Here is a 54,687-nt window from a genome sequence, read left to right on the forward strand (position 1 = left end):
TCCGCCTCATCCGGCCTGTCAAATCGACGCGCCGACCGGATCTGAGATCCGCTGCGCGGTCGAGATGAACCGCAGAAGAGGTGGAAGCTCCCAGTCTAGACGCAAGCGTCCAGATCCTTCAAGTGAAGGAATCGGGAGGTGGTTCTCCGCTTGAGGGGGGTTAGGCTCTGAGCCTTTCCGCTTCCCTGTGGGGCGAACAAGTAATAACTTACGCGGGATCCGCGGGTCGGGCAAATCGAGCGCGTCGCCCTGGCGTGTCGCGCCGGCATCCCCGTCATCGCGGGCCTCCCCGATACGACGAAGGGCTCCCACCATGACGGTGGAAGCCCTTCGAAGATGTCAGCGTCAGATGGCGTTGACGTCCAGCGGGATGCCGGGGCCGAACGTGGTCGACACGGCGCCCTTCTGGATGTAACGGCCCTTGGCGCTCGACGGCTTCAGACGAACGATCTCCTCGAGCGCTGCGCCGATGTTCTCGTCGAGCTGCTCAGCGGAGAACGAGGCCTTGCCGACGACGAAGTGCACGTTGGCGTGCTTGTCGACGCGGAACTCGATCTTTCCGCCCTTGATCTCCTCGACGGCCTTGGCCGGGTTCGGAGTCACGGTGCCGGTCTTCGGGTTGGGCATGAGGCCACGGGGGCCGAGCACCTTGCCGAGACGACCGACCTGGCCCATGAGCTCAGGGGTCGAGACTGCCGAGTCGAAGTCGGTCCAGCCGCCGGCGACCTTCTCGATGAGCTCGGCGCCGCCGACCTCATCCGCGCCTGCCGCGATCGCGGCCTCGGCCGCAGGGCCGGTGGCGAACACGATGACGCGTGCGGTCTTACCGGTACCGTGCGGGAGGATGACGGTGCCGCGCACCATCTGGTCCGCCTTGCGCGGGTCGACGGCGAGCTTCAGCGCGACCTCGACGGTCGAGTCGAACTTCGCCGAGCCGGTCTCCTTCGCGAGGGCGACTGCCTCGGTCGGGGTGTAGAAACGGTCTGCCTCGATCTTCGCGACGGCAGCCTTGTAAGCCTTGGACTTTGCCATGATTATTCCCCTCAGCCCTCGACCGTGATGCCCATGGAACGGGCGGTTCCGGCGATGATCTTCGAGGCGGCCTCGATGTCGTTCGCGTTCAGGTCGGCCTGCTTGGTCTCTGCGATCTGACGGACCTGGTCCTTGGTGATCTTGCCGACCTTGACGGTGTGCGGCGTGGCCGAAGCCTTCTGCACGCCGGCAGCCTTCTTGATGAGCTCTGCCGCCGGGGGCGTCTTCAGGACGAACGTGAAGCTGCGGTCCTCGTAGACGGTGATCTCCACCGGGATGACGTTGCCGCGCTGCGACTCGGTCGCGGCGTTGTACGCCTTGCAGAACTCCATGATGTTCACGCCGTGCTGACCGAGCGCGGGGCCGATCGGCGGCGCCGGGTTGGCGGCACCGGCGTTGATCTGGAGCTTGATCAGGCCGGTCACCTTCTTCTTGGGTGCCATTCTCTGTTCCTCTCATCGAATCGGATGCCGAAGCATCCGGTTCTCCCGCGGACCCGGCATCTCCGGGCTGCGGTCGTCTGGGCGCGCGAAGGCGCACAAACCAGGTAAGTCTACCGCATGCAGAACGCCCCGCCGGCCGGAGCCGAACGGGGCGTTCGTGAAAGCGGATGAGGCTTCGTCAGGACATCTTGGTGACCTGGTCGAACGACAGCTCGACCGGGGTCTCGCGCTCGAACAGGGAGACGAGCACGGTGAGCTTGCCGCTCTCGGGCTTGATCTCGCTGATCGAACCGGGCAGGCCCGCGAACGAACCCTCCTTGATCGTGATGGTCTCGCCGATCTCGAAGTCGACCTCGGCCGGCACGGTCCTCGCGACGGCGACGCCGCCCTTGGACTGCACGTTCTTCGCCGTCGGGATGTCCTTGACCTCGACGAGCGCCTTGAGCATGTTGAACGCCTCTTCGAAGCGCAGCGGCGTCGGGTTGTGGGCGTTGCCCACGAAGCCGGTCACGCCAGGCGTGTGGCGGACGACGGACCAGGTGTCTTCATTGAGTTCCATGCGCACCAGCACGTAGCCGGGGATGCGCACGCGGGTGACCATCTTGCGCTGGCCGTTCTTGATCTCGACGACGTCCTCCATCGGGACCTCGACCTGGTAGATGTCGTCCTCGACCTCGAGCGTCGACTTGCGCTGCTCGATGTTGGCCTTCACCTTGCGCTCGAATCCGGCGTAGGAGTGGATGACGTACCACTTGCCGGGAAGCATGCGCAGATCCATGCGGAAGGCCTCGTACGGGTCCTCTTCGGCGTCGTCGGATGCCTCGGCGGCGTCGGATGCTGCGGCATCCTCCTCGCCGTTCACGTCGGGGCCGTCGTAGGGGGCGACCTCGTCGGCCGCTGCGGCCTCGATGTCTGCGGCCTCTTCGGCCGTCGAGTCGTTCAGGACCTCTGCGGCAGCTTCAGTCTCTGCCGTCTCGTCCAGGTTGAGAGCGTCATTCACGATCGCGTCCGCCTCCGGGTCGTCGATGTCGATGTCTTCCGTGCCTTCCTCGTCCGCCTCACCGTCGCCGCCCTCGACGTGGACCGCCTCGTGCTCGGCAGCGGAGGACGCCTTCTCCTCGGCGGAGAGGACATTGCCCTCCTGCGCCTCGTCGTCCTCGCTGGACTGCTCCGCGGCGGTCGCCCAGTCGGCGTCGTCGGAATATCGTTCAGACACGTTGTTTCTTTCCATTCAGTGCGGTGGAACCGCGGGAGCGTCGCTTACTGCGGCACTCCGAAGACCTGCGCCGTCAACCACGAGAAGGCGGTGTCCAGACCGTACACGAAAGCCATCACGATCACCACGAAGACCAGCACGACTCCGGTGAACTTGAACAGCTCCTTGCGGGTCGGAGTGACGACCTTGCGCAGCTCTCCGATGACCTGGCGGAAGAACAGTGCGATGCGGCCGAAGAAGCCGAGCCTCTTCACACCGGCGGCGCCGCCTGCCGCGACGATCTCGCCGCGCGGTTCGTCCTGATCCATCCTGAATGTACCTTTCGTGGGCCAGCGTGGCGCTGACGCGCAGGGCGGACAGGAATCGAACCTGCAACCTGCGGTTTTGGAGACCGCTGCTCTGCCAATTGAGCTACCGCCCTAGAGTCCGTAAGGACCCTGGGTCTGCGTTCCCGCCGCACCCGAAGGCACGGGAAAAGAATGCAGACAACTGCCTGTCCAGTGTACGGCATGCCACGGGCGCGGGCGAACCGGCACCGGGCACCGGCCCGTCATCCCATGGCGTCGTCGAGCTCGCCGGCGTCGGCGCGGAGCCGTTCGCCGGCCGTCTCCATGTGCACGGCCATCGCACTTGCGGCGGCGTCGGCGTCGCCGGCGCGTACCGCCTCGAGAACAGCGCCATGCTCTGCGATCGCACGGTCAGCATGGGTGCGATCGTGCACGGCACGATCGTCGTAGACCTGCAGCAGCGACCGGATCACGTGGATGTGATCGGTCAGCGTCTCGTTGCCGGCGGCTTCGGCGAGCGCGTGATGGAAATCCAGATCCGCCCTGGCGAGGGCGCCGAACTCGGTCACCGCCGCCCGCATCCGTTCGACGCTCCGATCGAGCCGCGAGATGATGCCGGCATCCGCCCTCACCGCGGCAAGCCGGGCGATGTGGATCTCCAGCCCCGCGCGAACCTCGATCAGCTGCGCCGTCCGGCGCTCCCCGATCAGCAGTCCCCACCTCAGCGTCTGCGGCAGCAGCTCACTCGCGGAGCCACGCAGATACGTGCCTGACCCCGGACGCACATCGACGATACCGAGGATCTCCAGCGCGGCCAGCGCCTCGCGCACCGCAGAACGGCCCACTCCGAGCGCCGCGGCGAGGTGACGCTCCGGCGGAAGCCTGGTGCCTGCGGCGACCGAGCCGCTCGTGAACAGATCCATCAGCTGGCGCGCGACCTCGGACACAGGGGTGCCGGAAGGGAGCGGGCTGATCGCGGCGGCGATGTCATCCACGCGGTCGCCAGAGTAAGCGGGCATGAATTCAACCTAGCCTCAGACAGCTCCGACTCTTGCAATTGGTCAACCGATTTGCCAAACTCGTCTCAACTCACTTGCCCGGTGATCGAGAAGAGGAGCTCACGGCATGGAACGACGTCGATGATCGGACTCGGCAGCTACGCGTACTTCTGGCAGCATTCCGACCGTGCGCCCGAGCCGCTGAGCCTCATCGGTGCACTGGAGGACGCACGGAGCCTCGGGGTGACGCTGTTCCAGATCTGCGACTACGCGCCCCTTGAGCAGATGAGCCCGGCGGCGCTGCGCGATGCCGCCCGTGTCGCGCGGGAGCTCGGCATCGTGATCGAGCTCGGGACGAAGGGGACAGCACCGGAGCATCTGCGCACGTTCCTGCGTCTTGCGGAGGCCTTCGACGCCGAGCTCGTCCGGAGCATGCTCCACAGCACCGGGCCCTCTCCGGATCTCAGCGAGTCGGAGAAACAGCTGCGCGAGGTGATGCCGGCGTATGAGAGGGCGGGCGTCACACTCGCGCTCGAGACCTACGAGCAGGTCGCCACCGCTGAGCTCGTCGGCGTCGTTGAGAGGGTGGACAGCCTCCGGCTCGGCATCTGCCTCGATCCGGCGAACGTCGTCGCGCGACTCGAGTCACCCCACGCGTGCATCGAGCAGGCATCAGCGCTCACCAGGAACGTGCACGTGAAGGATTTCGCCTTCGCGCGCCAGCCCGGCTGGGTCGGCTTCACCTACAGCGGTGCCCCCATGGGGTCTGGCCTGCACGACTACCCTCACCTGCTGGCGACCGTGCGCCCCCGCGAGCGCGGGATCAACGAGATCGTCGAGCACTGGCTGCCGTGGCAGGGCGACGCAGAGACCACCATCCGAACCGAGCGGGAATGGACCCGCATCGCCCTTGAGCACCTGAGGAGCACACTATGAGCCACACGATCGCCGTCATCGGAGCGGGCGGAAAGATGGGCATGCGCGTGTCCGACAACCTCGCGAAGACCTCCCACGTCGTCTGGTACGTGGAGAACTCCCCCGCAGGCCGGCAGCGCACGATCGGCGCGGGCCGCGAGCTGACCGATGCGTCCGCCGCCGTCGCCGACGCCGACATCGTCGTACTCGCCGTTCCCGACCTCGCACTGGGGCCGGTGACCGCCGAGCTCGTGCCGCAGCTGAAGTCGGGTGCGATCGTGCTCACGCTGGATCCGGCCGCCGCGTACGCAGGGCTTCTCACCACCCGTGAGGACGTCATCCAGGCCGTCGCGCACCCGTGCCACCCCTCGATCTTCCTGCAGCGCGAGACGCCGGAGCAGTGGGCCGACACCTTCGGCGGCATCGCCGCCCCTCAGGACGCGATCGCGGCGATCGAGAGCGACGATGCATCCAAGAAGGCGATCGTGGAGCAGACCGTGCGCGCCATCTACGCCCCGGTCATCGACGTGCACTGGGTGACGATCAAGCAGCTCGCCCAGCTCGAGCCGACCCTCGTGGAGACCGTCGCCTGCATGATCGGCGCGCTCCTGAACGAGGCACTCGACGAGACAGTGAAGACCATGGGCGTTCCGGAGGCGGCTGCCCGCAGCATCCTGTACGGTCACACCCAGGTGGCGCTGGCCAACGGACTGCGCGGTGACAACCCGTTCAGCGACGCATGCCTGATCGCGATGGACTACGGCAGGGAGAGCATCATCAAGGACGACTGGAAGAAGATCTTCCGCGACGACGAACTCGACAAGAACCTCGCGCGAATGCTGCACCTCGACCGGATCGAGCGCTGAGATGAGTCGACTCGAGGGCAGGACGGCACTGATCACCGGTGCCGGCACAGGGATCGGCCGGGCCGTCGCCGAGCGCTTCGCACGCGAGGGGGCCAGGGTCGTCATCGCCGACAAGGACGCCGACGCCGCGTCGGCGGTCACGGCATCCATCGGCGCGGCGGCACGCGCGGCCGTCGTGGACATCTCGGACGAGGCGTCGGTCGAGACGGCCTTCGGCGATCTCGTCGCCGCCGGGTGGAGCCCGGACGTCGTCGTGGCGAATGCCGGCGTGCAGCTGTTCGGTCAGGATGCCAGGGCTGGTGACCTCGACCTCGATGTCTGGCGCCGCACGATCGACATCAACCTCACCGGCACCTTCCTCACCGTCAAGCACGCTGTCAGGGCGATGCTCGGCTCAGGCGGCGGCTCCATCATCCTCACCGGCAGCCCGACGGGCATCCGCGGGGAGGGCAGCGAGTTCACCGCGTACTCGACGTCGAAAGCAGGCATCCACGGGTTGGCGCGCACGGTCGCCGCCGCGTATGCGCGGGACGGCATCCGGGTCAACGCCGTCGTCCCCGCCTACACGGAGACGGGTCTCGTCACCTCGATCTCAGCCGATCCGGAGGCCAGGGCCGCCATCGTCAGCCGCATCCCCGCCGGACGCGCGGGTACCCCCGCCGACATCGAGGGCATCATGGTGTTCCTCGCCGGCGATGATGCCGCGTTCGCCACCGGCGCGCTCTTCGCGGTCGACGGCGGCATGTCCACGCTCTGACCGACGCGCGCTCGATCGACGTTCGATCATCACAGGGGAGACAGCATCATCTGGCATCGCACGACTCGAGACCGCCGCGTCCACGGCGCCTGGAGCTTCGAGCTGCGCGGTGACGAGATCGCCGACCTGCACTATCGGGGCCGCGGTGTGCTGCGCAGCATCCGCGCAGTGATCCGCGATGCCGACTGGAACACCGCGGCGCTCCTGATCGAATCCGTCGACGAATCCGCCACGGGGCTGACGCTGCAGGTGCGCTCCGAGGGGCTGGGATCGTCTTTCCGCGGTTCGATCGACGTGAGAACACAGGGCGAGCGATTCACCGTATCGATGGGCCTGCGATCGACCGAGGCGTTCGCGACCAACCGCAGCGGCCTGGTCGTCCTGTGCCCGCCACATGTCGCGGGAGCGGATCTGTTGGTCGAACACACGGATTCGACGACCGAGACCACCCGGTTCCCGCGCACGATCAGCCCTCATCAGCCGGTGTTCGACATCGCGGCGCTGCGATGGACACACGACGCGCTGCGGATCGGGCTGCGCTTCACGGGTGACGTGTTCGAGATCGAGGATCAGCGCAACTGGACGGATGCTTCGTTCAAGATCTACAGCCGTCCGCTCTCCCTGCCGTTCCCCTACCCCGTCAGCGCCGGTGAGTCGATCGCCCAGTCGGTGACCGTGCACGTGGAGGAGACTCACGCCGCTGTCGTCGACGCGAGCCGTGAGGATGCCGTCATCGAGCTCCTGCCCGCCGGGCCGTTCCCCGCTATCGGCGTCGGCGCTGCGACCGCGCCGGATCCGGCACCGCATTTCCCTCGGATCGGGTCGTCGGTGCTGGTGGAGCTGGACCTCGCCAGCACGAACTGGCGAGCAGCGTTGCACCGGGCCGCGGAAGGCGCTGCGCTCGACGTGCGATTCGTCATCGACCCCGACGCGCCGGAGAGACTGCACGACGCCGTCGCCGCTCTCACCGCCCACGAGGTGGTTCGCGTCGCCGCCTTCCCGTCGACCGGCCCGTCCGCTCACGTCTCCGATCAGGCGACGGTCGACCTTCTGCGATCCGCGCTGGCCTCCTGCGACATGGACCTCCCCGTCGTCGGCGGCAGCCGCGCGCACTTCACGGAGTTCAATCGCGAACGCCATCGACTGCCCGCCGACCTCGACGGGATCGTCGTCACCACCACGCCGCTGTTCCACGCCCTCGACACCGAGCAGCTCGTGGAATCCGTGGCGATGCAGCGGCTCGTCGCCGAGCAGACGGTGTCCGATGCGAACGGCGTTCCCGTGCATATCGGCCCGATCAGCATCCGCCCCCGGTTCAACAACGTCGCCACCGCTCCCCAGCCGGGACCGACGCGCACAGATCTCTCGGACGGCTACGGGGCGCAGTTCACCGGCGCGGCGGATCCGCGCCAGGCCGCCGTGGAGCTGGCGGCATGGACCATCTCCGCCGCCGCTGCACTGGCGGTGCCGGGTGTCGCCTCGATCTCGTGGTTCGAGCAGTGGGGCCCTCGTGGCATCCGCACCGCCGGCACGGCACTGCCGGTGGAGGATGCCGTCATCGCGCTCGCCGGTCTCGCCGGAGCCGAGCTGCTCTGGGATCCGCACCCGGACGGGCGCAGGTGGGCGCTCGGTGCGCGGACGGGCGAGGGCACCACGGTGCTAGCCGCCAACACGGCTGCCGAGGAGCGGAGCATGACGATCCGTACCTCGAGCGGGGAGGTCACCGTTCTCCTCGCCGCGGGGGCGTTCACCCGATTGCAGCTCTGACGGCTGCCGTCAGGTGCGTGATCCGGCGGACTTCCGGGCGACGATCACGTTGATGCCCTTCTCCCGCAACCGGGAGACGTCATCCGCCGCGGTGCCGGGGTCGACGATCACCGCGTCGAAGTCCACCAACGGCAGCATGCCGTGCAGGGCTCTCCTGGTGAACTTGGTGCTGTCGGCGAGCAGCAGTCTTCGGCTCGACGACTCGAACATCGCCCGCTTGACGTCCACCGTCTCCGGTCGCTGGTGGAAGCTGATGTCGTCGACGATCGCCGATGTCGACATGACGAAGAGATCGGCACGCAATTCGGCGATCTCCTTGACCGTCGTGCGGCCCATGAAGGCCGAACACCAGTTGAAGTACTCGCCGCCGAGACCGACCATCTCGATGCCGCGTGCGCCTCGCAGCTCGTTCATGATCGTCAGGGTGTTGGTGATCACCGTCAGCGGCGTCTTCGTATGCAGGTGCGGCACGAGGTGGAGGGTCGTCGTCGAGTCGTCCAGCATGATCGCCTGTCCTGGCTCGATGAACTCCAGCGCGGCGTGCGCGATGAGCTCCTTCTCGGCGAGCTGCCGGTTCGATCGATACACATCGCTCGACTCCACGAGCGCCGTGGACGTCGCCGTCGCGACTCCGCGGCTCTTGCGGAGCAGTCCGCGATCTTCTAGTTCGTCGAGGTCGCGGTGCACCGTCATCAGGCTGATGTCGAAGCGCTCCGCGAGCTGCTCGATGCGAACCGACCCCTCGGCCATGACGGCCTCGCTGATCGCCAGTTGCCGCGTGCGCTGCCGAGCGCCGCGTGACTGCGGATCGATGACATTGCCCGACATCTCGGCCTCCCGGTTCTCAGCGTATTACCGCGGCTGCTTCTTGCAGGATCAACTCGAACGAGTCGGGGTCGTGCGCGAATCTTCCGAGGAACAATCCGTCGACCGCGTCGCCCAGCGCCCCGATCACACCGGGCTTCGCGCTGCCGCCGTAGATCACTGCGCTGGAGCCGATGTTCGGCCGCCCGTCGAGGTACCGTCGCAACCGTCTCGTCACGAATGCGACGTGGCCCGCGTCCGCGGGTTCGTCTCTGCCGATCGCCCACTCCGGCTCGTACGCGACGACGAGATCCCCGATGCGCTCCTCGCCCACGGCGGGCAGCGCGTCCTCCAGCTGGGCGATGCACAGCTCTGCCGCGGCATCCGGCGTCTGCTCGTCCCTCTCGCCCACGCACAGCACGGGCGTGAGGTCGTTGCGCAGCGCGGCCGTGAACTTACGCCGGGTCGTCCCCGCGTCCTCGCCGAAGACCTGTCGCCGCTCGGCGTGCCCGACCTCGACATACCGGCATCCCAGACGCCTCAGGTCGGCGCCACTCACCGCTCCGGTGTACGCCCCGCGGTCGGCCCAGAACAGGTCCTGTGCCCCGACCGCCACGGGGGCGCCACCGATCGCTTCGATCACCCCGGGCAGCGCCGGTAGTGACGGCAGCACGAACACGCGGATGGCGCCGGATGCCACGGACGGATGCGCACCGGCGATCGCGGCGATCTCTCGCGCCCACGTCACGCTTTCATCGATGTCGAGATACAGCTTGAGGCTGACGCCGAGCAGGACGGGATTGCGCGCGGCGTTCTCAGGAACAGGATCAACCACAGGATCCGGTGCTCTCGTAACCCTCGATGACGGCGACTTTCCCGGCCGACGCGGAGGATTCGTCGAACTCGTAGCCGATCCACTCCCGTGCGAGGCGCCGGGCGAGTTCGACCCCGATCACGCGCTGACCCATCGTGAGGATCTGGACGTTGTTGCTGAGGATGCTGCGCTCGACGCTGAAGCTGTCGTGCGCTGTCGCCGCGCGGATCCCTGGCACCTTGTTCGCCGCGATCGCCACGCCGAGCCCGGTGCCGCAGATGAGGATGGCACGATCGGCGTCGCCGCTGCGGATCTTCTCTCCGGCAGCGATGGCCACGACCGGGTAGGCCGTGGTGCTGTCGGCATCCACGCCCAGGTCGATCACCTCGGAGACACGCGGGTCCTTCGCGAGGTCCGCCTTGATGGCTTCCTTGTACTGGTAGCCGGCCTCATCGGCTCCGACGATCACACGCCACGTACGAGTCATCTCATCTCTCCTTGTTCTGTATGGCGCCCTGCGAGCACCGTTGCGGCCGCCGTCATCGCCAGCGCGAGCGAGATCGCACCGGGGTCGGGAGTGCCGAGGCTCTTCTCCATGTGCGGTCGGGCCCGACCCATTCGCGGCAGCAGGTCCGACGTGGCCTGTGCCTGCGCGGTCGCCACCGCGGCGGCCGCGGCCCACGCTTCAGCGAGCGAGAGCGAGGCGGCGACACCGGTCGACAGCTCCGCGGCGAAGGGCACGAGAGCGTCGACGAGGGTCTTGTCGCCCACCTGGGCCTTACCGAGTTCCTGGATCGCATCGCGTCCGGCTGCCACGGCCTCGGCGACATCCAGCGCGGTCGGCGGTGCAGAGTCGCCGATGCGCAGACCGGCTGCGCGCAGCGCGGCTCCCCACAGTGCCCCCGAGGTTCCTCCGGCTTTGTCCGCCCAGGCGTCGCCTGCCATGGCGAGCACCGTGCCCGCTCCGGCTCCGGCAGCTGCGGCACGATCTGCCGCGTCTGCGGCGGCGCGAGCGCCCCGCTGCATGCCGATGCCGTGATCGCCGTCGCCGGCGATGGCGTCGAGCCTGCCGAGTTCGTCGACGTGGGCCTCGACGACGTCGTCGATGGCGTGGATGACGAGCTGAGCGGTCGAGCCTGCGGCACCGGCCTGTTCGGATCCGGCGGCGCTGATCGTCGCGATCTGCGAGTCGGCTGCATCTTGCTCTGCGGAGACGGGTACGGCGGCCGTGCGGTCGACCGCGCCCTTCCGGTATGCCGGTGTGGCGGCGGGGGATGCCCAAGCCTGTTCGAGCTCGTCGTCGAGCCAGAGCAGCGTGAGTGAGACGCCGGCCATCTCGAAGCTGGTGGCGTACTCGCCGACCTCGGGCTCGACCGGCGTGATGCCTGCGCTCTCCAGTCGAGCGGCGATCAGCCCGTACAGCAGGAACAGCTCTTCGCCCTTGACCGCACCGAGGCCGTTGACGATCACGCCGACCCGCGCGCCATGGCTGTCGGCGACCAAATCAGGGAGCTCTGCGAGCAGTCCGTCCACGAACAGGTCGGCGAGGTCGTCAGCGACGGGAAGCGGGCGCACATCGATGCCCGGTTCGCCGTGTATGCCCATGCCGACCCCCATGTGCCCGGCCGGAACGGTGAACAGCGGCTCATCGGCACCGGGGAGCGTGCAGCCGGTGAACGCGACACCGAGGCTGCGAGTGCGCCGGTTCGCGCGATCGGCGAGATCGAAAACCTCGTCCACCGACCACCCCTGGGCTGCTGCCCACCCCGCAGCTCGGAACACGGCGAAGTCCCCGGCGATGCCGCGGCGCTTGTCGGCCTCGTCCGGTGACGCGCTGAAGATGTCATCGGTGACTCGCACCGTGCGGCACCTGATGCCCTCGTCGTTCAGGCGTCGCTGGGCGATGTCGAAGTTGAGCGCGTCGCCGGCGTAGTTGCCGTACGACAGGAGCACGCCGGCCTCTGTCGCCACGGACTTGGCGACGGAGTAGACCTGTTGCGCGCTCGGTGAAGCGAAGACGTTGCCCATCGCCGCGGCGTGGGCGAGGCCATCCCCGACCAGGCCGGCGAACGCCGGATAGTGTCCCGATCCGCCGCCGATGACGACGGCGACCTGTCCGGCGGGAGTCGCTGCGGCGCGGGCCACGCCCCCGGGGACGCGTCGCACGAGGTCTCGATGCGCGGCGACGAAGCCCGCGGCGGACTCATCGGCGAATGTCGCCGGATCGTTCAGAACGTAGCTCATGTTCTCTCTCGTCGTCAGGGATGAAGAGGAGGGGGCGGCTGTGCGGCTGCGCACAGCCGCCCCCGGGTCGGGTTTCAGCCCGAGTAGGTGAACGGCGCGGTCATCTTGTCGACGTTCTCGGCTGTGATGAGGATGCAGTCGAAGGACTGCTTCTCCGCCTCAGGCGCCTCACCGGTGCGGATGAACTCGTCCGCGAGACGCACAGCCTCTTCGGCGTAGACGGCGACCGGCTGAAGCACCGTGTAGGCGAGCTCCCCGGCCTGGATGGCGGAGACCGCATCCGGTGCGCCGTCGAATCCGCCGACCACGACGCCCTCGAGCTTGCCGGCCTCCTTCAGCGCCGCGATCGCGCCGAGTGCCATCTCGTCGTTTCCGGCGATGAGGCCGGTCAGCGAGGGGTTGGACTGCAGGAGCGACTGCATCTTGTCGTGCCCCTTGGTGCGGTCCCAGTCGGCGACCTCTTCACCGAGCTTGACGAGCTCCGGGTACTGGCTGATGACGGTGGTGAAGCCGTTGGAACGCGTCTGGGCGTTGTTGTCGGACGGTGCGCCGAACAGCTCGACGTACTCACCGGCCTCACCCATCTGCTTCACCCATTCCTGGGCGCCGAGGGCCGCGCCCTGAGCGTTGTTCGACACGAGCTGCGCCTTGGCGATGCCGGTCTCGTTGATCTCCGCGTTGACGAGGAAGACCGGGATGCCGGCTGCATCCGCCTTCTTGACCGCGGCGATCGAGCCGTCGGCGTTGGCCGGGTCGAGGATGATCGCCACGGAGTTGTTCGAGATGGCGGTGTCGATCAGCGTGTTCTCGGTGTTCGCGTCGCCCTTGTGCGCCCCGACAGTGGTCTCGTAGCCCAGCTCCTCTGCGACAGAGGAGGCGACATCGCCCTCGGTCTTCCAGTACGGGTTGGCGGGGTCGTTCACGATGATCGTGATGAGTCCCTCTCCCCCGGCACCGCCGGCGGCGTCGCCGCCCGTGTCGCCGGTGTCCTCGCCGCCGGCGGCGCAGCCGGCGAGACCGAGGATGAGGGCTCCCGCTGCGGCGAGCGCCAGGAGTGATTTCTTACGCATCATTGCTCTTCCTTTCATAAGTGGCTCGGTCGCGACAGCGCGATGCCGAGTTGACGGGTCAAGAAGTCGTGTCGCCTTCGGGGCCGACACTCTGAACCGACGCTTTGGCGGACGACGCGTCGCCCTTGGCGGTCGGCCCCGACGACGCGGCGGGTGCCGGGCGGGGCCTGCGACCGTACTGCAGGCTGTTCAACAGCACCGCGACGACGATGACCGCTCCGATGAAGACCATCTGCCAGTACGCGGAGACCCCGACGATCACGAGGCCGTCCGAGAGGAAGCCGATCACGAACGCGCCCAGGAGCGTGCCGCCGATCGTGCCGCGACCGCCCATCAGCGACGCACCGCCGATGACCACGGCCGCGATCGCCGTCAGCTCGTAGGTGTTGCCGGCGTTCGGGCTCGCGCTGGTCAGCGTGGAGGCGAGGATGAGTCCCGCGATCGCGGCGCAGACGCCGGAGATCACGTAGACCGAGACCTTGACGGTCTTGACCGGTACGCCCGACAGCTCCGCTGCGCGCTCATTGCCGCCCGAGGCATAGAGCCACCGTCCGAAGGTCGTGCGCGAGAGGACGATGCCGAGCACGACCGCGACGACACCCATGATGATGACGCCGATCGGGATACCGAGGATGCGGTTGAAGCCGAGCCAGTTGAACCCGGTGTTCCCGAGCTCGGGGTCACCGGCGAGGTCGTTGACGGTCAGTCCGTTGGTCATCAGCAGCGCGAGCCCGCGCACGACGTACAGCATCCCGAGTGTGGCGACGAAGGGGGCGACGTTGAATCTGGCGACGAGGATGCCGTTGACGAGGCCGACCAGCGCACCGACGCCGCAGGAGAGCAGCACCACGACGGGCAGGCTCGGGAACAGCACCAGGCCGAATATCTGGATCGGCACGCCCTGGAGCAGGAATCCCGCGATCACGGCGGAGAACCCGAGGGTCGACCCGACCGAGAGGTCGATGCCGCCGTTGAGGATCACCATCAGCATCCCCATCCCGAGGAGCGCGTAGATCGCGACGTGCGAGGCCATGATCAGCACGTTGTCGACAGTGAGGTAGTTCGGTGAGAGGAAGGAGAACACCACGATGATGAGGATCAGCGCGAGGAAGGCGCGTGCGCTGATGAGCAGCTTCGTGAAGGAGAACTGCTTCCTCTGCTGGATGATGGTGGTCGTTGTAGACATCATTGTTTTCCGATTCGTTTCTCAAGCGCGCTCAGGCGGCGACAGCCTCGCCGGAAGCGGCCATGATCATTTCCTTCGTCGCGTCGGCTCCGAACTCGGCCGAGATGCGGCCGCGGCGCATGACGATGATGCGGTGGGCGATGCTGAGGCACTCGCCCACTTCGGAGGTGGAGTACACGACAGCCAGCCCCCGATTCGCGTAGGAGGCGAGCAGCCGGAAGACCTCGCCCTTCGCGCCGACGTCGATGCCGCGGCTCGGCTCGTCCAGGAGCATCACATCGGGATTGGTCGCGAGCACCTTTCCGATGACGACCTTCTGCTGGTTCCCGCCGGAGAGCGATCCGATCGGAGCCTCGGCTCCGGGAGTCTTGACGGTGACTTCGCCGATCAGTCTCCTGGCGAGGCCGCCTTCGGAGCGCCGGCTGAGCAGCCCGCCCACGATGCAGTCCTTCAGGCTGGACAGCGTGAGGTTCTGGCCGACGCTCATCGTCTGCACGAGTCCGTCGCGCTGACGGTCCTCCGGCACGAGGCCGATGCCGTACTCGATGCGTTCGGCGATCGTCTGGTTCCTCAGTTCCCGGTCTCCGAGCAGGATGCGGCCCGCTGCCACCTCGCCGCGACCGGCGACGGCCTCGAGCAGTTCGGTGCGTCCCGCGCCCATCAGTCCGTACAGGCAGACGATCTCTCCCTTTCGGACGTCCAGGCTGAGACCGTCGACGATCGCGCGCTCCGGGTTCTCCGGGTCGAGCACGCGCAGGTTCTGGATGCTGAGGGCGATGTCACCGAACTCGTAGCCCGACGGCGGGCTGCCGAGATCGAAGTTGTCGCCGACCATGTTGCGGACGATCCAGTCCAGATCGATGTCGCCGCGTTCCCCGCGTGCGGTCATCGTGCCGTCCCGCAGGACGACGGCGTGGTCGGTGACTTCCAGAGCCTCTTCGAGGTGGTGCGAGATGTAGACGATGGCGACCCCGCGTGCGGTCAGCTCGTGGATGATTCCGAACAGCACCTGAACCTCTGCCGCCGCGAGCGCAGACGTGGGCTCGTCCATGATGAGGATGCGGGAGTCCACCGAGAGCGCGCGGGCGATCTCGATGATCTGCTGCTGGCCGACGCGAAGATCGGCGACCATGGTGTCCGGCTCGATGGGCAGCTGCATCTCCTGCAGCAGCGCCCTGGTCTGACGGGTCTCCTCGGCGTAGTCGACGCCGAACGCTCCGGTGATCTCCCGCCCGAGGAAGATGTTGTCGCGCACCGAGAGGTTCGGGGCGAGGCTGAGCTCCTGGTGGATGATCGAGATGCCGCGGTCCCTGGCGTCGGTGGTGTTGTGGAACGTCACCGGTTCGCCCTCGAGGATGATCTCTCCCGAGGTGGGCTGTTCGACACCGGAGAGGATCTTCATCAGGGTCGATTTCCCCGCGCCGTTCTCGCCGAACAGCGTGGTGACGGTGCCCTTGCGGATCTCGAAGTTCACGCCCTTCAGAGCCCTCGTGCCGCCGTAGGTCTTGACGATGTCGCGCGCCTCGAGCAGTACGTCATCCATCGCCGCGTTCATTCGCTGTCCAGTTCGACAGGGGTCACGAGCCATCCCGACGGATTCACGAGCGTGAACGCTCCGGTAACGGTGACCGTCGTGCCCGCGAGGGCGGCGGCATCGATCCCGGCGAGCACCTGGGTCTTGAGCTCCTCGTTCAGCGCAGCCGCGGCATTCTGATATTCGATCTGATTCTTGAACTCCCCGAACTTGATCTCGCCGGTGGCATCGCGCAGCTCGGTGCCGGTGACCGCAGGCCCGGTCTGCACCCGGATCAGCAGGTCATCCGGAAGGCCCTCGACCTGAATCTCATAGATGCCGGACTGGCCCTCCCCGACCACGCCGGTGAACGTGGTGCTGAACACGGTGCCGCCCGAGCTCTCCACCCCGTACTCGGCTGCGGCCGCTGCGGGGTCCGCGGCGATGGCCTCGGCCAGGACGCTCGCGTCCACCGCACGATCGACGACCTCTTCCTGCACGACCGGGAAGTTCTCTGCGCCGAACGTCGCCGGGTCGAACTTCTGCGCGGCCTGCAGCAGCGGCGAGTCGCTCGGGACGAACCGGGTCCCGAGGACCATCAGCGCGACGACGACGACGATGACGCCGATCCAGACACCGCGCTTCGCGGTCTTGGACAGGCCCGGTCGTGCCTTGTTCTGCACGGGTGCGGTCACGGGAGCGCTCACGGGATCAGCACCCGGGACTCGGTGTCGTGCGGGCGGATCTGGAGCTTGCGGCCCTCGCCCTTGCGGAACTGCTCGAGCGCCTGCTCGTAGTCCTCCAGCGTGTACGAGTGGCTGATCATCGCCTTCGCGTTGATGGCGCCGGCCTCGAACATCTCGACAGCACGGCCGAACGAGTTGAGCACGGCCATGGTGCCGACGATCGAGATCTCATCGCGGTAAACCCGGAAGGGCGAGAACTGCGCCGTCCGGTCCGCGGGGGCGACCCCGAAGTCCTGGAAGAATCCGGCCGGCTTCACGCGGGTGAGAGCGTCCTCGATCGCACGGATGTTGCCGGTGCAGTCGATGACGACGTCCCACTTCTCGCGGTCGGCCTCGTCCGCCGAGGTGTAGCGGAGCTCGATGCCGCATTCTTCGGCCGTCACCAGTCGCGCCTCGTTCAGGTCGACGATGGTCACTGTGGCCGCGCCGGCGCGCGTCGCCAGCTGTGCCATCAGCAGCCCCATCGTTCCCGCGCCGTACACCAGCACGTGGTCACCGATCCGGCGCGGCAGCACATCCCATCCGCGGATCGCGCACGCCAGCGGCTCGATGAGCGCGGCCTCGTGGATGTCGGTCTCCGGCTTCAGCTTGAACACGTTGCTGGCGGGGGCTGTGAAGTACTCCTGGGATGCCCCGTCGGACGCGACGACGCCGAGCCCGTTCCAGAATCGGCAGAGGTTCTGGTGCCCGTTCAGGCAGAACTCGCACTCACCGCATGTGGTGGAGGGATTGATCGCGACATGGTCGCCGACCTGGAAGTCGAACACACCGTCGTTGACGCCTTCGCCGAGGGCGACGATCGTGCCGGTCGCCTCATGACCGGGCACGAGGGGGAAAACGGTTCCTTCGAACTCGCCGTCGAGCACGTGCGTGTCCGTCCCGCAGATGCCGACGGCAGCGGTCTCGATGAGTATCTCCTTGCGACCGGGCGTGGGCTGCGCCCGCTCCTCAAGGGCGAGCTGCCCCTCTGATGTGAAAACAACTGCGCGCATCTCTGCTCCCGTTTCGCTGCTCGGCTCTGAACGCTCTGCACGGCATCCCGTGATATCTATCTGTGCTTTTATAACACAACTACGTTATATACACCACAGTGCACTGTATGATCTCAGGAGATCTCCCCATGAGTGCCTGGTGTTCGAAGGAGCCGAAGATGTCTGATGCGAACGTGCCTGCGACCATGCGTGCAAGCGTTCTGACCGCTGCCCGCCGGATCGAGCTGCAGGAGCGCGCCGTGCCCGAACCCGCAGCCGACGAGGTGCTGGTGCGGGTCACTGCCGTCGGAGTGTGCGGGTCTGATGTGCACTTCTATCAGGACGGTCACCTGGGCGACTGGCAGGTCACGGAGCCGCTGGTACTGGGGCACGAATCCGCCGGCGTGATCGTCGACGTGGGCCGGGATGTGAGTCCGTCGCGCATCGGCCAGCGCGTGTCCGTCGAGCCGCAGCATCCCTCCACGTCCTCCGCAGAGACACTGCGCGGCGACTACAACCTCGATCCGCACATGCGGTTCTTCGCCGTTCCCGGCACCGACGGCGCGTTCCAGGAGTACGTGACGATTCAGAGCCACTTCGCGCATTCGATCCCCGACCGGGTGAGCGATTGGGCCGCCGCTCTTCTCGAGCCGCTCTCAGTCGCGATCGCCACAGGCCGCCGCGCCGGGTTCAGCGCGGGCGACCGGGTGCTCATCACCGGTGCCGGCCCCGTCGGACTCGCGATCGCTCAGATCGCGAGGGTTTCGGGTGCATCCGAGATCCTCGTCTCCGACCTCAGCGCTCCCCGGCGCGAGGCCGCGCGGCGATTCGGCGCGACGACCGCGCTCGATCCGATCGCCGACGCCGACGCCATCCGCGAAGCAGGGGTCGACTCCTTCGTCGACGCGTCAGGAGCAGCGCGCGCCGTTCAGGGCGGAATCGAGAGTCTCCGCCCCGGTGGGCGCGCGGTCCTCGTGGGCATGGGCCTGCCGAACCTCGAGCTGCCGGTGACCCAGATCCAGAACAAGGAGCTCTGGCTCACCGGAATCTTCCGCTACGCGAACACCTGGCCGGCTGCCATCGCGCTCGTCGCCAGTGGCCAGGTGGACCTGGACGCCATGGTCACCGGCACTTTCGCGCTCGGCGAGGTCGAGGCGGCGCTGTCGTCCACGTCGGACCCGTCGACGATCAAGTCCGTCGTGGAACCGACCCGCTGAAGCCGCCGCGGCTTCAGAACAGCTGCCGCCAGTTGGCCCTCGCGAGGTCCAGCAACTCGTCGCCGCGGCCCGACATCACCGTGCGGATGGCGTAGAGCGCGAAGCCCTTGACCTGCTCCGCGCTGATCGCCGGCGGCATCGACAGCTCCTGCCGCTCGGTGACGACATCCAGCAGCGCGGGCCCGTCGTGAGCGAGCACCTCGGCGACGGCATCCGGCAGATCCTCACTGCGCTCGACGCGACGCGCGAAGATGCCCAGGGCCTCGGCGACGGCGGCGAAGTTCGGGTTCTCGAGGTCGGTGGCATACGTGACGAACCCGGCGGCCTTCATCTCGAGCTCGACGAAGTTGAGAGACGAGTTGTTCACCACGATCGTCTTGACCGGCAGTCGGTTCTGGGTGAGTGTGATGAGCTCACCCAGCATCATCGCCAGTCCCCCGTCGCCCGCGAGCGCGACCACCTGGCGGTCCGGCTGCGCGGCCTGCGCGCCGATGCCGTGCATGAGCGCGTTCGCCATCGATCCGTGCGTGAACGAGCCGATCAGCCGTCGCCAGCCGTTCATCGTCAGGTAGCGCGCTGCCCAGACCGTGGGCGATCCGACGTCGGCGGTGAAGATCGCGTCGTCTGTCGCATTCTCGTCGAGGAGCCTCGCGAGATACTGCGGATGAATCGGGTTCTTGCCTTTCGCGGGAACGGCGAGCTCGTCAAGCTTGGCGCGAGTCTTCCGATAGTGCGCGACGGCGTCGTCGACGTGCGATCGGTCGCTCTTCTCGGCGAGGCGCGGGAGCAGCGCCTCCGCCGTCGCCCGCACGTCGCCGACGAGGCCGAGATCGAGCGGATGCCGTCTGCCGAGCTGTGAGCCGCGGATATCGACCTGGATCGTCGTGGCGTCGTCGGGATAGAACTGCGCGTAGGGGAAGTCGGATCCGAGGACGAGCAGCGTGTCGGCGGACTCCATGGCACGGTATCCGGAGGCGAACCCGAGGAGCCCCGTCATCCCCACGTCGAACGGATTGTCGTACTCGATGAACTCCTTGCCGCGCAGCGCATGCACGATCGGTGCTCCGAGTTTGTCGGCGAGCGCCACGACCTCGTCGTGCGCGCCCTCGACGCCCGCGCCGGCGAGGATCGTCACGTTCTTCGCCGCATTCAGCAGCTGTGCCGCTTTCTCGAGTTCGGACGGGCTGGGCACGACGACGGGTCGCGCGCGCTCGATGACCGCGGCCCGATCGTCCTTGATCTCGGCGAGGGCCACTTCGCCCGGGATCACGAGCACCGCGACACCGCGCTCCTCGACGGCGGTGCGCATCGCGATCTCCAGCAGCCGAGGCATCTGCACGGGGTCGGCGACGTACTCGACGTACACGCTGCACTCCCGGAACAGCTCCTGCGGATGCGTCTCCTGGAAGTAGCCGGTGCCGATCTCACTCGTGGGGATGTGCGCGGCGATCGCGAGCACGGGAACGCGCGAGCGCTGCGCGTCGAAGAGGCCGTTGATCAGGTGCAGGTTGCCGGGGCCGCAGGATCCGGCGACGACGGCGAGCTCACCGGTGATCGCGGCATCGGCGGTGGCGGCGAAGGCGGCGGACTCCTCGTGGCGCACGTGCAGCCAGCGGATCGTGCCGTCTTTGCGCAGCGCATCGGTGAAGCCGTTGAGCGAGTCCCCCGGGATGCCGTAGACGCGGTCGATGTCGTTGGCGCGGAGGGTGCGGACGATGTTCTCTGCGACGGTGGCCATGCCCCGACCCTAGTCCGGCCGCCGTCTGATGTCAGTACGGTTGGACGCCGTCGCGGGGCGGCTCCTCGGCACGGCGGAAGGCGCGGCCGGTGACCTCGTGCGGCGCGATGCTCACGTAATTGTGCTTCAACGTGGGGATCCACGGTTCGAGCCCGAGCGAGTCCGCGTGCTGCACCTCGTCGTCGGTCTCCAGCCGGCGCGCCGAGCCTCGGACGATGACGCTCCAGGCGTCGGTGTCGGTGTGGTCGTCGACCTCGAAGATCACCTCGTCGTTGATCGTCAGCTCGAGGAGCTTGCTGCCTTCGGCGGTGCGGAAGACGAGCCGATCCCGGTCGACCACGTAGTTGACCGGGAACACATCGATCACGTCGCCGACGTGGGTGATGAGCCGCCCGACCTTCTGATCGTGCAACCGCGACCAGCACTGCGCGACGGTCAGCGAGAGGACCGGGCCCTGCGAGTTGTCCATGCCCCAATACTGGCCCAACCGGCGCTCCGACGACAGAGGCCCCCGGCATCCGCTCTCGCGAACATCGGGGGTCCAGGTGACTGCTGTCGTCAGCTCATCGGGATGATGGCGTAGGTGAGCCAGGTGAGGAGGAACCCGACGACGCCGAGCACTGTGGTCAGCGGCGTCCAGGTGCGCAGGCCGTCCTTGACCGACAGGCCGAGGTAGCGGGTGACCACCCAGAAGCCCGAGTCGTTCACGTGACTGAGACCCAGCGCGCCGTATCCGATCGCGACCGCGACGAGCGCGATGTGGATCGTGTCGAGACCCAGCACCGCGACGGACGGCAGCAGGAGTCCCGCGGTCGTGGTGATCGCGACGGTTGCGGAACCCTGGGCTGCGCGCATGATGAGCGAGATGAGGAACGCGGCGAGCAGCAACGGCATCCCGCTGCCTGCGAGCACGTCGGCGACAGCGCCGCCGATTCCGGTCTCTGTGAGGATCTTCCCGAACGCGCCACCGGCACCGGTGACGAGGATGATGACGGCCGCCGACGGCAGCGCCGACTCCATGACCTCGCCGAGCTTGCCCGCAGACCATCCGCGACGGACGCCGAGGAAGAACATCGCCGCGGCGATCGCGACCATGAGTGCGAAGATCGGCTGGCCGATCATCGACAGGAACCCGTTCCAGAACGACCCGGCCTCGAAGGCCGGCGCGACCGTGGTGCCGAGCATGATGAGAACCAGGGGCAGCAGGATCAGTCCGAGCACGGTGAAGGCGCTCGGCGCCTTCTCTCCGTCGCGGAGTCCGGCGTTGATCGATGCCTTCTCGGTGCCGAAGTTGTCGAACATCTCCTTCGTGGCCTCGATCATCACGTATTCGCGACGGTTGATGACCTTGCCGACCCAGAACGACAGCGCCGCGAGCGGGATCGAGATGATCAGCGAGAAGATCAGCACCCAGCCCATGTCGGCGCCGAGGATCGTGGCGCCTCCGACGATTCCGGGGTGCGGCGGGACCGCCACGTGCACCGCGAGCATGATGCCCGCGACGGGCAACCCGAACTTGATCGGGTTGAGCACGGCGATCTTCGAGAACGCGAAGATGATCGGCACGAGGATGATGAAGCCGGCGTCGAAGAACACCGGGATCGCGAGGATCGCTGCGGCGATGACGAGGGCGACGCCGACCCGCTTGGGTCCGAGCCACCTGGTGAACTTGCCGGCGAGCGACTCCGCTCCGCCCGATAGTTCGATGATCTTGCCGAGCATCGAGCCGAGCGCCACCAGTACCGCGACGGACCCGAGGGTGCCGCCGACACCGGCGATGATCGCCTGGATGATGCCGAGCTGTTCCGGCGTGTCCCCACTGGCGGGGATGGTCGTCATCGGGAGCCCTGCGGCAAGGCCGACGAGGATCGATACGAGGATGAGGGCGTAGAACGCCTGCATCTTGAAGCGGATGATCAGCAGGAGCAGCAGCGCGAGGCCGGCGACTCCGATCGCGATCAGCGCGGGAAGAGGAAGCATCTCTGGATCTCTTCTTTCAGGTTCGAGGACGCGGGTGCGTCCTGGTTGTGGTCGGGATCAGGAAAGACGTTCGGGGGCGATGACGCGGATGACGGCGGAGTCATCGTGCGCGCCGAGGCCCTGGGCCTCGCCGAGCAGGAACAGCTGCTCAGCGGCGTTGGCGACCGGCGTCGACAGGTGCGCGGCGCGTGCGGCGTTGCCGACGATACCCATGTCCTTGACGAAGATGTCCAGGCGGCTGAGGACCTCGGCGCCGTCCTCGTCGTAGGCCTGCAGCGAGCGAGGACCGCGGTTGCCGAGCATGAAGGAGTTCGCCGCTCCGGCGGTCAGGGCCTCGAGGGTCTTCTCGCGGTCCAGGCCCAGGGCATCGGCGAGGGCGAGGGCCTCGGCCGCGGCGGCGATGTGCACGCCGCACAGCAGCTGGTTGACGGTCTTCAGCGCCTGGCCGTCACCGGGCTTGTCTCCAACGATCGACAGCGTCGAGGCGAGCTGGTCGAGCACGGGGCGCGCGACCTCGAGTGCCGAAGGAGCGGCACCGACGACGATGAGCAGGTCGCCTTCGCCGGCACGGACGGGGCCGCCGGAGAGCGGAGCATCCACCAGCTGCGCACCGTGCTCAGCCAGGCGAGCGGCGATGTCGCCGATGCCGTCGGTTCCCACCGTGCTGGTGAGGATGACGACGGCACCGTCGGCAAGGTGCCAGGCGAGCCCGGTCTCGCCGAACAGCAGATCGTTCAGCTGGCCGCCGGTGCGCACGGCGACGAGCACTGCCTGCGCGCCGGCGACGGCGTCAGCGGCGGATTCCGCGGGCTGGACGCCCTTGTCTGCGGCCAGGGCGATGCGCTCGGCGGCGATGTCGAAGCCGCGCACCTCGAAGCGCTCGGCGAGACGGGTGGCCATCGGGAGGCCCATGGCTCCCAGTCCGATGACGGCGACGGTGGAGGTCATGACGTTTCCTTTCGAATCTCAGTTGGCGTCGGCGAGCGTCGCTACGACGCGGGCCAGCGAATCGGTGTCGCCGACGTTGCCGGCGAAGACGATGTACGGGATGCCGACGGCAGGGCCGGTCTGCGGCTGCCACAGCGACACGATGCCGGGAAGCATCGGGCCGAGGACTGTGGCGCGGCGGATCTCGAGCGCCTCGCTGGCGACGTCGCTGGAGGTGATGCCGCCCTTGGCGATGACGAACCGGGGCGGCGCGATCGCCAGCACACGACGCACGAGGGCGACGACGCCGCTGGAGACCTTGCGCGCGATCTCGAGGCTCTCATCGCCGTCGGCACCGGTGACGAGCTCGCGCGTGGTGTGCACGATGACGCTGCCGGAGGCGAGAGCATCCGCCACGGCGTGCGCCTGCGCGTCGAGGTGCGCCTCGCGACGCTCGTCGATGAGCTGACGGACATCGAGCTCGATCGTGACCGTGTCCGGGCGCTGACGGCGCAGCTCCTCGAGCTGTGCGGTGGTCAGCGGCACGTGGCTGCCGACGACGACCAGGCCGCCGCGGTCGTAGGCGAACGGGATGTCAGCGGCCGAAACGGGCGCGGCGATGTCCTGTCCGATGTGTGCACGCACGTACGGCGGGCCGACGCGCAGCAGCACCGGGCGGTCGCGAAGACGGTGCAGGGCGAGGGCGACGACGCGCATGTCGCTCTCCTCGACGACGTCGACCGCGACAACGATGCCGGCCGACAGACCGGCGAGGAAGTCGGCGACGGCGTCGACACCGGATCGGATGATGTCGACGGTAAGTCCGGCGACCTCGTCTGCCGGGATGCGCCCGTTCGTCTTCTCGGCGACCCAGTCGCGCAGGTTCGACGACGCGAACCCGAAGGTGGCGTCCTTCGCGAACGGGGTCTCCCCCACCGGGGTCGCCTCGCCGTCGGTGACCCAGTAGTGCACCGAGTCGACCGTGATGCGGCCGGCATCCGGGAACGCGGGAACGAGGAGGGTCAGCTCGGGTGCGGCGCCGCCGTGCGCGACGATCTCGGCGGAGAGCACGTCGGTCTCGAGCGGGAAGTGGCCGCGCAGCGTGGAGTCGCCGCGGGAGACGAAGGTGACGTGCAGCCCGGCGTCGGCTGCCTCGGCGAGCGCGACGGCGACGACCTCGCGGTTGCGCTCGGCGGCAGTCTTCTCGTCGAGCGAGCGCGTGTTGGTGAGCACGTAGACGGCTGCGGCGCCGGTAGCGAAGGCTCCGGCGAGGTCCTCCTTCTCCCAGCGGGTGAGGACGGGGAGGTTCGCGACGGACTGCGTGCCGGTCGGGTCGTCGTCCAGGACGACGAGAACCCCGTGCGGGTCGAGCGATGCGCGGACCTCGGCTGCGGCGAGATCGACGGGGGCCGGGATGCCGGCGAGAAGCGCGTCGACGTGCACGGGAACTCCTTCGTTCAGAGGGGTTTGGTGATCCGGCATGTGTTATCCGATATCAGATAACGAGGTTACGCCTAGATCCACCTCCGGGCAAGCGGGTCGGACGCCCGTTACTCGCCCAGCACGTAGTGCAGCAGATCGTCACGGGTCTGCCGCATGTGGCTGGCCATCGCCTCGCGCGCAGCCTCCGGCGATCGGGAGCGCATCGCGTCGAGAACGGCGGCGTGCTCTACCAGAGCGTGCTCTCGGATCTCGAGCACGGCACTGGTCTCGCTGCGGGAGTCCTGCAGCATGGTGGTGAGCGGGCGGACGGATGCCACGAGGATCCGGTTGTCGGCGGCGGCGAAGATCACGTCGTGGAAGGCGAGGTCGGCATCCACGAACCCCGGCACGTCCCCGTGCGCGTGCGCCGTGCGCATCTCCTCGAGAAGCTCTTCGAGCCGCGCGATGTGCTCGTCGCTGCAGCGGGGAGCCGCGAGTTCGGCAGCGCCGGTCTCGAACATCACGCGCATGTCGAGCAGTTCGAGGGAGGACCGACGGCGGGCGCCGCCGCTGCGCGAATGGCGCACGACGGCCTCGAGACCGGTCCACTCATCGACCGGAGCCACCCGGTGACGACTGCCGGGAACGGGGACGATGACCCCCTGCGCCTGCAGCAGCCGCACACCCTCGCGGAGCGTCAGGCGGGACACCCCGAGGAGAGCGGCGAGGTCGGCTTCGGCGGGCAGGGTCTCCCCCGCGACGAGACGCCCGGCGATGATCTCATCGAGCAGACCGTCCACGACGGACTGCGTGCGGGTCACTCGCTCGGGCTTCATGTCTCAACGCTAGCGCGGTCGGCCCGCACACCGACGATGTCACAACTGTCGAGGCTTGGACTCGCTTCGCTCGCTCACCCCGTTTCGTCTCGCTGCGCTCGCTCAACGCCCCGCATGGTTGGCATCCCGACTGCGATCTCAGGCCGTGCGGATGAGCTTCTTGTTGACGAACTCGTCGGCGGCCAGCAGTCCCAGCTCGCGCGAGGTGCCGCTGCGCTTGACGCCGCCGAACGGCAGCTCCGGGCTGTCGGCGAGCACGAGGTTGACGTAGACCATGCCCGCCTCGATCCGGTCGGCGACTCGTTGGGCCTGCTCCGCGTCCGTGGTGAACACGTACGAGCCGAGCCCGAACGGCGTGCCGTTCGCGACGGCGACCGCCGCGTCCTCGTCGGCCGCGCGGTACACGACCGCCGCCGGCCCGAACAGTTCCTCGCGATACAGATCCATGTCGGCGGTGACGTCCGCCAGTACGGTGGGCGCGAAGAATGCGCCATCACGAGTGCCACCGGTGAGGAGGGTCGCGCCCTGCGCGACCGCGCGGTCGATCTGCTCCTGCAGTCGCTCGGCGGCGGCAAGCGAGGAGAGCGGTCCGAGCACGGTGTCCTCCTGCGTGGGGTCCTCGGCGCGCACGGCGGCGAGCGCCGCGACGAACTTCTCGGTGAACTCCTCGTAGAGGTCATCGACGATGATGAAGCGCTTCGCCCCGTTGCAGGACTGGCCGTTGTTGTCGAGCCGCGCGTCGACGGCGGCCTGCACGACGGCATCCAGGTCGTCGGCCGAGAACACCAGGAACGGGTCCGATCCTCCGAGCTCGAGAGCGACCTTCTTCAGATTGCGACCGGCGACCTCGGCCACCGCCGCGCCGGCGCGCTCTGAGCCGGTCACCGAGACGCCGTGCACGCGGGTGTCGGCGATGATGTCGGCCGCCTGTTCGTTGCTCGCGTAGACGTTCACGTAACCGCCGTCCGGCAACCCGGCATCCCGGTAGATGGCCTCGAGCAGCGCTGACGACTCCGGGCACTGCGAGGCATGCTTGAGGATGATCGTGTTGCCGATCGCCAGGTTGGGACCGGCGAAACGTGCGACCTGGTAGGCCGGGAAGTTCCACGGCATGATCCCCAGCAGCGGTCCGAGCGGCACTCGGCGGACCACCGCGCTGCCGTCGCCTGCGATCGTGAGCGGCGTGTCGCCGGTGATCTGGCCGATGTTGTCCGCGTAGTACTCGACGATGTCGGCTGCGAAATCGACCTCGCCGACCGCCGCGGCGATCGGCTTGCCCATCTCCTTCACGATGATCGCGGCCAGCTCGTCGCGGCGCTCACGGTGCAGTTCGGCGATCCGACGGATCACCTTCGCACGTTCGTCTACGGAGGTCGCCGCCCAGACGGATGCCGCGGCATCCGCCCGCCCGATCGCCTCGTCGATCTGCGCGTCGCTGAACGTGTCGTAGGTGGCGGTCGTCTCCCCGGTGGCGGGGTTGGTCACGGCGTAAGCGGTCATCATCGTCCTCTCAGTCGTTCGGGATCAGGGTGTACTTCGTCGACAGGTATTCGTGGATGCCCTCGAAGCCGCCCTCGCGGCCGACACCGGACTGCTTGACCCCGCCGAACGGTGCCGCGGCGTTCGAGACCACGCCCACGTTGAGACCCATCATGCCCGTCTCGAGGGCATCGATCATACGGTGGCCACGACCGAGGTCCTCCGTGAACACGTAGGAGACCAGGCCGTACTCGGTGTCGTTCGCCAGGCGCACGGCGTCCTCCTCGGTCTCGAAGGTCGCGATCGCGAGCACCGGCCCGAAGATCTCCTCGCGGAGGATGTCGCTGCCCTTCGCCACATCGGTGATGACGGTCGGCTCGAAGAACGTTCCTTCGCCTTCGATGGCGTTGCCGCCGGTGCGCACGTTCGCGCCGCGGTCGACGGCATCCTTGACCATCTGGCCGGCCTTGTCGACGGCATCCGCATCGATGAGCGGCCCGATCGCGACGCCGTCCTCGGTGCCGCGTCCGATCTTCATGGCCTTCACGCGCTCGGTGACGCGGTCGGCGAATTCATCGGCGACGGATGCGTGCACGATGAACCGGTTCGCGGCCGTGCACGCCTGGCCGATGTTGCGGAACTTCGCCGCCATCGCGCCTTCGACGGCCTTGTCGAGGTCGGCATCGTCGAAGACCACGAACGGCGCGTTGCCACCGAGCTCCATCGACACTCGCAGCACGCCCTCGGCGGCCTGCGAGATGAGCTTGCGGCCGACCTCGGTCGAGCCGGTGAAGGACAGCTTGCGCAGCCGGGGGTCGGCGATGATCGGCGCCGACAGCTTCGACGACGACGACGTCTGCACGACGTTGACGACGCCGGAGGGCAGGCCCGCCTGCTCGAGCAGCTTGGTGAAGAAGATCGTCGTCAGCGGCGTGAGTGCCGGGGGCTTGATCACGACGGTGCAGCCGGCCGCGAGCGCGGGGGCGATCTTGCGCGTCGCCATCGCGAACGGGAAGTTCCACGGCGTGATGAAGAACGACGGCCCGACGGGACGCTGCGAGACGATCATCCGACCGGTGCCCTCGGGGTTGGTGCCGTAGCGACCCGAGATGCGCACCGCCTCCTCGCTGAACCAGCGCAGGAACTCGCCGCCGTAGACGACCTCGCCGCGCGCTTCGGCCAGCGGCTTGCCCATCTCGAGGGTCATGAGCAGCGCCAGGTCCTCCTTGTGCTCCTGCACCAGGTCGAACGCACGGCGGAGGATCTCGCTGCGGGTGCGCGCGGGCGTCGCGGCCCACTCGTCCTGTGCCGCGGCGGCGGCGTCGAGGGCGCGGATGCCGTCCTCCGCGGTCGCGTCGGCGATCGTGCGGATGACGGCGTTCGTCGCCGGGTCGTGCACGTCGAAGGTGCGGCCGCCGATAGCCGGGGCCCATTCGCCACCGATGTAGAGACCGGTGGGGATGCTGTCGAGCAGAGTCTGCTCGTCGGATGCGGTGATGCTCATGGTCACTCCGGTTCTCAGTGGGTTGCGGGTTCGGGGGGATTCAGGATGCCGCGAGGGCCTCGGACAGGACGTCGAGGCCCTCGCCCAGCAGCTCGTCGCCGATGGACAGCGGCGGCAGGAAGCGGATGACGTTGCCGTACGTGCCGCAGGTCAGCACGATCACACCGTTCTGGATACAGGTGCGGGCGACCGTTCCGGCGAGAGCCGCGTCCGGGGCGTTCGTCGCCGGGTCGACGAACTCGATCGCGGTCATCGCACCCCGACCGCGGACTTCGCCGATGCGCGGGTCGGCGGCGCGGAGAGTGTCGAGCCGCTGGCGCAGGATGGTGCCGATCTGCTGGGCGCGTTCGATCAGGCCGTCGTTCTCGAACACGTCGATGGTGGCGAGCGCGGCGGCGCAGGCGATCGGATTGCCGCCGTAGGTGCCGCCGAGGCCACCCGCGTGCGCTGCATCCATGATCTCGGCGCGGCCTGTGACGGCCGCGAGCGGGAGGCCGGCTGCGATGCCCTTGGCCGTCGTGATGAGGTCGGGTTCGATGCCGAACTGCTCAGAGGCGAACATGGTGCCGGTGCGCGCGAATCCGGTCTGCACCTCGTCTGCGATGAACACGACGCCTTTCGCGCGGCACCACTCGGCGACGGCGGGCAGGAAACCGTCAGCCGGGACGATGAACCCGCCCTCTCCCTGGATCGGTTCGATCACGACGGCGGCGAGGTTCTCGGCGCCGACCTGCTTCTCGATCTGCGTGATGGCGCGGGCCGCGGCATCCGCCCCGGAGAGGCCGTCGCGGAACGGATACGAGAGGGGTGCGCGGTAGACCTCGGGGGCGAACGGGCCGAAGCCGCTCTTGTACGGCATCGCCTTCGCGGTGAGCGCCATGGTCAGGTTCGTGCGGCCGTGGTAGCCGTGCTCGAACGCGACGACAGCCTGGCGACCGGTGCGCTTGCGGGCGATCTTGATGGCGTTCTCGACCGCCTCGGCGCCCGAGTTGAACAGCGCGGTCTTCTTGGCGAATTCGCCGGGGGTGAGCCGGTTCAGCGCCTCGGCGACCTCGATGTACGACTCGTACGGCGAGATCATGAAGCAGGTGTGCGTGAACTGCGCGGCCTGCGCGGCGACGGCGGCCGCGACCTTCGGGTGGGCGTTGCCGACGCTGGTCACGGCGATGCCGGAGCCCAGGTCGATGAGGGAGTTTCCGTCGGCATCCACCACGACGCCGCCACCTGCCGCGACGGCTGCGATCGGCACGGTGTGCGCGACGCCGACCGGAACGGCTTCGGCCTTTCGCGCGAGGATCTCGGCGGAGCGCGGGCCGGGCAGCGGCGTTACCAGGCGGCGCTGCTGCGCGAGGGCCGGTCCTCCGGTCGGGACGGTGTCGATGAGGGTCATACCGCGAGCGTAGGCGCGCTCGCGGATGGATGCATTCGCCGAGTTGTACAATCTGAATCACCTGTTCGCCAGTACGTACATCTGTCACCGAGGAGCACCATGATCGATCCCACGCTCCGCGGGCTGCTGCAGACGCCCGCGCTCGGACTTCGCCTGATCTCCGGGTCCGACGCACCCCTGGACCGCCCACTGCGCTGGGTGCACTCCACCGACCTCGCCGACCCGACGCCGTTCCTGGCCGACGATCTCGCGCTGCTCACCACCGGAGGGCAGTTCGACGGCCAGGTGACGGCATCCGCGTACGTCGACCGGCTCGTCGCACGCGGCGTGGCGGGTCTCGGCTTCGGCACGGGTGTGCGGCACCCGGCCGTGCCCGAGGACCTCGTCGCGGCCTGCGCGCGAGCGGCGCTACCGCTGTTCGAGGTGCCGTATGCCACCCCCTTCATCGCGGTCGCCCGAGCGCACGCTGAGGCCGTGGCGGCGGCGGCGTTCGCGCGCCGCAGCTGGGCGCTCGACACGCAGCGCGCGCTGGCCGTCGCCGCCCTGCGCCCGCACGGGCTCGTCGCCATCATCGCCGAGCTCGGCCGCAGGCTGGATGCCTGGGTCGCCATGTTCGACGCGTCGGGAGCGCTCGCGCTCGAGCATCCTCCCGGCGGCATCTCCCCCGCAGGCCAGGACGAGCTCGCCACCCACGTGGAGAGCGTGCTCGCCCGCGGCACCGAGACCGGACGCTCGATCGCCGTCGACGGTCAGTCGTTGCAGCTGTTCACCCTCGGACGCACCCGTGGATTGCGCGGCGTCATCGCGATCGGCACTCCGTCGCTGGATTCGGAGGCGCGTGCCGTGGTCACCTCGGTGATCGCAATGGCGGGCCTTGCGCTGGAACAGAGCGACGAGCTCGAAGGTGCCCGTCGCCGATTGCACACGCAGTTGCTCGAATCCCTGCTCGCCGACGACGACACCCTCGCACTGCGGGTGCTCGGGGCGATGCCCGCGGCGCCCGTGATCATCGCGGTGGCACCGGATGCGGCCCCGAGCGCGCTGGAGGAGTGGTGGGAGCGCCGGAGGGCAGAACGCGGATCGCGCGCCTTCCTGGCGGTGGCGGACAGCGGCGTCGTGATCTGTCTGCCCGAGTCGGATGCCGCATTGATCGACGAGGCCGCTACGCGTTTCGGCATCCGCATCGGCGCCTCGGATCCGGTCGACTACCCCGCTTTCTCACGCGCGTACGGGCAGGCGCTGAGCGCGCTGCGGCGCGGGGGCAGCGGAGCCGTCCGCTTCTCGGATGCTGGGGAATCGGACATCTTCGCGGCCCTCCGCACCGACGACGCCGCGCTGCTCGCGCAATCGCGGCTCACTCCGCTTCGTGAAGCCGACACCGAGCTGGAGCATTCGCTGCGAGTCTGGCTCGAACATGACGCGCGCTTCGAGCCGGCCGCGTCCGCCCTCGGCATCCATCGCCACACGATGCGGTCGCGCGTGGGGCAGGCATCCCGGCTGCTCGGCATGGACCTGTCGACCTTCCCCGCCCGAGCGGAACTGTGGGCGCTGCTGCAGGCTGCGCCTGCCGGCGAGACGGGGTCTGTGGCATGAGACGGGGGCACGCGGCCTCGGTCTCGTGCAGTTGCCCTCGTCTCGCCGAAGAGGCCCGCAGGAGTCAGCCCTGCGCGGCACGCCCGCGCGCGAACAGCACGCGCACGCATCCCCAGCCCATCAGCCCGACCCCGGCGACGACGCACAGGACGCCGAGCAACCACATCACGTCATCCCAGTCGGCGTAGCCGTAGGACAGCGCGTTCAGGAATCGCGCGACGCCGTCCGGGAACTCGAGGATGCTGCCGCCGTCGCCGAACACCCACAGCACGATCCCTAGCGTCGTCGCGCCGAGGCCGACGAACACGAACCCTGTCGTCGAGATGCGACGGGCCCCGTCGACCTTCTCGAGGTGCGAGCCCTGGGCGGCGATGTGCGGCGCGCGGATCGAGATGATCGGGAGCGTCACGATGAGGGCGACGCCGAGCGGGATGCACATGCCTATCGCGTATCCGCCCAGCGGCACCAGGAACAGCTGTTGCCCGATCCCCTCGTCCCAGTAGTAGTGGAAGCCGCCGTTGCGCGCCTGAGCCTCGGCGATGGCATCCCGTACGCCGGGGAACGCGATGGCGATCGTCTGGATCACCGCGATCGGCGCGGCGACGAATGCCGGTGCGAAGAAGCAGGCCGACACCAGCCGCAGCATCACGGTGGCGATCGACGCCAGGCGTTTCCATGCGATCTCGAGCATGCACCACCCGGCGTAGATGCCGGGCGCGGCAACGACGAGATTGCCCCAGAAGCGGTCACCGTCGGCATCCGTCATCGAGTCGAAGACGCCGAAAACCCCGGCCGCGATCGCGGCGATCAGCACGACGAGGTTGACGCCGCTCACCAGGGAGCGGGTCTCGTTCCGCCAGAGGTGCGCGTCCGCCGTCTCGGCAGTCTGCTCGGCCATGGCATCCCCTCCCGAGTCACGGCCCCGCCAGACTAGCGCGGCGCGCGCCCTCCCCACCCACGAGACGAAGTTTGCAGCGCGAGACGGGTGCAGCGACCCGCGGTCTCGTGCTGCAGACCTCGTCTCGGCGAACAGGCGGGCGCCGCCAGGTCAGCGCGGCGCGTGCGCCTCGAGGAACTCGTACACGTCCGTGGTGTCGATGCCGGGGAAGGACCCGGTCGGCAACGTCGCGAGCAGCGTGCGCGGGGTCTTGACGTTCGGCCAGGAGTGCTCGCGCCAGCGCTCTTCGAGGTCGGCCGGCGCCCTCCGGCAGCACACCTCGACCGAGTGCTTCGAGACGCCGCGATGCGGGGTGTCCCGCCCGACGAACCACTTCGTGTCGTCGAAGCGGACGCCGACGCTCACCGAGTGCAGCCCCTCGCTGGATGCCTCGACCCTGGCCGTGCACCAGTAGGTGCCGTTGCCGGTGTCGGTGTACTGGTAGTACGGGTTGAACCGGTCGTCCTCGTCGAACACGACCCGGCTCGTCCAGCGACGGCAGCACATCTGCCCCTCGATGGCCCCGAGCCGATCGGTCGGGAAGTTCACGTCGTCGTTCTCGTACGCCTTGGTGATGGTGCCCGACTCGTGCACCTTCAGGAAGTGCACCGGGATGTCGAGGTGCCGCGTGGCGAGGTTCGTGAAGCGGTGCGCGGCCGTCTCGTACGACACCGAGTACGCGTCGCGCAGGTCCTCGATCGAGATCGCCCGGCGCTCCTTGGCGGCCTTCAGCGATGGCACGACGTGTGCCTCGGGGATCAGCAGGGCACCAGTGAGGTAATTGGTCTCCACACGCTGCCGCAGGAACTCGGCGTAGCTGTGCGGTTCGGCGTGGCCGAGGATCCGGCTGGAGAGCGCTTGCAGCACGGCGGTGCGGGCATCGCCCTTCGCGGGGATGCTGCTTGACAGATACAGCCTGCCGTTCGCGAGGTCGGCGACGCTGCGCGTGGTCTGCGGCAGGTCGGGAGCGTAGTGCAGCGTGAAGCCCAGGTAGGCGGCGATCTCGGATGCCGTGCGCTGCGTCAGCGGCCCGCCAGGATGGCCGACGGCGTTCAGGATCTCGGCGGCGCGCTTCTCGAGGTCCTCGAAGTGGTTGTCCTGACTGCGCATGAGGTGGCGCAGTTCGACGTTCGCGCGCCTGGCCTCCTCCGGCGTCGCGGCCCGCTCGTCCCTGAGCCGGTCGATCTCCGCGTGCAGCGCGAGCAGCGCCTGCAGCGCTTCGGTGGGAACGGTCTTCGCGATGCGGAACGGTTCGATGCCCAGCGCCTGGAACGTCTGACCCTTCATGGCGCGCTCGAGCGCGATCTCCACGGTGCTGCGCTCGTCGAGCGGCTCGCCCTCCAGCAGCGCATCGATGCCGACGCCGAGTGCGCGCGCGATCCCCTGCAACTGCGTGAGCTTCGGCTCGCGTTTGCCGGTCTCGATCATCGACATCTGACTCGGTGCGCGATCGACGGCCGATGCGAGGTCGTCGAGAGTCATCCCCCGCGCCGTGCGCAGCTGGCGGATGCGGCGGCCGATCGTGAGGGCGTCGGTGTCTTCTGCAGCTTCAGCGGTGCTCATGGCGCCGATTCTGTCACGAAAGCAGAAGTATCGAAATTCTTCTCCGTGGATTCGTGCGTTCGCGAGGTCGAACTTCACTCAGAGTGGGTGTCAAGCCTCCCCATGGCCCCCGCTTCCACAGAAGCATCCGGCCCGTACGACACCAGCATCCGCCTCGACGCAAAGGATTCCGATCATGACCACTCCTACCGCTCCCCCGACCACCGCACCCACGCAGACGATTCAGCAGGGCCCGACGCTCACCGTCACCGGTCCCGCGCGCGACCGGTTCGACGAGATCCTCACGCCTGACGCGATCGCGTTCCTGACCGAGCTGCACCACCGCTTCGCGAACCGGCGACACGACCGGCTCGCCGACCGGATGCGCCGCCGGTTCGAGATCGGCAGCGGCCACGACCCGCAGTTCCGCGACGACACCCGCCACATCCGCGAGGACGCCGACTGGCGCGTCGCCGGCGCCGGCCCGCGCCTTGAGGACCGCCGCGTCGAGATCACCGGCCCGACCGACCCGAAGATGACCATCAACGCCCTGAACTCCGGCGCCAAGGTGTGGCTCGCCGACCAGGAGGATGCCACCAGCCCCACCTGGCAGAACGTCATCGGCGGACAGCTCTCGCTGCGCGACGCCATCCGCGGCGAGCTGAGCTTCACCTCCGCCGAAGGCAAGACGTACGAGGTCACTGCCGAGGAGACTCCGACGATCGTGATGCGCCCGCGCGGCTGGCACCTCGTGGAGAAGCACCTGACCTTCGTCGATCGCACGGGCCGCAGCATGGCGGCATCCGGATCGCTCGTCGACTTCGGACTGTACTTCTTCCACAACGCCAAGGCGCTCATCGACAACGGCCGCGGGCCGTACTTCTACATCGCCAAGCTCGAGTCCAGCGAGGAGGCGAAGCTCTGGGACGACGTGTTCACCTTCGCCGAGGAGTACATCGGCATTCCGCACGGCACGATCCGCGCGACCGTGCTGATCGAGACGCTGCCCGCCGCCTTCGAGATGGACGAGATCCTGTACGAGCTGCGCGATCACTGCGCGGGTCTGAACGCCGGACGCTGGGACTACATCTTCTCGATCATCAAGAACTACCGCGGGCGCGGGGCGCGCTTCGTGCTCCCCGACCGCAGCGAGATCACGATGACGGTGCCGTTCATGCGGGCGTACACCGAGCTGCTCGTGAAGACCTGCCACAAGCGCGGCGCTTTCGCGATCGGCGGCATGAGCGCCTTCATCCCGAACCGTCGCGACCCCGAGGTCACGCAGAGCGCGATCGAGAAGGTCTCGGCCGACAAGAAGCGCGAGGCCGGCGACGGCTTCGACGGCACCTGGGTCGCGCACCCGGATCTGATCCCCACGGCGCGGGCGGAGTTCGACGCCGTGCTGGGTGACCGACCGAACCAGATCGACCGCCAGCGGGACGACGTGCACGTGCAGGCGTCGGATCTGCTCGACCTCCGCATCGGCCGTCCGATCACCTCGGCAGGTGTGCGCGGCAACGTGTCGGTCGCGATCCGCTACATCGAGGCGTGGCTGCGAGGCCTCGGGGCCGTCGCGATCGACAACCTGATGGAGGATGCCGCGACCGCCGAGATCTCGCGCTCGCAGGTGTGGCAGTGGATCCACCAGGACCGCTCGACGGACGACGGCACCCGCATCACGCCGGAGCACATCGAGGAGCTGATCACCGAGGTGCTCGCGAACGCGACGCGATCGGCGGGCGACCGCTTCGACGACGCCGCGGAGATCTTCCGCGAGGTGTCGCTGGGCACGGAGTTCCCGGCGTTCCTCACGCTGTCGGCGTACTCGAAGTTCCTGGTCGAGGAGGACTGACCCTCGCCGCGAGAATTGCCTTGCCGCACGAGAATTGCCCTGCCAGCACGAGTCTCGTGCGGCAGGGCAATTCTCGCGGGCAGGGGCGCGGAGCGCCGGGCAGGGGGCGCGGGCTAGGCGATCTCGCCCGCGGCGACCGTCTCCGCCAGGGCGTGCACGCGCACGAGGTGGTGGGCGGCGTAGAAGTCCGCGTCCGTGAGGCGGGCGGCATCCGCTCCCTCCGGCGAGGAGTGCGCGGCGACCGCGACGACGGCGAGCGCATGCATCCAGCCCCCGGCGAGAGTGCCGAGCAGCGACAGGAACGGAACGCTCACCGCAGAGGCATCGCGCCCCGGTCCGAACGCCAGCAGCGCGTCGGTGGCGCGGCGCGCGGCATCCAGTGCCCGGCCGAGCCGGTCGGCGACGCGGACGGCGACGTCGCCTCCTCCCGCGCGCAGCGCCACGACGCTCGAATCGATCTGAGCGAACAGCTCGGCCACGGTCGCTCCCTGATCGCGCAGCACCTTGCGGCCGATCAGGTCGTTCGCCTGAATCGCCGTGGTGCCCTCGTAGATCGGGATGATGCGCGCATCGCGGTAGTGCTGCGCTGCGCCCGTCTCCTCGATGAAGCCCATGCCGCCGTAGACCTGGATGCCGTCACTGGTGACGCGCAGCGCCTCTTCGCTGGCCCATCCCTTGAGGATCGGCACGAAGAGCTCCGCGGTGCGAAGCACGTCCTCGTCACTCTCAGCACGGTCGAACAGGTCGCCGACGTGCACCGCCAGGGCCCGCATCGCGAAGACCTGACTCGACATGGAGCGCAGGATGCGGCGGACATCGGGGTGCTCGGCGATCGGCGCACCGGCCGGACGCCCCTGCACCGGCCCCTGCAGGCGTCCGGCGGCATACGCCGCGGCGCCCTGCAGCGCCCGGTCTGAGACACCGGTCGCCTGGTGGCCCATGCCGACGCGGGCGGAGTTCATCATCACGAACATGCCGGCGAGTCCGCCGTGCAGTTCGCCGACGAGGTAGCCGGTGGCGTCCTCGTAGGACAGCACACAGGTGGGGCTGGCGTGGATGCCGAGCTTGTCCTCGATCGCCACGGTCTCGATGCGGTTGCGCGCGCCCAGCGAGCCGTCGGCCTCGACGAGCACGCGTGGCGCGACGAACAGCGAGAGCCCCTTGGCCCCCTCGGGCGCGCCCGGGGTGCGGGCGAGCACGAGGTGCACGATGTTCTCCGCGGCGTCGTGGTCGCCCCAGGTGATGAAGATCTTCTGGCCGCTGATGGAGTACGTGCCGTCCTCGCGCGGCGTCGCGGTGGTGCGGATCGCACCGAGGTCTGTGCCGGCTTCCGGCTCGGTGAGGTTCATCGTGCCGGTCCACACACCGCTGACCAGCTTCGTCAGGTAGGTCTCGCGCAGTTCGTCGGATGCCGCGGCGTCGAGCGCGTGGATGGCACCGGCTCCCAGCATCCAGCACAGCGAGAAGGCCATGTTGGAGGCGTTCCAGATCTCGCCGAGTCCGGCGCCCACCGACTCCGGCAGGCCGTCGCCGCCTGCCGATTCGGGGGCTGTCGCGCTGACCCAGCCGGCCTCGACGAGCGCCTGGTATGCCTCGGCGAAACCGTCGGGCAGGTGCACCTCGCCGTTCTCGAGACGCGCGCCGATCTGGTCGCCGGGGCGGTCGAGCGGCGCGAACACCTCTGCGGCGAACTCGCCGGCGCCGGCGATGATCTCGATGGCGTCGTCGGCGGTGATCGCCCCACCGGATGCCGCGGCGACGATGTCGCGGCCGAAGACCTCCCGGTAGAGGAAGGCATAGTCGGCGACCGGCGGGATGTACGGATTGGCAGCGCTCATCGTTCACTCCTGAGTAGACGTTGCGAGACTGAGAATCAGTATAGCTGGGACTGAGTTCCACATCTAGAGCGGGCCTTCAGGGACGGGCGTAGCCTGGGCGCATGAGCAGCCTGTGGGATGAGATCGCGGCAGAGTTCCTCCACCTCTACAAGCGAGGCGGGCGGCTCCTCGCCGTCGCGGGAGCGGATGCCGAGCGCTCCCGCCTCGCCGCCGACGGACTCGCCGCGGCACTGGCCGCCGCAGGCCAGACCGTCGAGCAGGCGCACACCGCGGATGGCGACGAGCAACGGATCCGCGACGAGGTGATCGCGCCGTTCCGCGAGGACCCCCGCGCCGATCGTGTGGTCATCGTCTCGGGTCCGGCGAGCCTGCTCAGCCTCACCGCCCGGGGCCTGTGGAACTTCTCGGTGTGGCAACTGGCCGGCGACGAGCAGCCGCACACCGCAGCATCCGCCATCGTCGACTTGACCGATCCCGAGCATCCGACCCGGCGCTTCGCCGACTACTGCGCGCTGCCCGCGTCGTACGGCGCCTGATTCTCCCAACCGTCCGAGACACCCGAGTACCATCTGAGGTGTGACCGAACGCGCACCTCTCTCCCGCAAGCTGTCCGCCATCGCCGAGTCGGCGACGCTCAAGGTCGATGCCAAGGCCAAGGCGCTCAAGGCCGAGGGCAAGCCCGTCATCTCGTACGCTGCCGGCGAGCCCGACTTCGCGACGCCGCAGTTCATCGTGGATGCCGCCGCCGAGGCCCTTAAGGATCCGGCGAACTTCCGCTACACCCCCGCGCCCGGCCTTCCCGCGCTGCGCGAGGCGATCGCCGCGAAGACGCTGCGCGACTCCGGACTCGAGGTCTCCCCCAGCCAGGTGATCGTGACCAACGGCGGCAAGCAGGCCGTCTACCAGGCGTTCCAGGCCGTGGTGAACCCCGGCGACGAGGTGCTGCTGCCGGCGCCGTACTGGACCACCTACCCCGAGGCGATCAGCCTCGCCGACGGCGTCCCGGTCGAGGTCTTCGCCGGCGCCGACCAGGACTACAAGGTCACCGTCGAGCAGCTCGAGGCCGCCCGCACCGACCGCACGACCGTGCTCGTGTTCGTCTCCCCGTCGAACCCCACGGGTTCGGTGTACACCGCGGAGGAGACCAGGGCGATCGGCGAGTGGGCCGTCGAGCACGGCATCTGGATCATCTCGGACGAGATCTACCAGAACCTCACGTACGAGGGAGTGAAGGCGACCTCGATCGTCGAGGCGGTGCCGGATGCCGCGGCGCAGACGATCCTCGTCAACGGCGTCGCCAAGACCTACGCCATGACCGGCTGGCGAGTGGGCTGGATGGTCGGCCCCGCGGACGCCATCAAGGTCGCCGGCAACCTGCAGTCGCACCTGTCGAGCAACGTGAACAACATCGCGCAGCGCGCGGCGATCGCGGCCCTGTCGGGACCGCAGACCGAGGCCGAACAGTTCCGCGAGGCGTTCGACCGTCGCCGGCGCCTGATCGTGTCGGAGCTGTCGAAGATCGACGGCGTCCGGGTTCCCAACCCGCTCGGGGCGTTCTACGTGTACCCCGACGTGCAGGGACTGTTGAACCGCACCTGGGCGGGCAAGACCCCGACCACCACGCTGGAGCTCGCCGACCTCATCCTCGACGAGGCAGAGGTCGCGGTCGTCCCCGGTGAGGCGTTCGGACCCTCCGGCTACCTGCGTCTGTCGTACGCCCTCGGCGACGATCAGCTTCTCGAGGGTGTCCAGCGCCTGCAGAAGCTGTTCTCGTAGCCGCGCCCGCCTGACCGCCCGCGCGTCGACGGGCCCGTGAGAATCGGTTTGTCGCGCGAGAATTCCTGTGCGAGCGCAAGTCTCGCGTGCCAGGGCAATTCTCACGCCGTCAGCTCTCCTGATACCCGATCAGCCAGCGGATGCCGTAGCGGTCGGTGACCTGGCCGTCGAAGTCGCCCCACGGACGCTTCTGCAGCGGGTCTGTGATGTTGCCGCCGTCGGCGAGCGCGGTGAACCACTGCTTGAGGGTCTCGGAGTCGGCGGTGCCGAGCAGTGAGAACGTCGCGCCGACGATGTGCACGGCATCCTCGTCGCCGGCGGCATCCGAGGCGAACAGGTCGACCAGACCACTCAACTGGCCGTGCGCGATCGCGTCGCCTGGCCCGTCGGTGCGGCCGAACTGCTCGTAGCTGAGCAGCTGCAGTTCACCGCCGAAGACGTCGCGGTAGAAGGTCAGCGCCTCTGCGGCGTTGCCGGGGAAGAACAGGTACGGGACGAGTCCGCTCATCCCGCGAGTGTAGCCGCGCTACAGCTCGATGCCGACGAGCACGGGCTCGGGCTGCAGCAGCAGGCCGAACTCGGAGTGCACACGCGCCTGGATGTACCGGGCGAGCTCCGCGAGCTCCCCCGCCGTCGCCCTGCCGCGGTTGGTGAGGGCGAGCGCGTGCTTCGTCGAGATCCCGGCGCGCGAGCGCGGCAGCCGGAATCCCTTGGAGATCCCCGCGTTCTCGATGAGCCAGGCGGCGCTGACCTTGACCTCCGGACGCACGACCGGGGTGGGCGGAATGTAGCCGTCGAACGACTCCAGCGGTATCACCGTGGCCGCGTCGAGGTCCGGCTGCACTGGCCAACGCGGGCACTCCGGCGGCAACTGCGCGGCCACGACCTCGGGCACGATCAGATTCTGGAAGAAGGAGCCGGCGCTGCTTGTGTCGGGATCCTCCGGGTCGAGCAGCATCCCCTTCGCTGCACGCGTCGCGAGAATCTGATCGCGCACGTCGCTGAGCGGGAGCATCCCGTCGCCCGTGATTCCGAGCGCACGGCGCAGCTGCTCCCCGCTGATCTCCCGGCCAGCCTCGTCGACCTCTGCGAGATCGAGCGTCACCGACAGGATGACGGCGCGACGGATCGGTGCGCCGCCGTAGTGGTGCTTGAGGACCGACGTGCGGAACCCGAGCCCCAACTCGGATGCCGGGACCACCTGGACCTCGCCGGTGGACTCGTCGATCAGCTCGACCTCGACGAGAGTCTCCTGGATCTCCTGACCGTACGCGCCGACGTTCTGCACGGGCGCCGCACCGACGGTCCCGGGGATACCGCTCATCGCCTCGATGCCGGCGAGCCTCTGCTCGACCGTGTAGGCGACGAGCTCGTCCCAGTTGTGCCCGGCCTGCACGCGAAGGCGCGCCCGACCGGCGTGCGGGGACGGCAGCCGCTCGATGCCGGTGGTGAGGATGCGGATCACGGTGCCGTCGAACGGCTCATCGCCGACGAACAGGTTCGATCCGCCGCCGAGCACGAACCACTCGTCGTTGCGCGACCACACCTCTCGGAGGGCGTCGACGAGCACCTCGCTCGTCGCGGCATCCAGCATCCGCTCCGGGGCGGCGCCGGTGCGCAGGGTCGTCAGCTCTGCGAGCGGGATCGGGGTGATCTCCGCCATCAGAGCGCGACGCGCAGCTGCGCTTTGACGAGCACGGTCGTGTCGGCGTGCTTCACGGTGAGGTCGATGCGGGCGGAGGTCTCGTCGACCGCGCCGACCTTCGCGAGCACCGAGACGTCTGCGCCGTTCTCGGGGTCGACGACGACGGGGCGCGTGAAGCGCACACCGTACTCAGTGACGTTCACCGAGTCTCCGAGCGCTGCGACCACGGCCGATGAGGCCAGGCCCATGGTCAGCATCCCGTGGGCGAGGACGCCGGGCAGGCCGACGGACGCTGCGATGTCATCGCGGTAGTGGATGGGGTTGAAGTCCCCCGATGCCCCGGCGTAGCGGACGAGGGATTCGCGGGTGAGGTGGACGGTGCGCTCGGCGATCACGTCTCCGACGGTGTAGCTCATTCGGCTGCCTCCTCTTCGGAGCCGACCAGCAGCACGCTGGTGGCGGTGACGACGTGGTCGCCTGCCGCGTCCGTGATCTCAGCTTCGCTCGTGATCATGGCGTTGCCCGCCATCATGCGGATTCCGATGACCTTCAGCTGCCCGGTGAGCTCGTCGCCGGCGACGATCGGCTTCGAGTACGTGAACTTCTGCTCGGCGTGGATGGTGCGGGCCAGGACGATCCCGGAGTCGGGCTCGGACAACAGCTGCTGGAGCGTGAGGTCCTGGATGACCATGGCGAACGTGGGCGGTGCGACGACATCCGCGTGGCCGAGCGCTCGAGCGGCCTCGACATCGGTGTGCAGCGGAGCGTCGGCGAACACGGCACGCGCGAACTCGCGCACCTTCTCGCGGCCGACGAGGTACGGCGGTGTCGGCGGGAACTCGCGGCCGACCAGTTCGGAATTCACAGGCACCAGACGAGTCTACCGACGGATGCCGGGGCGGTCGGTGTGAGCGGCCGTGGAAAGCTCGGGCCCGGCGTCGGTCTCTCAGCGCCCGCGGGCGCGCAGTGCCTTGATCGTCATCTGCACGGCGATGAAGGCGAGGTACGCGGCGAAGAGCATGTTCCCGACGAACGGGTCGATGAGCGTGGCCAGCCACGCGCCCAGTGCCGTCATCGTGCAGGCGGACAGGCCGATGATGAGCGCCGCCAGCAGGTCGACGTTGCGGTGGCGGAGGTTGCCGATCGTGCCGGACAGCGCGGTCGGGATCATCATGAGCAGCGACGTGCCCTTCGCCTCGAGGTCGCTGGTGCCGAACGCGAGCATCAGCACTGGCACGACGATGACGCCGCCGCCGACGCCGATGAGGCCGGCCAGGATGCCGGTGCCGACGCCGACGACAGCGAGTGCCGCGCCGTTGATCCAACCGAGTTCGAACACCGCGTCGCGCGAGGGGATGACGAGGAAGAGGCTGATGATGACGACCACGAGGAAGCCGACGAAGCCCCAGCGCAGCGCGCTCTGCGAGATGCGCGGCAACAGCCTGGTGCCGATCTGCGCGCCGACGACGGCGCCGGCCGCGAGGATGATCGCGGGGATCCACGCCACGGAGCCATGAACGGCGTAGGAGATCACGCCGACGCTCGCGGTCGGCACGATGGCGGCGAGAGATGTTCCTGCGGCGAGGCGCTGGTCGAACTGCAGCATCAGCACGAGCAGCGGGACGATGACCGTGCCGCCGCCGACGCCGAAAAGCCCGGACAGGAGCCCGGCGAGCAGGCCGATGAAGACGAATGTCAGGTATGCGCGAGGGCCGCGGATCCTCGCATCCTGAAGTTCACTCACTCGCGAAAGCCTACCGCCCGCGGCATCCGCTCCTAGCCTCGGAACGGTACGCGGGCGCGGTCTGTCCGAATACGAGAGAAGGCCCGCCCGTCCCGGAATGGGACGAGCGGGCCTTCGCAGAGTGTCTTACTCGGACTTCTCGTCAGCAGGCGCCTCGACGGCGTCCTCGGCGGCAGCCTCAGCAGCTGCGCCTTCCTCCTGCGACTCGGCGCCCGCGTCAGCGGCAGCCTCGACCGGGGTCTCCTCGGCGGGAGCGTCCTCAGCCGGCTTCTCCTCGGCCTTGTCAGCCTTCTCGGCCTTCGGAGCAGCCTTCGGGGCCGACTTCTTCGCCTTCGGCGTGACGGGCTCGAGGACGAGCTCGATCACGGCCATGGGCGCGTTGTCGCCCTTGCGGTTGCCGACCTTCGTGATGCGGGTGTAGCCACCCTCACGATCAGCGACGAGCGGCGCGATCTCGGCGAACAGGATGTGCACGACTTCCTTGTTGCCGAGGATCGAGAGCACCCGACGACGCGCGTGCAGGTCGCCGCGCTTGGCGAAGGTGATCAGGCGCTCAGCGAGCGGACGAAGGCGCTTGGCCTTGGTCTCGGTCGTCTTGATCGACTTGTGGGTGAAGAGAGCCGATGCGAGGTTGGCAAGCAGCAGGCGCTCGTGTGCGGGGCCGCCTCCGAGGCGGGGACCCTTGGTGGGCTTAGGCATATTGGTCTAACTCCTGGTCAGAATTTCGGGGAGGTCAGAAGGACTCGTCTTCGCCTGCGCCGTAGAAGTGGGCGCCGTCGAAACCGGGCACCGAATCCTTGAGCGACAGACCGAGCGAGATGAGCTTGTCGCGCACCTCGTCGACCGACTTCTGGCCGAAGTTGCGGATATTCATGAGCTGCGTCTCCGACAGCGCCACGAGCTCGGACACCGTGTTGATGCCCTCGCGCTTGAGGCAGTTGTAGGAGCGGACCGACAGGTCGAGGTCCTCGATCGGCATCGACAGCTCGCTGGAGAGCACGGGCTCGACAGGTGCCGGGCCGATCTCGATGCCCTCTGCCTCGACGTTCAGCTCGCGAGCGAGGCCGAACAGCTCGGTCAGGGTCTTCGCGGCCGATGCGACGGCGTCACGCGGGAGCATCGAGTTCTTCGTCTCGACATCCAGGATGAGCTTGTCGAAGTCGGTGCGCTCACCGGCACGAGTCGCCTCGACGCGGTAGCTGACCTTGAGGACCGGCGAGTAGATCGAGTCGACGGGGATCTGCCCGGCCTCGGCGTACTCGTTGCGGTTCTGGGTCGCCGACACGTAGCCGCGGCCACGCTCGATGGTGAGCTCGAGCTCGAACTTCGCGGTGTCGTTGAGGGTCGCGATGACGAGGTCGGAGTTGTGCACCTCGACGCCGGCCGGAGCCGAGATGTCAGCCGCGGTCACTTCGCCGGCACCGGTCTTGCGCAGGTACGCCGTGATGGGCTCGTCGCGCTCGGACGACACGACCAGCTGCTTGATGTTGAGGATGATCTCGGTGACATCCTCCTTCACGCCGGGGATCGTGCTGAACTCGTGCAGGACGCCGTCGATGCGGATGCTGGTGACAGCAGCGCCGGGGATCGACGAGAGCAGGCTGCGACGCAGCGCGTTGCCGATGGTGTACCCGAAGCCGGGCTCGAGCGGCTCGACGATGAACCGGCTCCGGTTCTCGGCGATCTTTTCCTCGGTAAGTGTGGGACGCTGTGCAATGAGCACTCTGTGTTCCTTTCGATCACATGCCCGCTATATGACATGTGGTGGGTGAGGTCTTGAGTTGTGGAAGTCAATGCCCTGAACGGGCGGAGCGAGGGATGCCGGAGCATCCCTCGCAACACCGGATCAGACGCGGCGACGCTTCGGCGGGCGGCAGCCGTTGTGCGCCTGCGGCGTGACGTCCTGGATCGAACCCACCTCGAGGCCGGCGGCCGTGAGCGAGCGGATCGCGGTCTCGCGGCCCGAGCCCGGACCCTTCACGAAGACGTCGACCTTCTTGACGCCGTGCTCCTGAGCCTGGCGGGCGGCCGACTCAGCAGCCATACCAGCGGCGTACGGGGTCGACTTGCGCGAGCCCTTGAAGCCCACGCCACCGGACGATGCCCAGCTGATGACAGCGCCGGACGGGTCGGTGATCGAAACGATGGTGTTGTTGAACGTCGACTTGATGTGGGCCTGGCCCAGCGCGATGTTCTTCTTCTCCTTGCGGCGCGGCTTGCGCGCGGCGGCCTTAGGTGCAGCCATGAAAGTTTTCTCCTATTCCCTGGCCGCTGCTTAGCGGGCCTTCTTCTTGCCGGCGACGGTGCGCTTCGGGCCCTTGCGGGTGCGGGCGTTGGTCTTGGTGCGCTGACCGCGGACCGGAAGGCCGCGACGGTGGCGGATGCCCTCGTAGGAGCCGATCTCGACCTTGCGGCGGATGTCTGCGGCGACCTCGCGGCGCAGGTCACCCTCCACCTTGTAGGTGCCTTCGATGTGATCGCGCAGTGCGATGAGCTGGTCGTCGGTGAGGTCCTTGACGCGGATCGACTCGTCGATTCCGGTGGCCTCGAGGATCTCGACCGAGCGGGTACGGCCGACGCCGTAGATGTAGGTAAGGGCGATCACCACGCGCTTGTCGCGCGGGATGTCAACGCCGGCAAGACGTGCCATGCGGTTTCTCCTGGGATGAGTAGAGGTGTGGAGCAGAATGTGGACCCGGGCCTCTGTCCCGAGGTGTCGGCCGCTCGCGCGGCTTCTTGATCCTGCCTGTGTGTATTGAGTTGTATGTCAGATCTGGCTGATCAGCCCTGGCGCTGCTTGTGGCGCGGGTTGCTCTTGCAGATCACCATGACGCGGCCGTGGCGGCGGATCACCTTGCAGTGATCGCAGATGGGCTTGACGCTGGGGTTGACCTTCATTGTGTTTCCTGTTTCGCTGTCTTCACCGGGCAGGCGGGAACGCCTGGGGTGTTACTTCTCGACCGATCAGCGGTAGCGGTAGACGATGCGCCCGCGGGTGAGGTCGTAGGGGCTGAGCTCCACGACCACGCGGTCCTCGGGGATGATGCGGATGTAGTTCTGCCGCATCTTTCCGGAGATCGTTGCCAGGACCTTGTGTCCGTTGCTGAGCTCAACGCGGAACATCGCGTTGGGCAGAGCCTCGGAGATCACGCCCTCGATCTCGATGACACCGTCTTTCTTAGCCATAGCCTCGCTGACGCTTCTGCAGATCGGTCGATCTGCGGTGGATGGATGATTGTGATGCCGCACTGGACGGACACGCCGAAACCGGGCGCAAGGCACCAACGGTCTATCTTATCCGCTCACGAGCGCTGCGGCAACTCGGCGGACGAGCGCGGGCCGCTCCCGAAGGAACGGCCCGCGCTGACAGTGTGTGCGATCAGCCGAGGATCTCGGCGAAGCGGGTGCCGATCTCGGAGTTGTCGATGCGCTCTCCGTCGATCTCGACGGTCGGGGTGCCCTGGATCTCGTGCTGGTCGGTCTGCGAGCCGACGAAGCGCTTGTAGGTGCCGTCGGTGATGCAGTCCGCCGCGCCGCCGGCACCGGCCTGCTCGGCGAGGGCGATGAGCTCGTCGTCGCTCAGGCCGGGGGTGTTCTCGGCGGGCTGGTTCTCGAACAGCGAGTTGAAGAAGTCGAGGGTGGAGTCGGGAGCCTCTGCTGCGACACAGTAGACGGCGCTGCCCGCACGCGTGGAGTACTCGGTGTTCTGCGACAGGCGGTCGAGGATCGAGACGGGGTGCACGTTCAGCGTGATCTCGTCTGCCGCTGCGGCATCCTGCAGTGCGGCGCCGTAGGTGTCTTCGAAGTCGCCGCAGATGGGGCACATGAAGTCGACGAACGTGTCGACCTGGGTGTCGCCCTCGCCGAAGCTGATCGCGCCGGTCTCCTCGTTCACGATCGCGCTCTGCGGAGCCGCGCCCGGCGCGCCCGCCTGGTTATTGAGGAAGACGACGAGACCGCCGAGGGCCACGAGGACCACGACGACGGCGATCGAGATTCCGATCGCGAACCAGTTGGTGTTGCTCTTGGCAGCAGCGGCCATGCTCTTCCGATCTCTCAGGGCCCGCGCTGTGAGCGGGTCCGGGCAAAGGGGTACCCCAATCTTCCCGCGTAATCCTATGCCCCGCTTGTGAGCCCTATCCCCCGCGAGAATTGCCTTGCCCGTCGAGACTGCTGCTGCCAGCATCCGTTTCGGCGCGCAAGGCAATTCTCGATCCCTGAGGACGACGCAGCTCTCGCGGGTTGCGCCGCAGTGTCGCCAGGAACGCGGAGTGTGGATGCTCCACCCGCCGCACGCCCGCTTGCACGAGTGCCCGGCACAACGGATCCACCTTCCACGTGTCAGTCGCCGTCCACCGCGCCATCGGGTGGCCGTGTCGCCGGAGCCTGTCCTCCCTGACCTTCTCGCGACGCAGATGCTCCTCGGCGGCATCCGGGTCCGACAAGTCGTACTTCCCCCACCCGTCGGACTCCCCTACCGCCTCGCACGATTCGAAGAAGAAGTCGGTCCGGTCGACCGCACCCTCGTAGCGGAAATCACGCTGTAGTACCGGCGCTTCGAAGCCCGACCACAGGATGACCGCCCTGCTCACGCTCTCCCCCGGTGACTCTGACCGGACGTCCGCGTGTTCCCACACCCACTCCCGTAGACGCACGCCCCGCCGGTTCTGCTGGAACGAGCCACGCGCCCGCAGGTCATCGATGCTGAACGCTCCGCCCTGCACCGGCGAGATCACGGCGTCCGCTGCCGCCAGCGCCTTCGCCGGGGACAGTACGCGCGCGAGATCCGACACAGTGTCGGGGACGGACGTCGCCAGAGCAGAGCCGACGCGAACGATCTCGCGAGCATCAGCGCTGGTGTGGAAGCAGACATCTCCGTTGCGAGTCGTGGTCGCGCCTCCGGGATGCAAGACGTGGATGTCCTTCGCCTCGCCGAACAATGGGATGCCGTGAAGCACCGCTGCGGACTCCAAGCAGAGGATGGAACCCGGGTTCGTCAGCAGAAACGCGTGCACGCGAACCTCGTAGCGCTTCCAAGCCGGTAGCCGGTCGAACGCCGCCCGGTCGACATAGATCCCCTTCCTCAGGCGCTTCCAATCGGGCGCGCGCGGGTCGACGCCCAGCATCCTGAGTTCGTCGTAACGATGGAGCGCCAGTGGAGACGACAGATCGCGCGGTCGGAAAGGAGCAGCGGCATCCGCCCAGCTTGCGCGTTGGAGGGTCCGAATCGCCGTTGCCCACAGGCCGGGCGCGACCCGCCCGACTGTGCAGGAAGAGTCGGCGCACGTGAGAATTGCTCTGCGCGTCGAGAATCACGCTGGCAGCAGCCGTCTCGTGCGGCAAAGCAATTCTCGCGGCCGGGGGCGGGGCGGGGGCTAGGCGGGGCGGACGGGCTCGACGCCGAAGGCGGCGAGACCGGCGGCACCGCCGTCGGGCGCGGTCAGCACCCAGATGCCATCGGCGTGGACGGCGACAGAGTGCTCCCAGTGGCTCCCGTCACTGCCGTCGACGGTCGAGACGGTCCAGTCGTCGTCCTCGACCACGGTCTGCTCGGAGCCGGCGGTCACCATCGGCTCGATCGCGAGCACGAGGCCCGGCTTGACCTCGGCGCCCGGATCGGGCGTCCGGTAGTTGAAGACGCTGGGCGCCTCGTGCATCTTGCGTCCGATGCCGTGCCCGACGTACTCGCGCAGGATCCCCCAGTCCCCGCCGGCGGCCGGCGGGTTCGCCTCGAGATAGTCCTGGATGGCCGCACCGATGTCGCCGAGGTGACGAGCGGATGCCATCGCCGCGATCCCCGCCCACATCGAGCCCTCGGTCGCCGCCGACAACTCCGAACGAGCGGCGATCAGCTCAGGGCGGGAGGGGTCCGGCACGATGAACGTCCGCGCGCTGTCGCCGTTCCAGCCGTGGTACTGCGCACCGCTGTCGACCGAGACGATGTCGCCCGGTTCCAGCACACGCGAGCCGGGGATGCCGTGCACGACCTGCTCGTTCACCGAGATGCAGGTGGTGTGGTGGTACCCGCGCACCAGCTTGAAGTTGGACTCAGCGCCGCGGGCGAGCACGGCGGCGGATGCCGCCTCGTCGACGGAAGCGGTCGTCACCCCCGCCCGGATCGCCGCACCCGCGGCATCCAGCGACGCCGCCGTGATGAGCCCCGGTTCGATCATCGCCCGCAACTGGGCGGGGGTCTTGTAGATCGAGCGGCGGAACACGTGTCAGGCCGCGAGCGTCAGGCCGCGCGCGCTCAGCGCCGACATGATGCGCTCGGTGATCTCGTCGAGCGACCCCACACCGTCGATGCTGTCGACGATGCCGCGCTCACCGTAGACGGCGAGGATCGGTGCGGTCTCGTTCTCGTAGATGTCCAGGCGGTGCGCGATGGCCTCTTCGGTGTCGTCCGAACGGCCCTGCTCGTCGGCACGCAGCTTCAGTCGTGCGATGCTCTCCTCGCGCGGGACGTCCAGCAGGATGACGGCATCCAGAGCCTCGCCGCGTGCGGTGAGGAACTCGTCGAGGTGCCCGACCTGCGCCGCATTGCGGGGGTAGCCGTCCAGCAGGAAGCCGTTCGCAGCGTCGTCCTGCGACAGCCGATCGCGCACGATCTCACCCGTCAGCTCATCCGGGACGAGGTCACCGCGATCGAGGATCGCCGTGACCTGCTGTCCGAGCTCGGTTCCGCCCTTGATGTTGGCGCGGAACATGTCACCCGTCGAGACGACGGGGATGCCGAAGGCCGAAGCGATGCGCACGCCCTGCGTGCCCTTGCCCGAGCCCTGCGGGCCGACGATGAGAAGTCGTGCGGAAGCTGTCAACGGAGAAGCCCTTCGTAGTGGCGTTGCTGGAGCTGTGCATCGATCTGCTTGACCGTCTCAAGACCGACACCCACGATGATGAGGATCGACGCGCCGCCGAACGGGAAGTTCTGGTTGGCGCCGACCGTCGCGAGTGCGATCAGCGGGATGAGCGCGATCAGGCCCAGGTAGATCGAACCGGGGAACGTGATGCGGGTGAGCACGAAGTCGAGGTACTCGGCCGTCGGACGCCCCGCGCGGATGCCGGGGATGAACCCGCCGTACTTCTTCATGTTGTCGGCGACCTCGACCGGGTTGAACGTGATCGCGACGTAGAAGTAGGTGAAGCCGATGATCAGCAGGAAGTACGCCGCCATGTAGAGCGGGTGGTCGCCCGTGGTGAAGTACTGCGAGACCCAGACCACCCAGCCGGCCGGCTCGGAGCCGTCCTGGGGTGTGTTGAACTGCGCGATGAGCATCGGGATGTACAGCAGCGAGGACGCGAAGATGATCGGGATCACGCCCGCCATGTTCACCTTGATCGGGATGTACGTGTTGGTGCCGCCGTAGGTTCGACGGCCCACCATGCGCTTGGCGTACTGCACCGGCACGCGCCTCTGCGACTGCTCGACGAACACCACGAGGCCAGTGACGACGACACCCACCAGGAGCACGAGCAGGAAGACTTCGAATCCGTTGGTCTCGAAGATCGTCCACATGGCCGACGGGAAGGTGGCGGCGATCGACGTGAAGATCAGCAGCGACATGCCGTTGCCGATGCCGCGTTCGGTGACGAGCTCGGCGAACCACATGATGAGGCCAGTGCCGGCGGTCATCGCGATGATGATGAGCAGCTGCGCCCACCACACGTCGTTCGTCAGCAGCTGCTGGCAGGCGGCGATGTCGGTGGTGCCGAACAGCTGGCCGCTGCGCGCCACGGTCACGAGGGTCGTCGACTGCAGCAGTGCAAGCGCGATCGTGAGGTAGCGGGTGTACTGGGTCAGCTTGGCCTGTCCGGCCTGGCCTTCCTTGTGCAGCGCCTCGAAGTGCGGGATGACGACTCGGAGCAGCTGAGTGATGATCGTCGCCGTGATGTAGGGCATGACGCCCAGCGCGAAGATCGACAGCTGGAGCAGCGCGCCGCCGGAGAACAGGTTGACCAGGCTGAGCAGTCCTTCGGTGCCTGCGTTCAGACGCAGGCACTCCTCGACGTTCGGGAAGTGCACGAACGGAGCCGGAACGTGCGAACCGAGCCGGTAGATGGCGATGATCGCCAGCGTGAAACCGATCTTCCGACGCAGGTCGGGAGTGCGGAAGATCCGCGCGATAGCGCTAAACAAGGGCGTTCCTCCAGAAAAGGGGTAGCCGGTCCGCAGCGGGCGGCCGAAAGACCAGCGTAACGCAGAGAGGGGCCGGAGAATCTCCGACCCCTCTCTGACGTGGTTACTTGACGGAACCGCCCGCGGCCACGATCTTCTGCTCGGCAGAACCCGAGACCTTGTCGACCGAGACGGTGAGCTTCACGTCGATGTCGCCGTTACCGAGAACCTTGACCTTCTCGTTCTTGCGAACGGCGCCCTTGGCGACCAGATCGCTGACGGTGACATCGCCGCCCTTCGGGTACAGCTCCGCGAGCTTCTCCAGGTTCACGACCTGGTACTCGACGCGGAACGGGTTCTTGAACCCGCGCAGCTTCGGAGTGCGCATGTGCAGAGGCATCTGCCCACCCTCGAAGCCGACCCGAACGGTGTTGCGGGCCTTGGTGCCCTTGGTTCCGCGACCGGCGGTCTTGCCCTTCGAGCCCTCACCGCGACCGACACGGGTCTTCGCGGTGTTGGCGCCGGGGACGGGACGCAGGTGGTGGACCTTGAGGACTCCGGGGCGGGATGCCGGAGCATCCGCCTTCGGGGCAGCCTTCTTCGCAGCGGGCTTCTTGGCCGTGGCCTCAGCCTTCGCGTCGGCAGCCTTCGCAGGAGCCTTCTTCTCAGCCGGCTTCTTGGCAGCGGGCTTCTTCTCGGCAGCAGCCTTGGGAGCGGCAGCCTTCTTCGGGGCCTTCTCAGCCTCGACGGCGTCGTTCTTCTCAGCCATTAGTCGATCTCCTCAACCTTGACGAGGTGTGCGACGGTCTTGACGTAGCCGCGCGTCTGCGCGTCGTCGGGGCGAACGGTGGTGTCACCGATGCGCTTCAGACCGAGGCTGCGCAGCGTGTCACGCTGGTTCTGCTTCTCGCTCACCTTGGACTTGATCTGGGTCACCTTCAGACGGGCGGCCATCAGGCACCTACCTTTGCAGCAGCCGCAGCAGCGGCCTTGGCCTCGTTGCGGATGATGATCCCCGGAACGACGGCGTCGTAGTCGAGACCACGGCGGGCCGCGACAGCGCGAGGCTCCTCGAGGCTCTTGAGCGCCTCGACGGTCGCGTGCACGATGTTGATCGTGTTCGACGAGCCGAGCGACTTCGACAGCACATCGTGGACACCGGCGCACTCGAGCACGGCGCGGACCGGACCACCGGCGATGACACCGGTACCGGCGGCAGCCGGACGCAGCAGCACGACGCCGGCGGCGGCCTCACCCTGCACGGGGTGCGGGATGGTGGTGCCGACGCGGGGCACGCGGAAGAAGTTCCGCTTGGCCTCTTCGACGCCCTTGGAGATGGCCAGGGGCACCTCGCGGGCCTTGCCGTATCCGACGCCGACCAGACCGTTGCCGTCACCGACGACCACGAGAGCGGTGAAGCTGAAGCGACGACCACCCTTCACGACCTTCGAGACGCGGTTGATGGTGACGACGCGCTCCAGGAACTGGTTGTCGCCACGGTCGCGCGAGTTGCGGTCGCGTCCACCCTGGCCACGGTCACGGCCGCCGCGGCGGCCTTCGCGCTGCTCGCGAGCGGGCTCGGCTGCCTCAGTGGCAGCGGCCGTCTCCGGAGCGGCAGCAGCCGTTTCGGTCACTTCGTTCTCCTTGTTGTCACTCACAGTGCCAGCCCCCCTTCGCGGGCGCCATCGGCGATGGCCGCGACGCGACCGGCGTAGCGGTTACCACCGCGGTCGAAGACGACCTCGGTGACACCGGCGGCCTTCGCACGCTCGGCGACCAGCTCGCCGACCTTGCGGGCCTTGGCGGTCTTGTCACCATCGAACGAACGCAGCTCGGTCTCGAGCGTGGACGCCGAGGCGACGGTGCGGCCCTTGCTGTCGTCGACCAGCTGGACGAAGACGTGGCGAGCCGAACGGTTGACGACGAGACGCGGACGCACCTCGGTGCCGACGATCTTCTTGCGAAGGCGGCTGTGACGACGCGCGCGGGCGTCAGACTTTGACTTGAGAGCCATGGTTACTTACCACTCTTTCCGGCCTTGCGACGCACGTTCTCGCCGGCGTAGCGCACGCCCTTGCCCTTGTACGGCTCGGGCTTGCGGATCTTGCGGATGTTGGCAGCTGCCTCACCGACAGCCTGCTTGTCGATGCCACTCACGGTGAGCTTGTTGTTGCCCTCGACCGTCAGGGTGATGCCGGCAGGCGGGTCGATCAGAACCGGGTGCGAGAAGCCGAGCGCGAACTCGACCGAGCTGCCCTTCTGCTGCACGCGGTAACCGGTTCCGACGACCTCGAGGCCCTTGGTGTAGCCCTGGGTGACGCCGATGATGTTGTTGTTGATGAGCGTGCGGGTCAGGCCGTGAAGCGACCGCGACTCGCGCTCTTCGTCGGGACGGGAGACAACAACCTGGTTGTCCTCGACCGCGACCTCGATGGGCTTGGCCACGTTCAGGGTGAGCTCACCCTTGGGGCCCTTCACCGCGACCTCACGGCCGTCGACCGAAACGGTCACGCCCGAGGGGATCTCGATGGGAAGTCGTCCAATACGCGACATTTCGAATTACCACACGTAGGCGAGAACTTCTCCGCCCACGCCCTTCTGCTCAGCCTGACGGTCGGTGAGAAGACCGGAGGAGGTGGACAGGATGGCGACGCCGAGGCCACCGAGGACCTTGGGAAGCTCCGTGGACTTCGCGTACACGCGAAGGCCCGGCTTCGACACGCGCTTGATGCCCGCGATCGAACGCTCCCGGTTGGGGCCGTACTTCAGCGTGAGGGTGAGGTTCTGGCCGACGCGTGCGTCGGTGACCTCGAAGCCGGAGATGTAACCCTCCTGCTGGAGGATCTCGGCGATGTGGGTCTTGAGCTTGCTCGACGGCAGGGACACGGATTCGTGGTGTGCCGAGTTCGCGTTGCGCAGACGGGTCAGCAAGTCTGCGACCGGGTCTGTCATTGTCATTTTTGTCTTCTTTCGATCATGAGGTTTCGACGCCCGTTACACGGACGCCGACCTTCGTGAACACACGATCTTCAATTGTAAGCGCACGCGGAACCCCCGCCCGACGGGCGGGGGTTCGAAGCGTTACGCCTTGGCGTCCTCCGACTGGAACGGGAAGCCGAGGTGGCGGAGCAGAGCCCGGCCCTCGTCATCCGTCTTCGCCGTGGTGACGACAGTGATGTCGAATCCGCGAACGCGGTCGATCTTGTCCTGATCGATCTCGTGGAACACGCTCTGCTCCTGGAGACCGAAGGTGTAGTTGCCGTGGCCGTCGAACTGCTTGGCCGACAGTCCGCGGAAGTCGCGGATGCGGGGCAGGGCGAGCGAGACCAGACGGTCGACGAACTCCCACGCACGGTCGCCACGGAGGGTGACGTGCGCGCCGATGGCCTGGCCCTCACGCAGCTTGAACTGCGCGATGGACTTGCGGGCCTTGGTGACGATCGGCTTCTGGCCAGTGATCTTGGTGAGGTCGTCGACCGCACCATCGATCACCTTGCTGTCGCGAGCCGCCTCACCGACACC

At 67.9% G+C, this 54,687-nt stretch carries 58 protein-coding genes and 1 tRNA gene (1 of these 59 only partly in view); 9 read left to right on the forward strand and 50 right to left on the reverse strand.

Features of this window, described 5'->3' with window-relative positions:
* Window positions 1-345 precede the first annotated feature (345 nt).
* The 6 genes from rplA to MAE01_RS02140 form a co-directional block, all read right to left on the reverse strand.
* Window positions 346-1,032: a 50S ribosomal protein L1 gene (gene rplA / locus MAE01_RS02115; protein WP_147037918.1), complete on the reverse strand. Its 687-nt coding sequence runs from the start codon at window positions 1,030-1,032 to the stop codon at window positions 346-348.
* An 11-nt stretch (window positions 1,033-1,043) separates the two neighbouring features.
* Window positions 1,044-1,475 (reverse strand): 50S ribosomal protein L11, encoded by a 432-nt coding sequence (gene rplK, locus MAE01_RS02120; protein WP_144792427.1) that lies wholly within the window; start codon window positions 1,473-1,475, stop codon window positions 1,044-1,046.
* A 178-nt stretch (window positions 1,476-1,653) separates the two neighbouring features.
* Entirely contained in the window at window positions 1,654-2,691 is a 1,038-nt protein-coding gene (gene nusG / locus MAE01_RS02125) for a transcription termination/antitermination protein NusG (RefSeq protein ID WP_147037919.1), read from the reverse strand.
* A 44-nt stretch (window positions 2,692-2,735) separates the two neighbouring features.
* Complete coding sequence (secE, locus tag MAE01_RS02130; RefSeq protein WP_147037920.1) at window positions 2,736-2,999, reverse strand: preprotein translocase subunit SecE; 264 nt, start codon at window positions 2,997-2,999, stop codon at window positions 2,736-2,738.
* A 40-nt stretch (window positions 3,000-3,039) separates the two neighbouring features.
* Window positions 3,040-3,112: transfer RNA gene (locus MAE01_RS02135), tRNA-Trp, on the reverse strand.
* A gap of 129 nt (window positions 3,113-3,241) precedes the next feature.
* Entirely contained in the window at window positions 3,242-3,997 is a 756-nt protein-coding gene (locus tag MAE01_RS02140; protein WP_147037921.1) for a FadR/GntR family transcriptional regulator, read from the reverse strand.
* A 120-nt stretch (window positions 3,998-4,117) separates the two neighbouring features.
* Here MAE01_RS02140 and MAE01_RS02145 point away from each other — a divergent pair, with 120 nt between their 5' ends.
* From MAE01_RS02145 to MAE01_RS02160, 4 genes are read left to right on the forward strand one after another with little or no spacing between them, the layout of a single operon-like run.
* On the forward strand, window positions 4,118-4,912 hold the full coding sequence (locus MAE01_RS02145) for a sugar phosphate isomerase/epimerase family protein (RefSeq protein WP_147038195.1): 795 nt from the start codon (window positions 4,118-4,120) through the stop codon (window positions 4,910-4,912).
* Complete coding sequence (locus tag MAE01_RS02150; protein WP_147037922.1) at window positions 4,909-5,757, forward strand: phosphogluconate dehydrogenase C-terminal domain-containing protein; 849 nt, start codon at window positions 4,909-4,911, stop codon at window positions 5,755-5,757. Before MAE01_RS02145 ends, MAE01_RS02150 begins: the two co-directional genes overlap by 4 nt.
* 1 nt (window position 5,758) lies before the next feature.
* Window positions 5,759-6,514 (forward strand): SDR family NAD(P)-dependent oxidoreductase, encoded by a 756-nt coding sequence (locus tag MAE01_RS02155; RefSeq protein ID WP_147037923.1) that lies wholly within the window; start codon window positions 5,759-5,761, stop codon window positions 6,512-6,514.
* Between the two features lie 48 nt (window positions 6,515-6,562).
* A complete protein-coding gene (locus MAE01_RS02160) occupies window positions 6,563-8,281 on the forward strand; it encodes a D-apionate lactonase family protein (RefSeq protein ID WP_147037924.1) in 1,719 nt (572 codons plus the stop codon).
* A gap of 9 nt (window positions 8,282-8,290) precedes the next feature.
* Here the strand turns inward: MAE01_RS02160 and MAE01_RS02165 are convergent, their stop codons facing one another.
* The 9 genes from MAE01_RS02165 to MAE01_RS02205 all read right to left on the reverse strand — a co-directional run bounded on the left by MAE01_RS02165 (window position 8,291) and on the right by MAE01_RS02205 (window position 17,650).
* Window positions 8,291-9,109 carry a DeoR/GlpR family DNA-binding transcription regulator gene (locus tag MAE01_RS02165; protein ID WP_147037925.1) on the reverse strand — a complete coding sequence of 273 codons (819 nt, stop codon included), beginning with the start codon at window positions 9,107-9,109 and terminating at the stop codon, window positions 8,291-8,293.
* A gap of 16 nt (window positions 9,110-9,125) precedes the next feature.
* Window positions 9,126-9,920 carry a triose-phosphate isomerase family protein gene (locus MAE01_RS02170; protein WP_147037926.1) on the reverse strand — a complete coding sequence of 265 codons (795 nt, stop codon included), beginning with the start codon at window positions 9,918-9,920 and terminating at the stop codon, window positions 9,126-9,128.
* Window positions 9,913-10,386 carry a ribose-5-phosphate isomerase gene (locus MAE01_RS02175; RefSeq protein ID WP_147037927.1) on the reverse strand — a complete coding sequence of 158 codons (474 nt, stop codon included), beginning with the start codon at window positions 10,384-10,386 and terminating at the stop codon, window positions 9,913-9,915. Before MAE01_RS02175 ends, MAE01_RS02170 begins: the two co-directional genes overlap by 8 nt.
* The gene (locus MAE01_RS02180) at window positions 10,383-12,143 is read right to left on the reverse strand and encodes a dihydroxyacetone kinase family protein (RefSeq protein ID WP_147037928.1); all 1,761 of its coding nucleotides are present in this window, start codon (window positions 12,141-12,143) and stop codon (window positions 10,383-10,385) included. Before MAE01_RS02180 ends, MAE01_RS02175 begins: the two co-directional genes overlap by 4 nt.
* A gap of 74 nt (window positions 12,144-12,217) precedes the next feature.
* A complete protein-coding gene (locus MAE01_RS02185) occupies window positions 12,218-13,213 on the reverse strand; it encodes a D-ribose ABC transporter substrate-binding protein (RefSeq protein ID WP_147037929.1) in 996 nt (331 codons plus the stop codon).
* A 58-nt stretch (window positions 13,214-13,271) separates the two neighbouring features.
* Complete coding sequence (locus tag MAE01_RS02190; protein ID WP_229718221.1) at window positions 13,272-14,399, reverse strand: ABC transporter permease; 1,128 nt, start codon at window positions 14,397-14,399, stop codon at window positions 13,272-13,274.
* Window positions 14,400-14,430: 31 nt separating this feature from the next.
* On the reverse strand, window positions 14,431-15,942 hold the full coding sequence (locus MAE01_RS02195) for a sugar ABC transporter ATP-binding protein (protein WP_229718222.1): 1,512 nt from the start codon (window positions 15,940-15,942) through the stop codon (window positions 14,431-14,433).
* Window positions 15,943-15,950: 8 nt separating this feature from the next.
* On the reverse strand, window positions 15,951-16,619 hold the full coding sequence (locus MAE01_RS02200; RefSeq protein ID WP_147037932.1) for a DUF2291 family protein: 669 nt from the start codon (window positions 16,617-16,619) through the stop codon (window positions 15,951-15,953).
* Window positions 16,616-17,650, reverse strand: a complete 1,035-nt coding sequence (locus MAE01_RS02205) for a zinc-dependent alcohol dehydrogenase family protein (protein ID WP_147037933.1) — start codon at window positions 17,648-17,650, stop codon at window positions 16,616-16,618. Before MAE01_RS02205 ends, MAE01_RS02200 begins: the two co-directional genes overlap by 4 nt.
* A 158-nt stretch (window positions 17,651-17,808) precedes the next feature.
* Here MAE01_RS02205 and MAE01_RS02210 point away from each other — a divergent pair, with 158 nt between their 5' ends.
* Window positions 17,809-18,846 (forward strand): NAD(P)-dependent alcohol dehydrogenase, encoded by a 1,038-nt coding sequence (locus tag MAE01_RS02210; protein ID WP_222591641.1) that lies wholly within the window; start codon window positions 17,809-17,811, stop codon window positions 18,844-18,846.
* A gap of 13 nt (window positions 18,847-18,859) precedes the next feature.
* Here MAE01_RS02210 and poxB read toward each other — a convergent pair whose 3' ends face one another.
* The 9 genes from poxB to gabT form a co-directional block, all read right to left on the reverse strand.
* Window positions 18,860-20,584 carry a ubiquinone-dependent pyruvate dehydrogenase gene (poxB, locus tag MAE01_RS02215; RefSeq protein ID WP_147037934.1) on the reverse strand — a complete coding sequence of 575 codons (1,725 nt, stop codon included), beginning with the start codon at window positions 20,582-20,584 and terminating at the stop codon, window positions 18,860-18,862.
* Between the two features lie 31 nt (window positions 20,585-20,615).
* Window positions 20,616-21,053, reverse strand: coding sequence for a pyridoxamine 5'-phosphate oxidase family protein (locus MAE01_RS02220; protein ID WP_147037935.1), 438 nt, complete (start codon window positions 21,051-21,053; stop codon window positions 20,616-20,618).
* An 89-nt stretch (window positions 21,054-21,142) separates the two neighbouring features.
* On the reverse strand, window positions 21,143-22,564 hold the full coding sequence (locus tag MAE01_RS02225) for a GntP family transporter (RefSeq protein WP_147037936.1): 1,422 nt from the start codon (window positions 22,562-22,564) through the stop codon (window positions 21,143-21,145).
* Window positions 22,565-22,621: 57 nt separating this feature from the next.
* On the reverse strand, window positions 22,622-23,512 hold the full coding sequence (locus MAE01_RS02230; protein ID WP_147037937.1) for an NAD(P)-dependent oxidoreductase: 891 nt from the start codon (window positions 23,510-23,512) through the stop codon (window positions 22,622-22,624).
* 18 nt (window positions 23,513-23,530) lie between these two features.
* Complete coding sequence (locus MAE01_RS02235) at window positions 23,531-24,973, reverse strand: four-carbon acid sugar kinase family protein (protein WP_147037938.1); 1,443 nt, start codon at window positions 24,971-24,973, stop codon at window positions 23,531-23,533.
* Window positions 24,974-25,041: 68 nt separating this feature from the next.
* Window positions 25,042-25,749: a FadR/GntR family transcriptional regulator gene (locus tag MAE01_RS02240; RefSeq protein ID WP_147037939.1), complete on the reverse strand. Its 708-nt coding sequence runs from the start codon at window positions 25,747-25,749 to the stop codon at window positions 25,042-25,044.
* Window positions 25,750-25,887: 138 nt separating this feature from the next.
* The gene (locus tag MAE01_RS02245; RefSeq protein WP_147037940.1) at window positions 25,888-27,249 is read right to left on the reverse strand and encodes an aldehyde dehydrogenase family protein; all 1,362 of its coding nucleotides are present in this window, start codon (window positions 27,247-27,249) and stop codon (window positions 25,888-25,890) included.
* Between the two features lie 10 nt (window positions 27,250-27,259).
* Window positions 27,260-28,732, reverse strand: a complete 1,473-nt coding sequence (locus tag MAE01_RS02250) for an NAD-dependent succinate-semialdehyde dehydrogenase (RefSeq protein ID WP_147037941.1) — start codon at window positions 28,730-28,732, stop codon at window positions 27,260-27,262.
* Window positions 28,733-28,772: 40 nt separating this feature from the next.
* A complete protein-coding gene (gabT, locus tag MAE01_RS02255) occupies window positions 28,773-30,122 on the reverse strand; it encodes a 4-aminobutyrate--2-oxoglutarate transaminase (RefSeq protein ID WP_147037942.1) in 1,350 nt (449 codons plus the stop codon).
* Between the two features lie 99 nt (window positions 30,123-30,221).
* Between gabT and MAE01_RS02260 the strand changes: the two genes are divergently transcribed.
* Window positions 30,222-31,715 (forward strand): PucR family transcriptional regulator, encoded by a 1,494-nt coding sequence (locus tag MAE01_RS02260; protein WP_147037943.1) that lies wholly within the window; start codon window positions 30,222-30,224, stop codon window positions 31,713-31,715.
* A gap of 64 nt (window positions 31,716-31,779) precedes the next feature.
* Here MAE01_RS02260 and MAE01_RS02265 read toward each other — a convergent pair whose 3' ends face one another.
* Window positions 31,780-32,613: a hypothetical protein gene (locus MAE01_RS02265; protein ID WP_147037944.1), complete on the reverse strand. Its 834-nt coding sequence runs from the start codon at window positions 32,611-32,613 to the stop codon at window positions 31,780-31,782.
* Between the two features lie 150 nt (window positions 32,614-32,763).
* Window positions 32,764-34,215 (reverse strand): helix-turn-helix domain-containing protein, encoded by a 1,452-nt coding sequence (locus MAE01_RS02270; protein ID WP_147037945.1) that lies wholly within the window; start codon window positions 34,213-34,215, stop codon window positions 32,764-32,766.
* Between the two features lie 175 nt (window positions 34,216-34,390).
* Between MAE01_RS02270 and aceB the strand changes: the two genes are divergently transcribed.
* Window positions 34,391-36,046 carry a malate synthase A gene (gene aceB, locus MAE01_RS02275; RefSeq protein ID WP_147037946.1) on the forward strand — a complete coding sequence of 552 codons (1,656 nt, stop codon included), beginning with the start codon at window positions 34,391-34,393 and terminating at the stop codon, window positions 36,044-36,046.
* Between the two features lie 113 nt (window positions 36,047-36,159).
* Here the strand turns inward: aceB and MAE01_RS02280 are convergent, their stop codons facing one another.
* Window positions 36,160-37,884: an acyl-CoA dehydrogenase family protein gene (locus tag MAE01_RS02280; protein ID WP_147037947.1), complete on the reverse strand. Its 1,725-nt coding sequence runs from the start codon at window positions 37,882-37,884 to the stop codon at window positions 36,160-36,162.
* A gap of 101 nt (window positions 37,885-37,985) precedes the next feature.
* Here MAE01_RS02280 and MAE01_RS02285 point away from each other — a divergent pair, with 101 nt between their 5' ends.
* Together MAE01_RS02285 and MAE01_RS02290 are read left to right on the forward strand one after the other, a co-directional pair.
* Window positions 37,986-38,420, forward strand: coding sequence for a hypothetical protein (locus MAE01_RS02285; RefSeq protein WP_147037948.1), 435 nt, complete (start codon window positions 37,986-37,988; stop codon window positions 38,418-38,420).
* Window positions 38,421-38,460: 40 nt separating this feature from the next.
* On the forward strand, window positions 38,461-39,660 hold the full coding sequence (locus tag MAE01_RS02290) for a pyridoxal phosphate-dependent aminotransferase (protein ID WP_147037949.1): 1,200 nt from the start codon (window positions 38,461-38,463) through the stop codon (window positions 39,658-39,660).
* 109 nt (window positions 39,661-39,769) lie between these two features.
* Here MAE01_RS02290 and MAE01_RS02295 read toward each other — a convergent pair whose 3' ends face one another.
* The 23 genes from MAE01_RS02295 to rplE form a co-directional block, all read right to left on the reverse strand.
* A complete protein-coding gene (locus MAE01_RS02295; protein ID WP_147037950.1) occupies window positions 39,770-40,168 on the reverse strand; it encodes a VOC family protein in 399 nt (132 codons plus the stop codon).
* A gap of 18 nt (window positions 40,169-40,186) precedes the next feature.
* Window positions 40,187-41,323 carry a UDP-N-acetylmuramate dehydrogenase gene (locus MAE01_RS02300; protein WP_147037951.1) on the reverse strand — a complete coding sequence of 379 codons (1,137 nt, stop codon included), beginning with the start codon at window positions 41,321-41,323 and terminating at the stop codon, window positions 40,187-40,189.
* Entirely contained in the window at window positions 41,323-41,721 is a 399-nt protein-coding gene (locus MAE01_RS02305; RefSeq protein ID WP_147037952.1) for a MaoC/PaaZ C-terminal domain-containing protein, read from the reverse strand. Before MAE01_RS02305 ends, MAE01_RS02300 begins: the two co-directional genes overlap by 1 nt.
* Entirely contained in the window at window positions 41,718-42,176 is a 459-nt protein-coding gene (locus MAE01_RS02310; protein WP_147037953.1) for an FAS1-like dehydratase domain-containing protein, read from the reverse strand. The genes MAE01_RS02305 and MAE01_RS02310 overlap by 4 nt, the downstream gene beginning before the upstream one ends.
* Before the next feature lie 75 nt (window positions 42,177-42,251).
* Window positions 42,252-43,049 carry a sulfite exporter TauE/SafE family protein gene (locus MAE01_RS02315; RefSeq protein ID WP_147037954.1) on the reverse strand — a complete coding sequence of 266 codons (798 nt, stop codon included), beginning with the start codon at window positions 43,047-43,049 and terminating at the stop codon, window positions 42,252-42,254.
* Between the two features lie 126 nt (window positions 43,050-43,175).
* A complete protein-coding gene (gene rplQ, locus MAE01_RS02320) occupies window positions 43,176-43,748 on the reverse strand; it encodes a 50S ribosomal protein L17 (protein ID WP_147037955.1) in 573 nt (190 codons plus the stop codon).
* Between the two features lie 34 nt (window positions 43,749-43,782).
* Window positions 43,783-44,772 carry a DNA-directed RNA polymerase subunit alpha gene (locus MAE01_RS02325; protein ID WP_147037956.1) on the reverse strand — a complete coding sequence of 330 codons (990 nt, stop codon included), beginning with the start codon at window positions 44,770-44,772 and terminating at the stop codon, window positions 43,783-43,785.
* A gap of 123 nt (window positions 44,773-44,895) precedes the next feature.
* Window positions 44,896-45,294 carry a 30S ribosomal protein S11 gene (gene rpsK / locus MAE01_RS02330; RefSeq protein ID WP_033106075.1) on the reverse strand — a complete coding sequence of 133 codons (399 nt, stop codon included), beginning with the start codon at window positions 45,292-45,294 and terminating at the stop codon, window positions 44,896-44,898.
* A gap of 30 nt (window positions 45,295-45,324) precedes the next feature.
* Window positions 45,325-45,699 (reverse strand): 30S ribosomal protein S13, encoded by a 375-nt coding sequence (gene rpsM, locus MAE01_RS02335; RefSeq protein ID WP_147037957.1) that lies wholly within the window; start codon window positions 45,697-45,699, stop codon window positions 45,325-45,327.
* Between the two features lie 131 nt (window positions 45,700-45,830).
* A complete protein-coding gene (gene rpmJ / locus MAE01_RS02340) occupies window positions 45,831-45,947 on the reverse strand; it encodes a 50S ribosomal protein L36 (protein WP_005050492.1) in 117 nt (38 codons plus the stop codon).
* A gap of 66 nt (window positions 45,948-46,013) precedes the next feature.
* Window positions 46,014-46,235 (reverse strand): translation initiation factor IF-1, encoded by a 222-nt coding sequence (infA, locus tag MAE01_RS02345; RefSeq protein ID WP_017201569.1) that lies wholly within the window; start codon window positions 46,233-46,235, stop codon window positions 46,014-46,016.
* A gap of 193 nt (window positions 46,236-46,428) precedes the next feature.
* Window positions 46,429-47,091, reverse strand: a complete 663-nt coding sequence (locus MAE01_RS02350; RefSeq protein ID WP_147037958.1) for a DsbA family protein — start codon at window positions 47,089-47,091, stop codon at window positions 46,429-46,431.
* Window positions 47,092-47,185: 94 nt separating this feature from the next.
* The gene (locus MAE01_RS02355) at window positions 47,186-48,175 is read right to left on the reverse strand and encodes a hypothetical protein (RefSeq protein ID WP_147037959.1); all 990 of its coding nucleotides are present in this window, start codon (window positions 48,173-48,175) and stop codon (window positions 47,186-47,188) included.
* Between the two features lie 249 nt (window positions 48,176-48,424).
* Window positions 48,425-49,267: a type I methionyl aminopeptidase gene (map, locus tag MAE01_RS02360; RefSeq protein ID WP_147037960.1), complete on the reverse strand. Its 843-nt coding sequence runs from the start codon at window positions 49,265-49,267 to the stop codon at window positions 48,425-48,427.
* Window positions 49,268-49,270: 3 nt separating this feature from the next.
* Entirely contained in the window at window positions 49,271-49,867 is a 597-nt protein-coding gene (locus MAE01_RS02365) for an adenylate kinase (protein ID WP_147037961.1), read from the reverse strand.
* Complete coding sequence (gene secY, locus MAE01_RS02370) at window positions 49,864-51,186, reverse strand: preprotein translocase subunit SecY (protein ID WP_147037962.1); 1,323 nt, start codon at window positions 51,184-51,186, stop codon at window positions 49,864-49,866. The genes MAE01_RS02365 and secY overlap by 4 nt, the downstream gene beginning before the upstream one ends.
* Before the next feature lie 103 nt (window positions 51,187-51,289).
* Entirely contained in the window at window positions 51,290-51,934 is a 645-nt protein-coding gene (rplO, locus tag MAE01_RS02375; RefSeq protein WP_147037963.1) for a 50S ribosomal protein L15, read from the reverse strand.
* A complete protein-coding gene (rpmD, locus tag MAE01_RS02380; RefSeq protein ID WP_017201575.1) occupies window positions 51,934-52,119 on the reverse strand; it encodes a 50S ribosomal protein L30 in 186 nt (61 codons plus the stop codon). Before rpmD ends, rplO begins: the two co-directional genes overlap by 1 nt.
* Window positions 52,119-52,823, reverse strand: coding sequence for a 30S ribosomal protein S5 (gene rpsE / locus MAE01_RS02385; protein ID WP_147037964.1), 705 nt, complete (start codon window positions 52,821-52,823; stop codon window positions 52,119-52,121). Before rpsE ends, rpmD begins: the two co-directional genes overlap by 1 nt.
* Complete coding sequence (gene rplR / locus MAE01_RS02390) at window positions 52,820-53,179, reverse strand: 50S ribosomal protein L18 (protein ID WP_147037965.1); 360 nt, start codon at window positions 53,177-53,179, stop codon at window positions 52,820-52,822. Before rplR ends, rpsE begins: the two co-directional genes overlap by 4 nt.
* 2 nt (window positions 53,180-53,181) lie before the next feature.
* Complete coding sequence (gene rplF, locus MAE01_RS02395) at window positions 53,182-53,718, reverse strand: 50S ribosomal protein L6 (protein WP_147037966.1); 537 nt, start codon at window positions 53,716-53,718, stop codon at window positions 53,182-53,184.
* Window positions 53,719-53,724: 6 nt separating this feature from the next.
* Entirely contained in the window at window positions 53,725-54,123 is a 399-nt protein-coding gene (rpsH, locus tag MAE01_RS02400; RefSeq protein ID WP_147037967.1) for a 30S ribosomal protein S8, read from the reverse strand.
* A 123-nt stretch (window positions 54,124-54,246) separates the two neighbouring features.
* A protein-coding gene (gene rplE, locus MAE01_RS02405) for a 50S ribosomal protein L5 (protein WP_147037968.1) crosses the window boundary here: on the reverse strand, window positions 54,247-54,687 show its 3' portion. Its footprint extends 150 nt past the window's final position; the window shows 441 of its 591 coding nt (coding positions 151-591); its start codon lies beyond the right edge, outside the window; the stop codon is at window positions 54,247-54,249.

The organism is Microbacterium aerolatum, assembly GCF_007988825.1.
Taxonomy (GTDB): Bacteria; Actinomycetota; Actinomycetes; order Actinomycetales; family Microbacteriaceae; genus Microbacterium; species Microbacterium aerolatum.

Coding starts and splice junctions, on each gene's coding strand:
- poxB (WP_147037934.1), bottom strand. CDS start 20,584: ATGGCCACCGTCGCAGAGAACATCGTCCGCACCCTCCGCGCCAACGAC.
- rpmD (WP_017201575.1), bottom strand. CDS start 52,119: ATGGCCGCCCGTCTGAAGGTGACCCAGATCAAGTCCAAGGTGAGCGAG.
- MAE01_RS02220 (WP_147037935.1), bottom strand. CDS start 21,053: ATGGACAACTCGCAGGGCCCGGTCCTCTCGCTGACCGTCGCGCAGTGC.
- rplR (WP_147037965.1), bottom strand. CDS start 53,179: ATGGCTCTCAAGTCAAAGTCTGACGCCCGCGCGCGTCGTCACAGCCGC.
- rplA (WP_147037918.1), bottom strand. CDS start 1,032: ATGGCAAAGTCCAAGGCTTACAAGGCTGCCGTCGCGAAGATCGAGGCA.
- MAE01_RS02225 (WP_147037936.1), bottom strand. CDS start 22,564: ATGCTTCCTCTTCCCGCGCTGATCGCGATCGGAGTCGCCGGCCTCGCG.
- MAE01_RS02245 (WP_147037940.1), bottom strand. CDS start 27,249: ATGACCGCTTACGCCGTGACCAACCCCGCCACCGGGGAGACGACCGCC.
- MAE01_RS02205 (WP_147037933.1), bottom strand. CDS start 17,650: ATGCGCGCAGTTGTTTTCACATCAGAGGGGCAGCTCGCCCTTGAGGAG.
- MAE01_RS02190 (WP_229718221.1), bottom strand. CDS start 14,399: ATGTCTACAACGACCACCATCATCCAGCAGAGGAAGCAGTTCTCCTTC.
- MAE01_RS02270 (WP_147037945.1), bottom strand. CDS start 34,215: ATGAGCACCGCTGAAGCTGCAGAAGACACCGACGCCCTCACGATCGGC.
- gabT (WP_147037942.1), bottom strand. CDS start 30,122: ATGACCCTCATCGACACCGTCCCGACCGGAGGACCGGCCCTCGCGCAG.
- rplF (WP_147037966.1), bottom strand. CDS start 53,718: ATGTCGCGTATTGGACGACTTCCCATCGAGATCCCCTCGGGCGTGACC.
- MAE01_RS02195 (WP_229718222.1), bottom strand. CDS start 15,942: ATGGATGACGTACTGCTCGAGGCGCGCGACATCGTCAAGACCTACGGC.
- MAE01_RS02210 (WP_222591641.1), top strand. CDS start 17,809: ATGTCTGATGCGAACGTGCCTGCGACCATGCGTGCAAGCGTTCTGACC.
- rpsM (WP_147037957.1), bottom strand. CDS start 45,699: ATGGCACGTCTTGCCGGCGTTGACATCCCGCGCGACAAGCGCGTGGTG.
- MAE01_RS02250 (WP_147037941.1), bottom strand. CDS start 28,732: ATGAGCATCACCGCATCCGACGAGCAGACTCTGCTCGACAGCATCCCC.
- infA (WP_017201569.1), bottom strand. CDS start 46,235: ATGGCTAAGAAAGACGGTGTCATCGAGATCGAGGGCGTGATCTCCGAG.
- MAE01_RS02260 (WP_147037943.1), top strand. CDS start 30,222: ATGATCGATCCCACGCTCCGCGGGCTGCTGCAGACGCCCGCGCTCGGA.
- secE (WP_147037920.1), bottom strand. CDS start 2,999: ATGGATCAGGACGAACCGCGCGGCGAGATCGTCGCGGCAGGCGGCGCC.
- MAE01_RS02305 (WP_147037952.1), bottom strand. CDS start 41,721: ATGAGCTACACCGTCGGAGACGTGATCGCCGAGCGCACCGTCCACCTC.
- MAE01_RS02285 (WP_147037948.1), top strand. CDS start 37,986: ATGAGCAGCCTGTGGGATGAGATCGCGGCAGAGTTCCTCCACCTCTAC.
- MAE01_RS02145 (WP_147038195.1), top strand. CDS start 4,118: ATGATCGGACTCGGCAGCTACGCGTACTTCTGGCAGCATTCCGACCGT.
- MAE01_RS02280 (WP_147037947.1), bottom strand. CDS start 37,884: ATGAGCGCTGCCAATCCGTACATCCCGCCGGTCGCCGACTATGCCTTC.
- MAE01_RS02235 (WP_147037938.1), bottom strand. CDS start 24,973: ATGCCGGATCACCAAACCCCTCTGAACGAAGGAGTTCCCGTGCACGTC.
- MAE01_RS02350 (WP_147037958.1), bottom strand. CDS start 47,091: ATGGCCGCTGCTGCCAAGAGCAACACCAACTGGTTCGCGATCGGAATC.
- MAE01_RS02265 (WP_147037944.1), bottom strand. CDS start 32,613: ATGGCCGAGCAGACTGCCGAGACGGCGGACGCGCACCTCTGGCGGAAC.
- MAE01_RS02240 (WP_147037939.1), bottom strand. CDS start 25,749: ATGAAGCCCGAGCGAGTGACCCGCACGCAGTCCGTCGTGGACGGTCTG.
- rpsK (WP_033106075.1), bottom strand. CDS start 45,294: ATGGCTGCACCTAAGGCCGCCGCGCGCAAGCCGCGCCGCAAGGAGAAG.
- MAE01_RS02165 (WP_147037925.1), bottom strand. CDS start 9,109: ATGTCGGGCAATGTCATCGATCCGCAGTCACGCGGCGCTCGGCAGCGC.
- MAE01_RS02150 (WP_147037922.1), top strand. CDS start 4,909: ATGAGCCACACGATCGCCGTCATCGGAGCGGGCGGAAAGATGGGCATG.
- MAE01_RS02355 (WP_147037959.1), bottom strand. CDS start 48,175: ATGCTGGGCGTCGACCCGCGCGCGCCCGATTGGAAGCGCCTGAGGAAG.
- rplQ (WP_147037955.1), bottom strand. CDS start 43,748: ATGCCTAAGCCCACCAAGGGTCCCCGCCTCGGAGGCGGCCCCGCACAC.
- rpmJ (WP_005050492.1), bottom strand. CDS start 45,947: ATGAAGGTCAACCCCAGCGTCAAGCCCATCTGCGATCACTGCAAGGTG.
- MAE01_RS02295 (WP_147037950.1), bottom strand. CDS start 40,168: ATGAGCGGACTCGTCCCGTACCTGTTCTTCCCCGGCAACGCCGCAGAG.
- MAE01_RS02175 (WP_147037927.1), bottom strand. CDS start 10,386: ATGACTCGTACGTGGCGTGTGATCGTCGGAGCCGATGAGGCCGGCTAC.
- MAE01_RS02230 (WP_147037937.1), bottom strand. CDS start 23,512: ATGACCTCCACCGTCGCCGTCATCGGACTGGGAGCCATGGGCCTCCCG.
- rpsH (WP_147037967.1), bottom strand. CDS start 54,123: ATGACAATGACAGACCCGGTCGCAGACTTGCTGACCCGTCTGCGCAAC.
- MAE01_RS02155 (WP_147037923.1), top strand. CDS start 5,759: ATGAGTCGACTCGAGGGCAGGACGGCACTGATCACCGGTGCCGGCACA.
- MAE01_RS02180 (WP_147037928.1), bottom strand. CDS start 12,143: ATGAGCTACGTTCTGAACGATCCGGCGACATTCGCCGATGAGTCCGCC.
- rplK (WP_144792427.1), bottom strand. CDS start 1,475: ATGGCACCCAAGAAGAAGGTGACCGGCCTGATCAAGCTCCAGATCAAC.
- MAE01_RS02185 (WP_147037929.1), bottom strand. CDS start 13,213: ATGCGTAAGAAATCACTCCTGGCGCTCGCCGCAGCGGGAGCCCTCATC.
- MAE01_RS02140 (WP_147037921.1), bottom strand. CDS start 3,997: ATGCCCGCTTACTCTGGCGACCGCGTGGATGACATCGCCGCCGCGATC.
- aceB (WP_147037946.1), top strand. CDS start 34,391: ATGACCACTCCTACCGCTCCCCCGACCACCGCACCCACGCAGACGATT.
- rplO (WP_147037963.1), bottom strand. CDS start 51,934: ATGGCTGAGAAGAACGACGCCGTCGAGGCTGAGAAGGCCCCGAAGAAG.
- MAE01_RS02300 (WP_147037951.1), bottom strand. CDS start 41,323: ATGGCGGAGATCACCCCGATCCCGCTCGCAGAGCTGACGACCCTGCGC.